General features: G+C 34.1%; 54 protein-coding genes (2 of these 54 only partly in view). 29 read left to right on the forward strand and 25 right to left on the reverse strand.

Going from position 1 to position 57671, the window contains the following annotated elements; all coding sequences use genetic code 11:
• Both HM983_RS08920 and HM983_RS08925 read right to left on the reverse strand, forming a co-directional pair.
• Window positions 1-55 carry the beginning of an AMP-binding protein gene (locus HM983_RS08920; protein ID WP_179345069.1) on the reverse strand. It extends 1355 nt beyond the left edge of the window, so the window shows 55 of its 1410 coding nt (coding positions 1-55); its start codon is at window positions 53-55; its stop codon lies beyond the left edge, outside the window.
• Between the two features lie 15 nt (window positions 56-70).
• Window positions 71-313 (reverse strand): acyl carrier protein, encoded by a 243-nt coding sequence (locus tag HM983_RS08925; RefSeq protein WP_179345070.1) that lies wholly within the window; start codon window positions 311-313, stop codon window positions 71-73.
• A 331-nt stretch (window positions 314-644) separates the two neighbouring features.
• On the opposite strand from HM983_RS08925, the gene HM983_RS08930 reads away from it, so the two are divergent.
• Both HM983_RS08930 and HM983_RS08935 read left to right on the forward strand, forming a co-directional pair.
• Window positions 645-1250, forward strand: a complete 606-nt coding sequence (locus tag HM983_RS08930) for a sugar transferase (protein WP_179345071.1) — start codon at window positions 645-647, stop codon at window positions 1248-1250.
• 19 nt (window positions 1251-1269) lie between these two features.
• On the forward strand, window positions 1270-1935 hold the full coding sequence (locus tag HM983_RS08935; protein ID WP_179345072.1) for a NeuD/PglB/VioB family sugar acetyltransferase: 666 nt from the start codon (window positions 1270-1272) through the stop codon (window positions 1933-1935).
• 27 nt (window positions 1936-1962) lie between these two features.
• Here HM983_RS08935 and HM983_RS08940 read toward each other — a convergent pair whose 3' ends face one another.
• Together HM983_RS08940 and HM983_RS08945 are read right to left on the reverse strand one after the other, a co-directional pair.
• On the reverse strand, window positions 1963-2619 hold the full coding sequence (locus tag HM983_RS08940; protein ID WP_179345073.1) for an HAD family hydrolase: 657 nt from the start codon (window positions 2617-2619) through the stop codon (window positions 1963-1965).
• Entirely contained in the window at window positions 2603-3574 is a 972-nt protein-coding gene (locus tag HM983_RS08945) for an ATP-grasp domain-containing protein (RefSeq protein ID WP_179345074.1), read from the reverse strand. Before HM983_RS08945 ends, HM983_RS08940 begins: the two co-directional genes overlap by 17 nt.
• 369 nt (window positions 3575-3943) lie before the next feature.
• Here HM983_RS08945 and HM983_RS08950 point away from each other — a divergent pair, with 369 nt between their 5' ends.
• From HM983_RS08950 to HM983_RS08965, 4 genes are read left to right on the forward strand one after another with little or no spacing between them, the layout of a single operon-like run.
• Window positions 3944-5068: a DegT/DnrJ/EryC1/StrS family aminotransferase gene (locus HM983_RS08950; RefSeq protein ID WP_179345075.1), complete on the forward strand. Its 1125-nt coding sequence runs from the start codon at window positions 3944-3946 to the stop codon at window positions 5066-5068.
• A 53-nt stretch (window positions 5069-5121) separates the two neighbouring features.
• Complete coding sequence (locus tag HM983_RS08955) at window positions 5122-6957, forward strand: polysaccharide biosynthesis protein (protein WP_317166958.1); 1836 nt, start codon at window positions 5122-5124, stop codon at window positions 6955-6957.
• 34 nt (window positions 6958-6991) lie between these two features.
• On the forward strand, window positions 6992-7768 hold the full coding sequence (locus HM983_RS08960) for a polysaccharide biosynthesis/export family protein (RefSeq protein WP_179345077.1): 777 nt from the start codon (window positions 6992-6994) through the stop codon (window positions 7766-7768).
• 24 nt (window positions 7769-7792) lie between these two features.
• Window positions 7793-10171, forward strand: a complete 2379-nt coding sequence (locus HM983_RS08965) for a GumC family protein (protein WP_179345078.1) — start codon at window positions 7793-7795, stop codon at window positions 10169-10171.
• Between the two features lie 42 nt (window positions 10172-10213).
• Here HM983_RS08965 and HM983_RS08970 read toward each other — a convergent pair whose 3' ends face one another.
• Window positions 10214-11386 carry a proline dehydrogenase family protein gene (locus tag HM983_RS08970; RefSeq protein WP_179345079.1) on the reverse strand — a complete coding sequence of 391 codons (1173 nt, stop codon included), beginning with the start codon at window positions 11384-11386 and terminating at the stop codon, window positions 10214-10216.
• Between the two features lie 94 nt (window positions 11387-11480).
• On the opposite strand from HM983_RS08970, the gene aroB reads away from it, so the two are divergent.
• Window positions 11481-12554: a 3-dehydroquinate synthase gene (gene aroB / locus HM983_RS08975; RefSeq protein WP_179345080.1), complete on the forward strand. Its 1074-nt coding sequence runs from the start codon at window positions 11481-11483 to the stop codon at window positions 12552-12554.
• Here the strand turns inward: aroB and HM983_RS08980 are convergent.
• The 3 genes from HM983_RS08980 to HM983_RS08990 form a co-directional block, all read right to left on the reverse strand.
• On the reverse strand, window positions 12551-13066 hold the full coding sequence (locus HM983_RS08980; protein WP_179345081.1) for a DinB family protein: 516 nt from the start codon (window positions 13064-13066) through the stop codon (window positions 12551-12553). The genes aroB and HM983_RS08980 overlap by 4 nt on opposite strands.
• 72 nt (window positions 13067-13138) lie before the next feature.
• Complete coding sequence (locus HM983_RS08985) at window positions 13139-13618, reverse strand: Lrp/AsnC family transcriptional regulator (protein ID WP_179345082.1); 480 nt, start codon at window positions 13616-13618, stop codon at window positions 13139-13141.
• Between the two features lie 65 nt (window positions 13619-13683).
• Window positions 13684-14829, reverse strand: coding sequence for a M14 family zinc carboxypeptidase (locus HM983_RS08990; RefSeq protein ID WP_179345083.1), 1146 nt, complete (start codon window positions 14827-14829; stop codon window positions 13684-13686).
• 304 nt (window positions 14830-15133) lie between these two features.
• Here HM983_RS08990 and HM983_RS08995 point away from each other — a divergent pair, with 304 nt between their 5' ends.
• Genes HM983_RS08995 through HM983_RS09005 form a run of 3 tightly spaced genes read left to right on the forward strand, consistent with a single transcriptional unit; the run spans window position 15134 to window position 16741 of the window.
• Window positions 15134-15508 carry a helix-turn-helix domain-containing protein gene (locus tag HM983_RS08995; RefSeq protein WP_179345084.1) on the forward strand — a complete coding sequence of 125 codons (375 nt, stop codon included), beginning with the start codon at window positions 15134-15136 and terminating at the stop codon, window positions 15506-15508.
• A 37-nt stretch (window positions 15509-15545) separates the two neighbouring features.
• The gene (locus tag HM983_RS09000; protein ID WP_394366249.1) at window positions 15546-15935 is read left to right on the forward strand and encodes a hypothetical protein; all 390 of its coding nucleotides are present in this window, start codon (window positions 15546-15548) and stop codon (window positions 15933-15935) included.
• A 5-nt stretch (window positions 15936-15940) separates the two neighbouring features.
• Window positions 15941-16741: a TerC family protein gene (locus tag HM983_RS09005; protein ID WP_179345085.1), complete on the forward strand. Its 801-nt coding sequence runs from the start codon at window positions 15941-15943 to the stop codon at window positions 16739-16741.
• Here HM983_RS09005 and HM983_RS09010 read toward each other — a convergent pair.
• The gene (locus HM983_RS09010; protein ID WP_179345086.1) at window positions 16723-19419 is read right to left on the reverse strand and encodes a DNA gyrase/topoisomerase IV subunit A; all 2697 of its coding nucleotides are present in this window, start codon (window positions 19417-19419) and stop codon (window positions 16723-16725) included. The two genes, HM983_RS09005 and HM983_RS09010, sit on opposite strands and share 19 nt — an antisense overlap.
• A 115-nt stretch (window positions 19420-19534) precedes the next feature.
• Window positions 19535-21394, reverse strand: coding sequence for a DNA topoisomerase IV subunit B (locus tag HM983_RS09015; protein ID WP_179345087.1), 1860 nt, complete (start codon window positions 21392-21394; stop codon window positions 19535-19537).
• A 204-nt stretch (window positions 21395-21598) separates the two neighbouring features.
• Here HM983_RS09015 and HM983_RS09020 point away from each other — a divergent pair, with 204 nt between their 5' ends.
• A complete protein-coding gene (locus tag HM983_RS09020; protein ID WP_179345088.1) occupies window positions 21599-22435 on the forward strand; it encodes a phosphatase PAP2 family protein in 837 nt (278 codons plus the stop codon).
• A 67-nt stretch (window positions 22436-22502) separates the two neighbouring features.
• Here the strand turns inward: HM983_RS09020 and ychF are convergent, their stop codons facing one another.
• The 5 genes from ychF to HM983_RS09045 all read right to left on the reverse strand — a co-directional run bounded on the left by ychF (window position 22503) and on the right by HM983_RS09045 (window position 27193).
• Window positions 22503-23597 (reverse strand): redox-regulated ATPase YchF, encoded by a 1095-nt coding sequence (gene ychF / locus HM983_RS09025; RefSeq protein WP_179345089.1) that lies wholly within the window; start codon window positions 23595-23597, stop codon window positions 22503-22505.
• A 162-nt stretch (window positions 23598-23759) separates the two neighbouring features.
• Complete coding sequence (locus tag HM983_RS09030) at window positions 23760-24470, reverse strand: membrane or secreted protein (protein ID WP_179345090.1); 711 nt, start codon at window positions 24468-24470, stop codon at window positions 23760-23762.
• Window positions 24471-24605: 135 nt separating this feature from the next.
• A complete protein-coding gene (locus HM983_RS09035) occupies window positions 24606-24962 on the reverse strand; it encodes a SpoIIAA family protein (RefSeq protein WP_179345091.1) in 357 nt (118 codons plus the stop codon).
• Between the two features lie 51 nt (window positions 24963-25013).
• A complete protein-coding gene (locus HM983_RS09040) occupies window positions 25014-26237 on the reverse strand; it encodes a permease (protein WP_179345092.1) in 1224 nt (407 codons plus the stop codon).
• Between the two features lie 602 nt (window positions 26238-26839).
• On the reverse strand, window positions 26840-27193 hold the full coding sequence (locus HM983_RS09045; RefSeq protein ID WP_179345093.1) for a 4Fe-4S dicluster domain-containing protein: 354 nt from the start codon (window positions 27191-27193) through the stop codon (window positions 26840-26842).
• 105 nt (window positions 27194-27298) lie between these two features.
• Here HM983_RS09045 and HM983_RS09050 point away from each other — a divergent pair, with 105 nt between their 5' ends.
• The 9 genes from HM983_RS09050 (at window position 27299) to HM983_RS09090 (ending at window position 35892) form a co-directional block, all read left to right on the forward strand.
• Window positions 27299-28357, forward strand: a complete 1059-nt coding sequence (locus HM983_RS09050; protein ID WP_179345094.1) for an acyl-CoA reductase — start codon at window positions 27299-27301, stop codon at window positions 28355-28357.
• Between the two features lie 115 nt (window positions 28358-28472).
• Window positions 28473-29534 carry a 3-phosphoserine/phosphohydroxythreonine transaminase gene (gene serC / locus HM983_RS09055; RefSeq protein WP_179345095.1) on the forward strand — a complete coding sequence of 354 codons (1062 nt, stop codon included), beginning with the start codon at window positions 28473-28475 and terminating at the stop codon, window positions 29532-29534.
• Between the two features lie 131 nt (window positions 29535-29665).
• Window positions 29666-30616 (forward strand): D-2-hydroxyacid dehydrogenase, encoded by a 951-nt coding sequence (locus HM983_RS09060; RefSeq protein WP_179345096.1) that lies wholly within the window; start codon window positions 29666-29668, stop codon window positions 30614-30616.
• 107 nt (window positions 30617-30723) lie between these two features.
• The gene (locus HM983_RS09065; RefSeq protein WP_179345097.1) at window positions 30724-31359 is read left to right on the forward strand and encodes a DUF937 domain-containing protein; all 636 of its coding nucleotides are present in this window, start codon (window positions 30724-30726) and stop codon (window positions 31357-31359) included.
• A gap of 202 nt (window positions 31360-31561) precedes the next feature.
• Entirely contained in the window at window positions 31562-31999 is a 438-nt protein-coding gene (locus HM983_RS09070; RefSeq protein WP_179345098.1) for a DUF6146 family protein, read from the forward strand.
• A 27-nt stretch (window positions 32000-32026) separates the two neighbouring features.
• On the forward strand, window positions 32027-32521 hold the full coding sequence (locus tag HM983_RS09075) for a DUF6787 family protein (protein ID WP_179345099.1): 495 nt from the start codon (window positions 32027-32029) through the stop codon (window positions 32519-32521).
• Complete coding sequence (locus HM983_RS09080) at window positions 32518-32859, forward strand: hypothetical protein (protein WP_179345100.1); 342 nt, start codon at window positions 32518-32520, stop codon at window positions 32857-32859. Before HM983_RS09075 ends, HM983_RS09080 begins: the two co-directional genes overlap by 4 nt.
• Window positions 32860-32895: 36 nt before the next feature.
• Entirely contained in the window at window positions 32896-35295 is a 2400-nt protein-coding gene (locus HM983_RS09085) for a TonB-dependent receptor (RefSeq protein WP_179345101.1), read from the forward strand.
• Between the two features lie 18 nt (window positions 35296-35313).
• Window positions 35314-35892, forward strand: coding sequence for a type 1 periplasmic binding fold superfamily protein (locus HM983_RS09090; protein WP_179345102.1), 579 nt, complete (start codon window positions 35314-35316; stop codon window positions 35890-35892).
• Between the two features lie 56 nt (window positions 35893-35948).
• Here HM983_RS09090 and HM983_RS09095 read toward each other — a convergent pair whose 3' ends face one another.
• Window positions 35949-36215 carry a hypothetical protein gene (locus tag HM983_RS09095; RefSeq protein ID WP_179345103.1) on the reverse strand — a complete coding sequence of 89 codons (267 nt, stop codon included), beginning with the start codon at window positions 36213-36215 and terminating at the stop codon, window positions 35949-35951.
• A 236-nt stretch (window positions 36216-36451) separates the two neighbouring features.
• On the opposite strand from HM983_RS09095, the gene HM983_RS09100 reads away from it, so the two are divergent.
• Together HM983_RS09100 and HM983_RS09105 are read left to right on the forward strand one after the other, a co-directional pair.
• On the forward strand, window positions 36452-38893 hold the full coding sequence (locus HM983_RS09100; protein WP_179345104.1) for a DUF5916 domain-containing protein: 2442 nt from the start codon (window positions 36452-36454) through the stop codon (window positions 38891-38893).
• A 39-nt stretch (window positions 38894-38932) separates the two neighbouring features.
• Window positions 38933-39607: an ABC transporter ATP-binding protein gene (locus HM983_RS09105; RefSeq protein WP_179345105.1), complete on the forward strand. Its 675-nt coding sequence runs from the start codon at window positions 38933-38935 to the stop codon at window positions 39605-39607.
• Here HM983_RS09105 and HM983_RS09110 read toward each other — a convergent pair.
• Window positions 39604-41925 carry a GH92 family glycosyl hydrolase gene (locus tag HM983_RS09110; protein WP_179345106.1) on the reverse strand — a complete coding sequence of 774 codons (2322 nt, stop codon included), beginning with the start codon at window positions 41923-41925 and terminating at the stop codon, window positions 39604-39606. The two genes, HM983_RS09105 and HM983_RS09110, sit on opposite strands and share 4 nt — an antisense overlap.
• A gap of 134 nt (window positions 41926-42059) precedes the next feature.
• Here HM983_RS09110 and HM983_RS09115 point away from each other — a divergent pair, with 134 nt between their 5' ends.
• The 3 genes from HM983_RS09115 (at window position 42060) to HM983_RS09125 (ending at window position 45544) form a co-directional block, all read left to right on the forward strand.
• A complete protein-coding gene (locus HM983_RS09115) occupies window positions 42060-42833 on the forward strand; it encodes an alpha/beta hydrolase (protein ID WP_179345107.1) in 774 nt (257 codons plus the stop codon).
• Window positions 42834-42836: 3 nt separating this feature from the next.
• Window positions 42837-44249: a leucyl aminopeptidase family protein gene (locus tag HM983_RS09120; RefSeq protein WP_179345108.1), complete on the forward strand. Its 1413-nt coding sequence runs from the start codon at window positions 42837-42839 to the stop codon at window positions 44247-44249.
• A 95-nt stretch (window positions 44250-44344) separates the two neighbouring features.
• A complete protein-coding gene (locus HM983_RS09125) occupies window positions 44345-45544 on the forward strand; it encodes an ATP-grasp domain-containing protein (RefSeq protein WP_179345109.1) in 1200 nt (399 codons plus the stop codon).
• 56 nt (window positions 45545-45600) lie between these two features.
• On the opposite strand, the gene HM983_RS09130 is transcribed toward HM983_RS09125, so the two are convergent.
• From HM983_RS09130 to HM983_RS09155, 6 genes are read right to left on the reverse strand one after another with little or no spacing between them, the layout of a single operon-like run.
• A complete protein-coding gene (locus HM983_RS09130; protein ID WP_179345110.1) occupies window positions 45601-46305 on the reverse strand; it encodes a DUF3667 domain-containing protein in 705 nt (234 codons plus the stop codon).
• 37 nt (window positions 46306-46342) lie between these two features.
• A complete protein-coding gene (locus HM983_RS09135; RefSeq protein ID WP_179345111.1) occupies window positions 46343-47545 on the reverse strand; it encodes a hypothetical protein in 1203 nt (400 codons plus the stop codon).
• Window positions 47546-47552: 7 nt separating this feature from the next.
• Entirely contained in the window at window positions 47553-48371 is an 819-nt protein-coding gene (locus HM983_RS09140) for a type 1 glutamine amidotransferase (protein WP_179345112.1), read from the reverse strand.
• A 13-nt stretch (window positions 48372-48384) separates the two neighbouring features.
• A complete protein-coding gene (locus HM983_RS09145) occupies window positions 48385-49479 on the reverse strand; it encodes a carboxylate-amine ligase (protein ID WP_179345113.1) in 1095 nt (364 codons plus the stop codon).
• A gap of 60 nt (window positions 49480-49539) precedes the next feature.
• On the reverse strand, window positions 49540-50685 hold the full coding sequence (locus HM983_RS09150) for an ATP-grasp domain-containing protein (protein WP_179345114.1): 1146 nt from the start codon (window positions 50683-50685) through the stop codon (window positions 49540-49542).
• Window positions 50686-50737: 52 nt separating this feature from the next.
• Window positions 50738-51442, reverse strand: coding sequence for an alpha/beta fold hydrolase (locus HM983_RS09155; RefSeq protein ID WP_179345115.1), 705 nt, complete (start codon window positions 51440-51442; stop codon window positions 50738-50740).
• Window positions 51443-51874: 432 nt separating this feature from the next.
• Between HM983_RS09155 and fumC the strand changes: the two genes are divergently transcribed.
• Entirely contained in the window at window positions 51875-53272 is a 1398-nt protein-coding gene (gene fumC / locus HM983_RS09160; RefSeq protein ID WP_179345116.1) for a class II fumarate hydratase, read from the forward strand.
• A 176-nt stretch (window positions 53273-53448) separates the two neighbouring features.
• Window positions 53449-54687, forward strand: coding sequence for an imidazolonepropionase (hutI, locus tag HM983_RS09165; protein WP_179345117.1), 1239 nt, complete (start codon window positions 53449-53451; stop codon window positions 54685-54687).
• Window positions 54688-54751: 64 nt separating this feature from the next.
• Here the strand turns inward: hutI and HM983_RS09170 are convergent, their stop codons facing one another.
• Window positions 54752-55639, reverse strand: coding sequence for a chromosome partitioning protein ParA (locus HM983_RS09170; RefSeq protein WP_179345118.1), 888 nt, complete (start codon window positions 55637-55639; stop codon window positions 54752-54754).
• A 79-nt stretch (window positions 55640-55718) separates the two neighbouring features.
• Between HM983_RS09170 and HM983_RS09175 the strand changes: the two genes are divergently transcribed.
• Window positions 55719-56738, forward strand: coding sequence for a formimidoylglutamase (locus HM983_RS09175; protein ID WP_179345119.1), 1020 nt, complete (start codon window positions 55719-55721; stop codon window positions 56736-56738).
• Window positions 56728-57198, forward strand: coding sequence for a GNAT family N-acetyltransferase (locus HM983_RS09180; RefSeq protein WP_179345120.1), 471 nt, complete (start codon window positions 56728-56730; stop codon window positions 57196-57198). Before HM983_RS09175 ends, HM983_RS09180 begins: the two co-directional genes overlap by 11 nt.
• Window positions 57199-57213: 15 nt before the next feature.
• Here the strand turns inward: HM983_RS09180 and HM983_RS09185 are convergent, their stop codons facing one another.
• On the reverse strand, window positions 57214-57671 hold the 3' end of the coding sequence (locus HM983_RS09185) for a hypothetical protein (RefSeq protein WP_179345121.1). 1246 nt of this gene lie beyond the right edge of the window; 458 of the gene's 1704 nt are visible here — the last part of the coding sequence; its start codon lies beyond the right edge, outside the window; it ends in the stop codon at window positions 57214-57216.

Here is a 57671-nt window from a genome sequence, read left to right on the forward strand (position 1 = left end):
TTTCTGAAGCAGCAATTAAATTATATAAGGTACTGTTATCCCTAGCAAGATTCATTTATAGAAATGTTATTTATTCAAAATCAACACCATAACGTCCCAATACATTTTTGGCATCATTATAACTCTTTACCTCTAAGATGTCATCAGAATCAATTTCAACGTTAAAAACATCTTCAATTTCACCTATTAAAAACATGTGGTTAATGGAGTCCCACTCTGGGATACTTTGATACTTTAATTCTTCGTTTATTTGCGAGGCATCTATTTCTAAGATAGTAGTAAATGCATTCTCGAGAATTTTATTATTGCTCATTCAGGTTTTTTATTTGCTTTTTCTACTTAACTAAAGCGCTATTAATTTATAATAAAATTAATATTGTGGTTAAAGCAAATATAAAAAACTTAATCATTTCAATTTGTTTTATATCAACCCGATTATTTAAAATATGTGTAAATTAGATTAACGCATAGTTTTTACGACCAAATCCTATTATATTTAGTTTGGCGTTTACTGTTTACGGTGAAAGATTTAACGTTTAAATTGAATTATTAGGTTTTTAACGATTATTTTTAAGTATCGTGTGTTTAACACATATTTTAGTCGCTTAAATAGGTACTGTATTAACCTAAATCCCAAATCAGTGATGTACAGAAATTTTTTTAAACGTATTATTGACATTATAGTTTCAGCTTTAGGCTTGGTGATATTATCGCCTATAATACTAGTACTAATTGTACTGTTAACAATTAGCAATAAAGGTAAGGCGTTCTTTGTTCATGAAAGACCAGGAAAAGACGGCAAAGTGTTTAAATTATTAAAATTTAAATCCATGACAGATGAAAAAGATGAAAATGGTGAGCTTTTAGATCACCATCTCAGAGTGACACATGTTGGTGATTTTATTAGAAAATTGTCACTTGATGAGATTCCGCAATTGATTAATGTATTGAAAGGTGACATGAGCCTTATTGGACCAAGGCCGTTATTGATAGATTATTTGCCTTTGTACAATGATCATCAGAGACAAAGACATAATGTGCGACCGGGAATTTCAGGTTGGGCTCAAGTTAATGGACGTAACTCTATTTCTTGGGACGAAAAGTTTGATTTAGATGTTTGGTATGTAAACAACATTTCATTTAAAACGGATTTTAAAATTTTTGTAATGACACTTGGTAAAGTTCTTTTGAAAGAAGGCGTAAATGTAACCTCAGATTTAAGTATGACTAGATTTGAAGGTAATAATTAATTCAGCTAACAACCAAAATATGAATAAAGCAGTAATAATCGGTGCAGGAACGCACGGACAAATATATGCCTCATACCTTAAAGAGGCTGGGGTTGAAATTATTGGTTTTATTGATGATTCTGATGCTTTCTATGGGCAAAAGGTGGTTGGTTTAGATGTTTTAGGAAAGTATGAAGATTTGTTTGACAAAAAGTTAAAAGAGAAGGTAACAGATGTTTATTGCCCAATCGGTGATAATTTAATTAGACAAAGGTATCTTTCAAGTTTAAAAAATGAAGGATATAATGCGCCAAGTTTTAAACATCATACTGTCTGTATAGGTCCAGACGTAATTCTTGGAGAAACTCATTACATGCTGCCTGGAAACTATATAATGCCTCATACCAAAATAGGTGATTATTTTATGGTAAATATGGCTACAACTATTGGTCACCATGTTACTATTAATAATGGTGTTTTCATGTCATCAGGAATAAACATTGGCGCTAGTATGGAAATAAATGACATGGCTTATTTTGGCATAGGATCAACTGTTATGACCGGAGTAAAACGTATTGGACAAGAATCTCTTATTGGTGCTGGTTCCGTTATATTTAAAGATGTTCCTGATTATGCAGTGATGGCAGGAAATCCAGCGAGAGTTATTAAATTGAACGAAACACAAGCAAAAGTTTTTGAGAAATAATTGTATTAAAAACTATACTTCTTTATTTTATATTATCGTAATTTCATCAATAGACATTATTAGATGTTTTGAAGCCAATTTGTTTTCTAAATACTTATAGGATTCATAATGAATATTCTTACCATTATCTATAAGTCCAATAGTTTCCCAACCTATTTGATTTGCTGTAACAAAATCTTTCTTAAAATTATCTGCTATGTAATAATAGATGTTTCCTGAAAGCGCTTTTTCGATGGACTTATAATTTGAAAGATGCGGTTTTTCAGTACCTATTTCTTCAGAAATAACTATACTGTCCAAAATTTCTAAAATCCCTAAAGCCTTTATTTTGGTCATTTGAGTCTCTACTCGACCATCTGTAATCAAACCTATTTGACCGCCATGTTTTTTAATGGAGTTCATTAAATCCATAGCACCATAAAACAGTTTTATTTCAGGATTATGATAGCGATAAATTGAAATTAGTTCCGATAATTCGATATTATAAGTATCATTTAAATATTTAAAAGTATTCTTTTTACTTCTATACAGAGACAACATTTTAAGGTACAAGAGTTTCCATTTTTTCGGCTCAAGACTTTTGGAAATTTCTTTATAAGCAGATTTCAAATAATCCAACTCGTTATACAGCGTATCGTCTAAATCAAAAACAATTATCGTACCTTTATCAACCTTTATATTCATGTACTAGAATTTCGTCATCGTATCTAATCATTAGTAAATTACGCTCCCACACGTCAAACTTATTTTCAATGGTTTCATTGGCAATATATTCATCAATTATCCATTTGGTATAATTGGCACCACATAAATAAGTTAAAGGATAGCCACCTCCAAAGCGTGGATTTATTTCTATGCCGTATATTTTTTTGTCATCGTTCTTATGCTTGAAAAATTGCGCAGTTAAACATCCTATTGCACCCTCAATAAAACCTAATTTATTCTTTATATAGGGTATTAGAGCATTATCCTTTGTTAGTGATTTATAAACTTCACCATCCCTTACTTCTAGTCGTTTTCTGGGAACTACACATTGTAATTTATGTTCTTTATTATAATATAGGTCACAAGTAAATTCTTCATATTCATCATGATCTAAATATTCCAGAAACATCAGTTTTTTATTGTTAAAATGATACTTTGTTAGATCTTTTCTATCCTTTATAATGTAATTATCCACACTTCTACTGCCATCATATGGTTTTATATAAATTGGTAATTCAAAGTTTTCTTTTGTGTATTCTTTTGCGATGGATACACCTTTCTCACTAAAAAAATTGTGCATCTCTCTCTTGTCCCTACACTTAATTACCAAATCTAAAGATGAAATAACAATTGTAACACCTTTTTCTTCAAAGATAGATTTGTGCCTAGCTAGTTCAAGTAACTCGGTATCAATTGTTGGAATAATCAACTTTATAGAATGCTCGATGCATAATTCCAATAAATTTTGAATATATGATGGATTGTCCAATCGAGGCACCTTGAAATAATCATCTGCAACAATGCAAGCCGCAGAAAGCAATGGCTCTGAATCTATTGCAATGACTTTAGCCTCTGGATATATATTTTTAAGTTCTCGCTGAAACGATTTTACAAGCGAAACCCTTCTTCCAGCTGAAGTAACCAATATATTCATATTTTAATCAAACAATTCTTTATTATTAATCGTTTTCAAATATAATGGACATAACATAATCGACACAACACTTCCGTTACAGAACCAATAATATAGATTAATATAACCGATTCATTTGGATTTGAATCTAAATATTGGTTTGAAATCTTGCAAAAAACTACATAAAAAATTCATTATCAATTATTTAAAAATTTACTAATATTACAAATAGATTAATAGCTTTTAACAACGTAAATATTTGCTTTTTGTCGTGTTTATTTGTGGAGTATCATTTATTTAATGGATATTTAACCGATATTTATATTGTGTCCCAAAACCCTCTATCAGACACAAAATTGATAGTAATCCTATTACTTAACAATTTTGCCTATGAAACCTAAAATATGGTTATCATCACCACACATGAGTGGTAATGAACAATCTTATATACAAGAAGCTTTCAATGCTAATTGGGTGGCGCCATTGGGACCTAACGTCAATGGTTTTGAAAATGATATACAATCATATCTCAAGGAAGACATCCATGTTGCTGCTTTGGCTTCAGGAACATCCGCACTCCATTTAAGTCTAATACTTCTTGGTATAACCTATGGTGACGAAGTTATTTGCCAAAGCAAAACTTTTTCTGCTTCTGCAAATCCGATTATCTATCAAGGAGCTCAGCCTATTTTTGTTGATAGTGAAAATGACACTTGGGCCATATGTCCCAACCTACTTGAAACCGCCATTAAAGACAGAATTAAGAAAGGTAAAAAACCAAAAGCGATCATTGCAGTTCATTTATATGGTATGCCCTATAAAGTTGATGAAATCCGAGAAGTTGCCAACATTTATGAAATACCTATTATAGAAGATAGCGCTGAGGCATTTGGAAGTAAATATAAGAATCAATGCTGTGGTACATTTGGTGATTTTTCTATTCTATCGTTTAACGGCAACAAAATTATAACAACTTCAGGCGGTGGTGCACTTATAACTAAAACATTAAGTCAAAAACATAAAGCAGTTTTTCTTGCCACTCAGGCAAAGGATCCTTCACCGGCATATTTACATTCAGAAATCGGATACAATTATAGAATGTCAAACATTATTGCTGGAATTGGTAGAGGTCAAATGACCATATTGGATAGTCATGTTACAAAAAGACGAGCTAACTATAATCGTTACAAAACATCGCTTGAACATATTGATAAAATATCCTTTATAGCTGAACCTGAAAATTGCTTTTCTAACCGTTGGTTATCATGTATATTACTTGACTCTGAAGCCACTAGAGAAGGTTTAAGATTGGCACTCGAAAAAGAAAATATTGAATCAAGACACTTCTGGAAACCAATGCACCAGCAACCCGTTTTTAAGGAGGCGCCTAGCTATCTTAATGGTGTTTCTGATAATTTATTTGAAAAAGGTTTATGTCTACCAAGTGGTTCTAATTTAACCGAAGAGGAATTAAATCGAGTAATTTCTGCCATAAATGTGTATTTTGTAGGATGATATTGAAATTTTTACATAAAATCTCTAGAAGATATGCCTCTAAATGGCTAGTTATGCTTTTTGACCTTTGCATTACTATAGGAACATTTTTTATTGCATATTTAATTCGTTTTAATTTTCAGTTTGATTTTGAGGTTTTATCGGTAATAAAACAAACACCTTATGTAATTGTTGTTGCTATAGCCAGTTTTGTAGCTGTAGGCTCATATAAAGGTGTTGTTCGATTCACTGGATTTAAAGATATCATAAATATTATTATTGGCGTCAACATCATGGCTACAATTTTAATTGTCATGACCTTCATCAGTAGACGATTTTTTGAAAGCTCATTCTTCGATATTTCAGGCTCTATAATCTACATACATCTTCTACTCAATATTCTTTTCTTGATTGGATTTAAATTATTTATTAAATCCCTTTATAATTATATTACTCAAGATTTTCATACTGTTACCAAAGTATTAATTTTTGGTGCAGGAAATTCTGGCATGCTTACTTACGATGCCATAAATAATGATACCAAAAATGGCTTAGAAATTGTTGGTTTTATTGATGATGATGAGCGTAAGGTTGGAAAGAAAATAAACTTACTGCCAGTATTACCACTTGAACAAATCTCACCTGAGTTTATTTCTAAAAATAAAATAGAGGAAGTTATAATTTCCGTTCAAAACATTGATCCTGCAAGATTGCTTCAAATTACCGGGACACTTTTTGCTTTAAACCTTAAAGTAAAAATTGTACCACCAGTACAAAATTGGATTGATGGAGATTTAAGTGCTGGACAAATTAAAGAAGTAAAAATTGAAGATTTGTTGGGTCGAGACCCTATCAATATCAAAAACCCAGACCTGATTGAACAATATGATAATAAAGTGATTCTAATCACTGGTGCTGCAGGATCTATTGGGAGCGAGATATGTCGCAAAGCGAGTTTATATAACTATAAAAAATTGATTCTAATCGATAATGCGGAATCTGCGTTATATGAAATTCAGCAAGAATTTATACAACGTGGCTTACAAAATATAGAAGCCATTGTAGCAGACGTCAGAAACAAATCTAGATTAGATCAAATATTTGATATTTATAAGCCAAAAATGGTTTTTCACGCTGCAGCGTATAAACATGTCCCTTTAATGGAGAACAACCCTTATGAAGCGGTAAGCGTAAATATTGGAGGTACAAAAAATGTTGCGGATTTAGCTGTAAAGCATGGAGTATATAAATTTGTTTTAATATCTACAGACAAGGCTGTAAACCCTACTAATGTGATGGGTGCGACTAAAAGAATAGCTGAACTTTATGTCTCTTGCTTAAAAGGAAAAGGACAAACAAAATTTATTACAACTAGATTTGGAAACGTTTTAGGGTCTAACGGGTCTGTAATTCCTTTGTTTAAAAAACAAATTGAAAAAGGTGGCCCACTTACAGTAACTCACAAGGATATTACGCGCTACTTCATGACTATTCCGGAGGCATGTCAATTAGTATTAGAAGCAGCAGCTATGGGTAACGGTGGTGAAATATTTGTTTTTGATATGGGTGAACCAATCAAAATTTTCAACCTAGCCACCAATATGATTATTCTATCTGGTTTGCGTTATCCAGAGGATATCGATATTAAAATTACTGGTTTAAGACCAGGTGAGAAAATTTACGAAGAACTTTTAGCTGATGGTGAAAACACCAAAAAAACCTACCACGAAAAAATTATGATTGCAAAATCTAGGCACTTGGATATTGAAAATACAGAAAAGCAAATAATTAAGTTAACACAAGTTAAATCACTAACGCAACCTCTTGATATTGTTGCCTTAATCAAGGCTTTAATACCCGAATACATATCCAATAACTCAACTTACGAAGTATTGGATATTAAAAAATAAAATTTATTAAATCAACCTATATAATAATAGCACAATGAAAACCAAAACTTTCCTAATCGTAATCTTAGTATTATTTGTAGCATCATCGTGTGCATCACGCAAAAGTTTAGTCTATTTCCAAGACGAACATATAAAAGAAGGTATTCCAGCAACAGAACCAAAACAGCTTATCTATAAACCAGACGATATCTTAACTATCAATGTTTCTGCATATGACGCTGAAACAGTTGTACCGTTTAATATGTATACTATTTCTAATAACCTTGATCAAGAACGTACTAATAATACCAGACAAGTACAAACTTATTTAGTCGATTACGACGGAAATATTGATTTTCCTGTTTTAGGCAAAATAAAGGTTGAAGGTTTAACAAGGACCGAAGTCACTTCACTATTAACAGAACGCATTAGTGAATATGCTACTGAACCAATTGTGAATGTAAGGTTGGTAAACTTCACAGTAACTGTATTGGGAGAAGTATCAAACCCTGGAACCTTCACAATTCAGGATGAACGAATTACCCTTTTGGAAGCTTTGGGTCTCGCTGATGATTTAACGATTTTTGGTAAACGTGACAATTTGTTACTAATTAGAGAGGTTGAAGGAGAAAAAAGATTTGCAACTATAGATCTTACTACAATTAATGCAGTTAATTCTCCGTTATATTATCTTCAACAAAATGATGTTATTTATGTCGAACCAAATAATGCAAGAGTAAGGGCATCTACATACAATCAAAACAATTCGGTCCTAATTTCAGCAATTGGTACATTGACAACTATTATAACTGTATTTTTAATTAATAATTAATTTAAAAATCGCTCATAAATTTTTATGGAAAACAGACCTACTACAAGCACAGATTTATTAAAAAAAATCCAGCCGTTTCTAGTTAAATGGAAGGTTATATTATTGTGTGTTCTTATTGCCCTTTTTATAGGATATATGCATCTGCGATATGCCGATAGTGAATATAAGGCAACGGCAACAATTAAATTAAAAGATGATAAGCAGGCAACAAAGCTACCAAGTATAGAACAGGTATCGAGCGAAGGATTATTTTCTAATGGAGCAGACAAAATTGGTGACGAAATAGAAATTATTAAATCGCGTACACTTATAGAAAATGTGGTAAAAAAACTTAAACTTAATATACGCTTTTTCCAAGAAGGCAGTATTAAAGTAAACGAGCTTTATAAGAACCCTCCATTAACGCTTAGTTTTTTTGCAAATGACTCTATTATTCATAAAGTTGATACAACATTGTATTTAAAGGTAAAATCAAAAACTAAATTTTTACTTTTTAGAAATGATGGAACAACTTTAATAGATAGAGATGAATCAGAAGGCAAGCCTCATACCTTTGGAGAACGATTAAAAACTGGATTTGGTGATATGGTAATCACTCCAAACATTGATCATTTTGAATCTAAAATAGGTAGTAACATAAAGATATCCATTAACCCAGTAATCAAAGTATCAAACAGTTATCAAAAGAAGCTTACCGTATCTTCAGATAAGGGCTCTAGTATCATTAATTTAGAAGTACAGGAAACTGTTGCACAAAAAGCAATAGATGTTTTGAACCAGCTCATTTCCGAATACAATGCTGATGTAGTAAGAGACAAAGAAAAGGTAGTTGAGGTTACTTCAGCGTTTATTAATAATAGACTACAGGCGATAACTGAAGAGCTGGAACAGGTGGAATTGAGCGCTGAAGAACTGCAAAAAAGAAACAAGCTAACTGCACTAGGTTCTCAAGCAAATATTTATCTTGAAAGTGAAAAACAAAACGAAGCTCAAATTTCGAATACTACTAACCAATTAAAATTAATTGATTTTTTGCAAGAAGAAGTGAATGACGACTCTAAGGCTAGTGATCTATTGCCTCTAAATGTAATTGGCGACCCTAATGTGTCTCAAATAACTAAAACATATAATGAGTTGGTTGCTCAACGAGATAAACTACTCAAAAATTCTACTGAAAAAAACCCAATCGTTGTTAATCTTAACAATCAAATTGCCGCTCAGAAAAACAATCTTCAAAATACGTTGAATAACATGAAGAAATCGAGCGAAATAACTTTAAATACACTTAACAGAGAAAGTGCGAGAATTGGTGGTAGGCTATATGCAGCACCAACAAAAGAGAAAGAACTAAGAGGTATTGAAAGAAAACAAGGAATTAAAGAGTCTCTTTACCTTTATCTATTAGAGAAAAGAGAGGAATCTTCTATTAGATTGGGCATGTATTCTCCAAGTGCAAAGATAATTGATAGTGCCTACTCCTCTTTTAAACCAGTAGCACCTAACCCGATAATAATATATTTGGCATCTGTTATTTTTGGTCTAATGATTCCAATCGGTCTTATTTACGGTTTTGAACTCATAGATACCAAAATACATAATAAAGAGGACCTGACAGATCTATTGGATATACCATATTTAGGAGATGTGCCAAGATCGCCAAAAAATAAAACTTTAATTCAAAAAATCGATTATTCCCCTAAAGCAGAGGCTTTCAGGATTATAAGATCAAATATAGATTTTATGTTAAAAAGCATAACTGGGAGATCCAAAAAACTTTTTATAACTTCTACCAGGGCGCAGGAGGGTAAATCTCATACAAGTACAAATCTGGCTACTTCTATCTCGCACTCGGGAAAATCGGTTTTATTGATTGAAACTGATATTAGAGTCCCTAAAATAATGGACTATTTGGGATTAGAAAATAATTCGGTAAAAGGTCTTTCTGATTTTATAGTAGATAATTCTATGAAACCACAAGACATTGTCATTAAACATAAAAAGAATGAATTTTTAGACATTATCGCTTCTGGAACCGTACCACCAAACCCAGCAGAATTACTAATGAGTCCAAGAGTTAATCAACTGTTTGAATATTTTGAAGACAAATATGATTATATCATTGTTGATACCTCAGCTGTAGGTTTAGTAAGCGACACCTTACTTCTTGCAGATCATGCGGATATGTTTATATATGTAGTCAGTGCAGATAACATAGATAAAAGACACGTTAAACACGTAGCAAAACCACTATATGAAGACAAAAGGTTACCGCACATGACATTATTGCTAAACGGTGTAAATGTTAATGGCAGTGGATATGGCTATGGTTACGGCTATGGCTACGGGAATAATCCTGAGGATCAAAAGAAATGGTATAATTTCTTCTCAAAAAAGAAGAACTAATTTTACTAGTTAAATGAAAGCCTTATCTCAATGATAGGGCTTTTATAATTTTCGCCGTTTCCTTTCCTTTTTTATTAGTGATAATTCTCTGCTGGTCTGTCCTGCTACAGATGTATTTTCCTCCGCCCTTCTTATCAAATAAGGCATCACATCTTTTACTGGTCCAAATGGGATATATTTAGCCACATTATAACCGTCGGAAGCTAGATTGAAACTGATATGATCACTCATACCGTACAACTGACCAAACCAAACGTTATTATCATCCTTTTTAATTCCATAAGCTTCCATAAGCTCCATAGCGAGATAGCAGCTTTCTTCATTATGGGTACCTATAAAAATCGAAATGTCATTAATATGGTCTAATATATACCTCAAACTGGCATTGAAATTATCGTCAGTGGCTTTTTTGTTTTCGCAAATTGGGGATTCATAATTCTTTTCTAAAGCTCTTTCCCGTTCTTTCTCCATATAGGCACCGCGCACTATTTTCATCCCTATTTTAAAATTTTCTTGTTTAGCCCGTTCATGAAGTTGTTTTAGATAATCCAATCGGTCCCAACGGTAAGTTTGTAAGGTATTATAAACAATAGTCACCTCTTTATTGTAACGACGCATCATTTCCTCTACCAAATTATCTGCCGCATCCTGCATCCAACTTTCCTCACCATCGATAAGGACTTCAACATCCTTTTCTTTTGCTAAACGACACACCGCATCAAAACGTCCCACTATTCTATTCCATTCCTCTTCTTCGCTTTTCGTTAAGGCTTTACCTTCCGTTTTTTTTTGATAAAGATAAAACCTACCAAACCCGGTTGGTTTAAAAACCACAATAGGCATAGCTTCTCTTTCGTCACAGAAATTGATGATTTTTAAAATCTTTTCAACTGCATCGTCAAATTGATTTTCAACTTCCTTACCTTCCACCGAATAATCCAATACTGAACTTACTTTTTCCGTGTAAAGTTTGTCTATTACAGACAAGCAGTCTTCTTCATTAACACCGCCACAAAAATGATCGAATACCGTTGACCGTATTAATCCTTCTACAGGTAAATGTGCTTTGAGAGCAAAATTAGTCGCAGCAGTACCAATACGAACCAATGGCTGATGTGATATCATTTTAAAAAGAAAATAAGCACGTTCTAATTCAGAATCAGACTTAAGGGTAAAAGCCGTAGCGGTATCTTCAAAAAGGGAGCGGTTAATCATGGAATTTAATCTATATGCAAATATATTTATTCTATGTCTTATATTTTTGCAAAAAAACTAAGTATTTTCACACCTCAAATAACATTTATTTTCAATGCAGTCTATTAGCACCAAAAATTCAGTTGTGTATTTTAATGGCAACCTTTATACACAAGTCAATTCTTATATAAATTCTATAAAACCGTCTATAATATTCATATTGGTAGATACCAATACGCATGAGTATTGTTTACCATATTTTTTACAACAGTTAGAATCAGGTGAAATAGTCGTTGAAGTCATGGAAATGCCAGAAGGCGAGGAACATAAAACAATAGATATCTGCATGGGAGTCTGGGAGGCCTTATCTGAATATGGCGCAGACCGCAATAGTTTACTTATAAATCTTGGTGGTGGTGTTGTTACGGATTTAGGCGGCTTCGTAGCTTCTACCTATATGAGAGGTATTGATTATATCAATATACCAACATCTCTACTGGCTATGGTAGACGCATCTATTGGAGGAAAAACAGGAGTGGATTTGGGTGGCTTAAAAAATCAAGTGGGTGTTATTAATGAAGGCAAAATGGTGGGTATTGATACGTCATTTTTAGATACTCTTCCTCAAAATCATATGATTTCAGGTTTTGCTGAAATGCTAAAACACGGTTTAATCTTTGACGAAAACTATTGGGACACACTTACTCATCTTGAAGCATTGGATATATCTCATTTAGACAAGTTGATTTATGATTCTGTCGTTATAAAAAACAGTGTGGTTACAGAAGATCCAACTGAAAAAGGATTGAGAAAAATTCTCAATTTTGGACATACACTTGGGCACGCTATAGAAAGCTATTTCTTGGAACATGCAGATAGACAACCTTTGCTTCATGGCGAAGCTATTGCTGCAGGTATGATCTTAGAAAGCTACCTTTCAGTTAAAGTTTGCGGGCTGAATGAGCAAACATTAAAAAAAATTACTGAAGGTATTTCTAAAACGTTTTCAAAAGTTGAAATTTCAAAAGAAGATCAAAAAGTAATTATTGAATTACTAAAACACGACAAAAAAAACAGTCACGGCAAAATATACTTTGTTTTATTAGAAGCTATTGCCCAGCCAAAAATAAATTGCACCGCAAACAACGAACTCATTGTCGAAGCTTTTAATTACTACTCTAACTTCTAAAGATAACGCTCCCTAATCACATCATTATGGTGATTTTCGTGCCCCGTAATAATATAGCCAATCGCTCTTGGAGAAATTGGTGAACCACTCGCCTCACCTATCAGCTTCAATCTACTTTCGCTTATATGGCTAAATAAAGCAATTGTAGCTTGTCTTACAGCCTTATATTCCTTCAATAAATCTTCCATTGTCCTCCTTTTAATCTCATAATGATCTACATAACTATCTTGATTAAAGCCTGGCATTGGTGTTGTATCTCCTCTTGCAATGCGTAACGCCCTATATGAAAATATACGTTCGGTATCTATTATGTGAAGTAAAATTTCCTTTACTGTCCATTTTCCAGCAGCATACGAAAATTCATGTTTTGCAACAGGGATATTAGAATAGAAAGACATAACCGATTCTAAATTTTTCTGTAAACCAACAATTATATCTTTGTTTGATGCTTTATCAATGTACATTTTATAGTACTGATTGTATTCATCGTTGCTCAACTGTTCTGAAATCATAACCTAATAGATTTTAAATTAAAAAAGCCCTCAGTAAAGATTACTGAAGGCTTAAATTATAACTTAACACCTTTATAGTTCGTTAAAAATGGTGTGCATCAAACGCTTTTTATCGTTAAGGCTTTCCTCCAGCGAAATCATAGTTTCTGTTCTGTAAACACCTTCAATGTCGTCTAACATAAATATAATGTCTTTGGCATGCATAGTGTTTTTTGCCCTAATTTTACAAAACACATTAAATTTACCCGTTGTAATATGCGCCACAGTAACATAAGGTATTTCATTAATACGCTCCAAAACAAACTTAGTCTGTGATGTATTCTGAAGAAAGACACCAACATAAGCAATAAAGGAATAACCCAATTTCTTGTAATCCAATGTTAAGGAAGAACCCTTTATTATTCCTGCCTCTTCCATCTTCTTCACTCTTACGTGAACTGTTCCTGCAGAAATCAACAATTTTTTCGCTATATCCGTAAATGGGATTCGCGTATTGTCAATCAACATATCAAGTATTTGGTGATCGATTTCGTCTAATTTGAATTTTGCCATAATCGTATAAACTTTAAACTATATGCAAAAATAGAACATTTTTATTAACGAATAATCATCAAAGGTTAAGAATAATCAGGTTTTAATGCGATTTTTTCATCGTTTATTAAAACGAAATCGATTTCGTTAGCAACTTTTAATTCAGAATTTTTGAAAGATTTGATTTTTAATCCATTTGCATCGATTTCTCTATGACCAAAAAAACCATCTAAATCTGAAATGACTTCCACTTTCGGAACAAAATCAATTTTACCATCCACCAATCGTTCTTCGTACTGAAATGCCACATCATTTTTTTTAGAATCAACCACTGCATTTCTCACAATGATATCGTAAAAACACTTTTCATTTGATGGAATTTTGAAATAGTCTTCATATTTTTCAACATCATAACCTTCCGAAATCACCAATAAACCTTTTAGAAGAGCTACAAAAATGAATCTCCTCACTTCTTCCCTATCGTAATCATTTTTATAATGGCCGGCTTCGTATAATAAAGTCGGTACACCGAAACTCTGAAATGTATCTCCAACACAGTTAAGATTAAAACTATCGTCATACCTTCCTAAACCAATCGATGTTTGGGTCTGCAAAGTTTTATTGATTTCCGCAATTATAGCCATTGCCTGTTTTCTATTAATCGTCAGTGAGCGCTTTTCATCTTGCGAAGGAGACAAAAATGAAAGTGTTGCAGGAATACCCGTATCTCCAGCACCAAATATAGTGCGTTGGCCATGTAGATTAAAACAATAATTAGGTTGAAAATTGCTATAAACTTCTCGAAGAACCCTACTTTCTGGTTGCGATAAGTCTTGGGCGTCCCTATTTAAATCTACATTATTGGCGTTTAACCTCGTATAACGAGCGGCACCATCTGGGTTCAATATAGGAACTACCAATAATGTACATGATTTTAAAATGGAATTAGCATACTCATTTTGTGTCTCGAAAAAATTAAAACAGTCAAATAACGCCTTGGTAGTTGTAGATTCATTGCCATGCATTTGCGACCATAATAACACCTTTATTTTTCCAGTACCAATTTTCAAACTATAAATTGGTCTGTTTTCAACTGAATATCCAAAAGTAGAAACTCCTAATTCAGGATATTTTTTTATACAGTTTTCAATCGACTCATTAGTGATATAACGACTATGCAATCGCGGCTCTTTTATACTATTGTAAATCGTATTAATATAATTTAAATCCATTTCAAAAATTTAATCTGTTACAAATGTAATCATTTGGGTTTTTACATTTGTAAAAACAAATTGTATGTAAATTTGTTACAAAATTATACAAAACCCCAAACGAAAGTATTGGTCGAAAATGATTCTGTTGAAGAATTTTTATTACAAAACCTATATTTAATTTTAAAAACTGTCTATCAGTCTTTTATACTTTATTTAAAAAGTATTACTTTAAGTATTAAATGAAAATGTAAAGAATTATTTAGTTTGTAAATATACTAATGTTTACATTTGTAGCACTATTATTTATTAATACAAGTTTACAATGATAAACTCTTCGGAATTCACAAAAAGACTACAAAAAGTCATAGATTTTTACGATGAAACAGCCTCAAGTTTTGCTGAAAAAATAGGTGTTCAGCGCTCTAGTATTTCTCATATTTTATCCGGCAGAAATAAGCCTAGTTTAGATTTTGTAATGAAGGTACTCCACGCCTATCCGGAAGTCGAATTGTATTGGCTACTTAACGGTAAAGGAAATTTTCCGTCTCAACCAAAAAATTCAGAATCACATAAACAAGATTCACAGGCTCATCAGGTTCCTCAAATTAAAACTGATCAAGTCCACGGACCCGATTCCGACATAGAACACATTATTATTTTTTATAAAAACGGTAGTTTTAAACGTTATAAGCCTTAATTATAATTGGCGTATTTATTATCTTCGCCAAAAATTAATGATGAGAATTAGCGCTGGCATTTCACTTCTTTTTTTGTGCTTAAGCTGTTATAACGTTGAGCGTAATTGCAATGACTTTAAAAACGGCACGTTTGAATTTGACTACACTATTGATGGGCAGGAAAAAACTGGTCGTTTCACGCGTGAAGGCGATTTGAATATTGATTATTACGAAGGCAAGGTAGATTCTTCATCGGTTCGTTGGATAAATGATTGTGAGTTCATTTTAAAAAAGATCAACCCAAAAACAATGTCGGAAAAAGAGGCTATCCACATGAAAATACTTTCTACATCCAACGACTCCTATACCTTTGAATATCAATTAGCCGTTAAAAAAGCTAATAAACCTCTACAAGTTGAAAGAGGTGTAGCCCGAAAAATTAACTAAACATTATGTTGGACTTTTTATTAACGTCAGACGCCTTAATGGCTTTGGTTACCCTAACCTTACTGGAGATAATTTTGGGCATTGATAATATTGTGTTCATATCAATAGCTGCAAACAAATTACCAGAACATCAACGCACCAAGGCGACAAATATTGGTCTCTTGTTTGCCATGCTACAGCGTGTAATTTTATTGTTTTTCGTTTCCTTTCTCGTTGGACTAAGCGAGCCATTCTATACAGTTGATAATGATTGGCTCACCATTGGCATTAGTTGGCAGGCCATAATTCTATTGGCTGGCGGACTGTTTTTAATTTACAAAAGCACGTCTGAAATAAGAGAGAAGGTAGAAACTCCAGCGCATGACAAAAATAATGTTAAAGCTAAAGTTATTAAATCCTTAGGCCAAGCCATTACTCAAATCTTAATAATCGATTTTATATTCTCCATCGATTCGATACTAACTGCAGTTGGTATGACCAACGGGCTACACCCCAACCATAACTACACTTTGGTATTAATGATTATTGCTGTAGTTATTTCAATCATTATAATGATTAGTTTCGCTAATAAAATAAGAACGTTTATAGATCGCAATCCAAGTATGCAGGTTTTAGGCCTGGCCTTTTTGATCCTAATTGGATTTATGCTCATTACTGAAGCAGCTCATTTGGCTGAAACCGAGTTTTTTGGCAAAAGTGTTGGCGCAATACCAAAGGGGTACCTATATTTTGCTATTGCTTTTTCTCTATTCGTTGAATTTTTGAATACGAGAACAAAAAAAAATAATCAGAATAAAGTCACCTGACCCTTATCATCAATATCTGAATCTTCATCCAAGTCATTCTTTTCATTCGATGGATTTGATTTTGATGCATCAGAATTAACGGCTTTAGTCTCTTTTGAAATCGTCTCCTCACCAACCACCTCAATTTCATCTGCTGGGGTTTCCTCTGGTGCTTCATACGGCAAAGGAGATAACAAACTAACCTGATTTATTTTATCTTTAGTTAACTGATTTCCAAGTGCTGTAATTCCTTTTATCGCAATAAAATCTTCAAGGTCAACTTCCATGTTTTCTTTACGGTCTTTCCCTCTTTCTTTAGTAAATTCCACCTCTGCTCTTGGCCTCCAATCGGTTGAAACTATCTCTAACTGGGAGTCGGAATGATCTGATATAAACAACTCTTCCTTACCCTCTTGTTCAATTAAAAATCGTTTAACATAATAACGCTCTTTTTCCCCATCATAATAAATTGCTGAAATCGGTTTTTTAGGAATCCACTTTTCAAGAATAATCATATCTTCATCAAAACGGGTGGTTAATTCTGGAATTATAGTCTTAGCTATTCCTGACTGGGTAATTATCAGCAATCGATCCTCTCCTCTAAACTCTCCAATAAGTTCGCCTCTGTCGTCAACATTTAAGCGTTGTACAGCATCATCAAACCAAATTTTTCTAGGCTTTAAAGTGGACACTCCTTTTTCTTTTAGTTCAACGCGTTTAACCGAATGCTTTGTAACCAAGTTTCCTTTGGATTTTCTGCCCTTTATTATAACATCGGCAAAATCCAAGTCCCATTTAAGCTTTTTAACACTACCAACTTGTCTCAACATTACAGTAACCACTTCGGCTTCACCATTGGGGTTTGCAGAAAAATACCAAACCACAGAACCCTTATTACCGTTCGTAAGATCGTATTCCCTATCACGCGTCATACTTGTCACCGCAAAACGTTTCACATAAGATGGTCCTTTTTTACCATCCCTGTAAATCATATTATAAATGGTGCGTTTATCCTTTTTCTTAAAAACTGCCACGTGAATAATATTCTTACCGATAAATGTTTTGGAATCCACTTTTGTGACCATCATTTTACCTTCTTGCGTAAAACAAATGATGTCGTCAATGTCACTACAATCACAAACATACTCGTCACGTCTTAATGCCGTGCCCACAAACCCTTCTTCTCTATTGACATAGAGCTTGGTATTTCTAATGACCACTTTTGTAGCGTCAACGTCATCAAAAATTCGGATTTCGGTTTTACGTTCTTTGCCTTCACCATAATCTTTTTTCAAACGCTCAAAATAAGCTATGGCATAATCAATAAGATTGTTTAGATGATGTTTTACTTCAGCAATTTGATCTTCTAAGGCCTCTATCTTTTGTTGCGCCTTGTCAATATCAAATTTCGAAATTCTCTTGATACGGATTTCTGTTAATCGTGTAATATCTTCAACTGTAATAGCACGTTTAAGATGTTTTATATGTGGTTGAAGACCTTTATCTATGGCATTGATAACGCCATCCCAAGTCTCTTCTTCCTCTATATCACGATAGATTCTGTTTTCAATAAAAATACGCTCCAATGATGCAAAATGCCATTGTTCTTCGTATTCACCCAACCGTATTTCTAATTCACTTTTAAGTAATTGAACTGTATTATCCGTGGATCTGCGTAACATTTCTGATACACCCACAAAAAGCGGTTTATTATCTTCAATGACACAACCTAATGGCGAAATAGAAGTTTCACAATTAGTAAAAGCGTATAAGGCATCAATTGTCTTGTCTGGAGACAATCCCGAAGGTAAGTGAATCAGTATCTCAACCTTAGCAGCTGTATTGTCCTCAATTTTCTTTATTTTAATTTTACCTTTATCGTTAGCTTTTAAAATCGAATCAATTAACGATGAAGTCGTTGTCGTAAAAGGAATTTCTGTAATTGCAAGGGTTGACTTATCATGCTGTGCAATTTTGGCACGCACTCTGACTTTTCCACCTCGCAAACCATCATTATAATTGGTAAAATCTGCAATACCTGCTGTTGGAAAATCTGGTAGAATGGTAAAACGCTTACCTTTTAGATGCTTAACAGAAGCATCAATCAATTCAATAAAATTATGTGGTAATATTTTGGTCGAAAGTCCGACTGCGATTCCCTCACCTCCTTGCGCCAAAAGTAATGGAAACATGACTGGTAAGTTGATTGGCTCTTTACGCCTGCCGTCATAAGAGGCTTGCCATTCAGTAATTTTTGGATTATAAACTACATCTAGAGCAAATTTAGAAAGTCTTGCCTCAATATACCTTGACGCTGCTGCGCTGTCTCCTGTTAAAATATTTCCCCAGTTTCCTTGGGTATCTATTAATAAATCTTTTTGCCCGATTTGCACCATAGCATCAGCAATACTAGCATCTCCATGTGGATGGTACTGCATCGTGTGTCCAACAATATTGGCTACTTTATTGTAGCGACCATCATCTAAATCCTTCATGGAGTGCATGATGCGTCGTTGTACTGGCTTAAAGCCATCCTCAATTGCAGGGACCGCTCGCTCTAAAATTACGTAAGAGGCATAGTCCAAAAACCAATCTTTGTACATACCAGTAACCTTGGTTATGGTTTCCTGGGGTTCTTGGGATTCTTGGTGAGATTCGTTGTTTGTATTTTCTAACTCTTCGTTTTCTTCTTCTGTCATGTTTATTTAATCATTCCTGCATTAGCAGAAATCTATTCTATTATATAAAAAAACTTAAAATGACACTTTGGCTGTGCTTAGTGTGCTATCCTAATTATAATGATATGAAATTATCTTAACTCGCTTCTTCGATCACATCCAACTCCACCTTCAAATTGTTGATAATGAATTTTTGTCGCGTTGGTGTATTTTTTCCCATATAGAAAGAAAGTAATTCTTCGATGGACATATCCCGATCTAACATCACGGGATCTAAACGAATATCTTCACCAATAAAATGCACAAATTCATCTGGCGAAATTTCACCCAAACCTTTAAATCTCGTGATTTCTGGTTTTGGCTTTAGTTTTTCAATGGCATTTCTGCGTTCTTCTTCAGAATAACAGTAAATGGTTTCCTTTTTATTGCGCACTCTAAATAGTGGTGTTTGTAAAATATATAAATGTCCTTCCTTTATAACTTCTGGGAAAAATTGCAAAAAGAAAGTAATTAACAATAACCTAATGTGCATGCCGTCAACGTCGGCATCTGTAGCGATTACCACATTATTGTATCTTAAATCTTCTAAGGATTCCTCGATGTTTAAAGCAGCTTGAAGCAAGTTGAACTCTTCATTTTCATAAACAATTTTTTTGCTTAACCCATAACAATTCAAAGGTTTTCCTTTTAGGCTAAAAACCGCTTGTGTATTGACATCTCGTGATTTTGTGATACTACCTGATGCCGAATCTCCCTCAGTGATAAAAAGAGTAGTTTCTAGATTTCTTTCATTTTTGGTATCACCAAAATGTACGCGACAATCACGCAGCTTTTTATTATGAAGACTGGCCTTTTTAGCTCTATCTTTTGCCAGTTTTCTAATCCCAGACAATTCTTTACGTTCACGTTCTGCCTGCAAAATTTTACGCTGAATTTTTTCAGCAGTATCAGGATTTTTGTGAAGATAATTATCTAGGTAGGTTTTTACAAAGTCATTAATGTATGTACGAACCGTTGGCAAGCCACCACCCATATCCGTAGAGCCCAATTTAGTTTTGGTCTGACTTTCAAAAACGGGTTCCATAACTTTTATAGCAATGGCTGACACCACGGACTTTCTAACGTCTGAAGCGTCATAGTTTTTTCCAAAAAATTCTCTAATCGTTTTAACCAAAGCCTCTCTAAAGGCAGATAAATGCGTTCCACCTTGTGTAGTATTCTGTCCATTTACAAAAGAATGGTATTCTTCGCTATATTGTGTTTTACTATGCGTTAATGCAACTTCAATATCATCTCCTCTAAGATGGATGATTGGGTAAAGCAAATCAGACTCATTGATATTTTCGGATAATAAATCCTTCAAGCCATTTTCACTATAATATTTTTCACCATTAAAAACTATTGTCAACCCTGGATTAAGATAGACATAGTTTTTGAGCATTTTTACAACATATTCACTTCGATATTTATAATTTTTAAAAATAACATCATCCGGAACAAATGACACTTTTGTTCCTTTTCTACGCGACGTATCATCCAACATTTCTTGGTCCGTGAGGTTACCTTGCTCAAATTCTGCTGAAGCCGATTTTCCATCTCGGGTCGATTCAACTCTAAAGTAAGACGATAACGCATTCACCGCTTTAGTACCTACACCATTTAAACCTACCGATTTCTTAAAGGCTTTAGAATCGTACTTTCCACCAGTATTCATTTTAGAAACGACATCGACTACTTTACCCAAAGGAATTCCACGACCGTAATCCCTAACAATAACACGTTCGCCATGGATAGAAATTTCAATGGTCTTTCCCGCTCCCATGACATACTCGTCAATAGAATTGTCCAGTACTTCCTTAAGCAAAATATAGATACCATCATCTGGAGAAGAACCATCACCCAGCTTACCAATATACATACCTGGCCTCATACGGATATGTTCTTTCCAGTCAAGTGAGCGTATGTTGTCTTCAGTATAATTGGACTGTTCTGCCATAGAAAATATAAATAAGTAAAAAATAATGATGAAGGGCTAATATAAGACTATACCACAAAAAATGAAATACGGAGCGTACAAAGTAATTAACAATACATATTGATAACTGTGAGCAGTCATAGAATGTTAAATGAGTTATAAAACTATGTGTTAAGATTAATTTGTTTTGGAGTTATTTATAATTTTGAACAAAACTTTTTTTATATGAAAATTCTGAATTTTGCACTTATATTTTCGATTATAGCGTCTATAAATTTTTCTTCATATGCACAGCAGAAATCTGTATCACCTTACGAATGGAAATGGGCGAAAGATGGCATCTGGACGACAGCAGCTTTAGCCGGTAGCGCAGGTGGACTTTTATTGATTCAGAAAAAAGATGGTCTCACTATGGACGAATTTGAACGTGAACTCGAAAATAAAGACAATATAAATTTCTTGGACCGTTGGGCCGTAGGTAACGACTCCGAAAGTGCAAGTAAAATAAGCGACATCCCTTTTGCAATTTCTTTTGCTGCTCCTTTTCTATTGTTGTTAGATGATGAAGTGAATGACCACACTGCACAGGTATTAGGTATTTACTTAGAAAGTATGGCCACGACTGGTGCTATGTATGCCATAACTGTAGGTCTGGTGAATCGAAGCCGTCCCTATGTATACAGTGACGACTTATCAATTGATCGAAGAACTTCCAATAATGGTCAACGATCATTTTATTCAGGTCACGTTGCGGCAACTGCTACAGCTACCTTTTTTGCTGCAAAAGCCTTCCAGAATTTTAATCCAGATTCTGCGGGAATTCCTTACGTATGGGCAGGTGCAGCTATTTTACCTGCCGCAGTTGGTTATTTTAGAATCCAAGCTGGTCAGCATTTTTTAACTGACGTGCTTTTAGGATATGGACTGGGTGCCCTTGCTGGTTACTATATTCCAGAACTTCACAAAAGAAAAGACGAAAGCAACTTTGGTCTTTCACCAGTTATGGGAAGAACTAGCTTTGGAGATACCTATCAAGCGTTAAGTTTAAATTATGAGTTTTGATCCTATTGGAAAGAATTTACACTAATTAAATGTGACTAAAAAAAACAAAGCCGTTAAGCATTTTATATTAAACGTTGAATAAAAAGTGCATCACATCACCATCCTTAACGATGTAATTTTTACCTTCAACTCGCATTTTACCAGCTTCTTTAACTTTTGACTCACTACCAAAGCTCACGTAATCGTCATAGGCAATTACTTCAGCTCTAATAAAGCCTTTTTCAAAATCAGTATGAATAACTCCAGCAGCTTGAGGTGCAGTTGCACCAATATCCACCGTCCAAGCTCGGACTTCTTTAACACCAGCTGTAAAATAGGTCTGTTGATTTAGAAGTTGGTATGCGGAACGAATCAGTTTTGCAGAACCTGGTTCTTCCAAACCAATATCTGACAAAAACATTTGGCGCTCTTCGTAATCGTCCAATTCATTAATATCAGCTTCTGTACCAACTGCTAAGACCAAAACTTCGGCATTTTCATCTTTAACTGCTGCTCTAACTTTTTCTACATAAGCGTTACCAGTAGTTGCTGCACCTTCATCTACATTACAAACATACATTACTGGTTTGTCCGTAATAAACTGTGTTGGCTTCACGTAATCATTGTAATCATCATCAGAAAATTCCAAAGCTCTTACCGAAGTTCCTGCTTCTAAGCCAGACTTGATTTTTAATAAAACCGCTTCTTCTTTCTGCGCTTCTTTATTTCCTGTTTTGGCAGCACGTTTAACTTTGTCAAGTTTTTTTTCTGCAGTTTCCAAATCTTTCAATTGCAGCTCCATATCGATAGTTTCCTTATCTCTAATTGGATTAATGTTCCCATCTACATGGACGATATTATCATTATCAAAACAACGAAGTACATGCAAAATGGCATCGGTTTCTCTAATGTTGGCCAAAAATTGATTACCCAACCCCTCTCCTTTGCTCGCTCCCTTTACAAGACCTGCAATATCAACGATTTCGACAGTTGCCGGTACCACCTTTTCAGGATTAACCAACTCTTCTAATTTTGCCAATCTTGGATCTGGCACATTAACCACTCCAATATTAGGTTCTATGGTGCAAAACGGAAAATTAGCACTTTGCGCTTTTGCATTGGATAGACAGTTAAATAAAGTCGATTTTCCTACATTTGGTAATCCTACAATTCCTGCTTTCATAACTATTTCCCGTGACAGAGGGAATATCTTTAAATTAAACTAAATTCTTCTTTTTTAAAAGAATGCAAATGTAACTAAATAGTGGAATAGTTGAATTATAATTTATTCAAAATGATTTTGATAAGAGTGAATTAAAAGATTGTAAAATAGTACGATTACTATTCAGTCCCTCAAAGTCCAAATCTCATGAATTGGGTCACCTTTACTAGATAAACCTGAGTGATGCCAATTGCCATCAATCAATTCGTAATTAAACTCCAAACTCGCACCTACCTTAGAGTCATCTCTAGAAAAGAATTCGATATTCTCAATATATTCACCATTATCGGTGGTGTAAGTGCCTCCTCCAGTTCCCATGAACTGTTTTGTTTCAGTATTATACGCGATCCATTGAAAGCGCGTACCAGATAAAATTTTCATTGTTTTTCTTGGACGGTCTATATCTCGATTTTGAATTTCTCCATTTCTTATTCTACCAGACATAAGCCATGCTCCTTGCAATGCACCTGGCTCCCCTTTATCAATTCTATTGAATTTTAGGTCTTCACCTTCTATTTCTAATACATTTTCTTTGACAGAAACTTTAAAACTAGACGCACTACCAACCAGTTCAGAATTGTCACTATTAAATTCAACTTTTTGATTTATCGTATCGTCCATTAAATTCCAGGAACCACCTTTAGTTTTTAAAAATTTTCCAGTGGTAATATTATAAGTACTAATTGCGTAGTAATCATTAGCATAAATGGCTACTTGCTTTATCCGGTCTCCATTTTCAGACTTAGAGATGGTTTCCCATGCACCAATTGCACTTTGTGCATTAACAAAAAATGATACAGAAATGAATACGAGTAAAATAAACAATCTTGTCATGATTCCAATTTTTTAATTAGTAACAATTTATTACACACCTAATTAAGTGTATTTCAAATTTAAAAAACAATTAAGTAAAAAATCACATCTTCCTAGATTGTTTGATTTTTATTTTCTTTTTATTCATTTAAAATATCACTGCCTAATCCAAAGCATTGCTTTCTCTTTTTCCTCCAAATCAAAATATTTGACTTCGGAACTTGTGAAAAAATCGGTTGCTTTAGTAACAAATTCTTGCCATTTCTTTTCGCCTACAAATGCTATTTTTCCATAATCTGAAATATGTGCACTATCTACTTTTATATCTTCCCAAAATCCTTTTAGTGTAAAGCCGTCAAAATCTTCTATTTTAAATAAGAAATCTACTTTATCATTTTCCATTAAAATTTTGTGAATGCGCTTGTGGACTTTTTCAACTTCAGTTTTTGAAATTTTACCGCTGATTTTTGCTGAAATCAAATTATCTTTTTCTGAATTTAATAGTTGTATCATAATTTTGCTTTTTATAATTAATACTTAATTTAATGCACATATCGTGCAATGTTAAAGCATAAACTTTATTACTAAACCACCTGTAAGCCATACATAACAGATGAATGCAGCGTACTTTAAAATCTTTTCAAGTAATGGGCTTTTTGGCGCCATTTCGCTCATTGAATGCGCTATGTTCTTCCTTTTAAAAAAACCCAAGTATATAAGATATCCTGAAATGGCGAGGAAAACTATATTGAGATAGAACGTATAATCCAATTTGAAATGGTCTTTATCTTGAATCTTGACCTGGGAAGGGTCCGGCAATATATTTAACAAGTCAAAAGAGTAATGCAATGCCAAAGATGTTCCGATTAACGCTGTGAAGAGTAGAAATAGAATAAATAGCGACATCTTCCATCCATAATATTTTGCATTGATACGCAAAACGGGAAAAACGACTAAATCACTAAAAATAAAAGCCATTACTCCTGCAAAACTTACACCCTTTCCAAAAAGCAATGCCGCCAAAGGAATGTTGCCCATAGAACCAATAAATGTCAAAAAAGCAGCAATTGGCCCTACAACGATATGTTCCAAAACTTCAAGAATACTAAAATCCGTTTTTCCTTGACCACTGTTAATGAATAGTGTTTGAAAAAATGAATCTGGCACAAAGGCCGCTACGATTCCGGCAATGGTAAAACCTACGGTCACATCTTTCCAGACCATTTGCCATTCCATCTTATATTTTTTCGCAACCCTTGCCCAACTTTCTTCTTTCTGTATTTGCTTTTTCCAGTCCTTGGAATCGTCTATTTCATCAGAATCCTGTCCTTCAAGATTTTTCCGTGCCTTTTCAATCAGTTTTTTGGGATTTATAACACGAATGAGGATCCAGCAAATGAGAACGAGTAAGAGACCTCCAATATATTCGCCAACAACAAACTGCCATCCCAAGAAGATTGAAATGATGATTCCAAGCTCAATTACCAGATTGGTTGATGCCAATAAAAAAGCTATTGAAGAAACAAAACTTGCTCCTTTTTTGAATAGAGATTTAGCACTTGCAAGTGCAGCGAAGCTGCACGAACTGCTTATAAACCCGAAAAACGTACCCAACAGCACACTTTTAGATTCATTCTTACCCATCGTTTTTTGCATCCGTTGTTCGGTTACAAATATCTGTATCATACTACTGATAATGTAGCCCAATATGAATGCCCAAAGAGCCATCCAGAAAAACCCTGTTGTGGTATAAGCAGCTTCGCCCCATTGTTCCAAAAAATCATCCATCACAATTTTGTTTATTGTCCGCTACAGTTATGGCAAAACCTTTTACTATAAGGTTTACATTTATATGGAGAATTACTGTTCTGTCAAGCAAACAGTTTTTCCATAAATAGCGCAATGAAAATGCAAGTCGGTTTCAGTTTCACAATTACACCCCTTTTTTCTGAAAGGGTATATTTCATAATTACAGCGGCATTCAATATTTGGTAGATGATAGACATATCATTTAACGTTTACAGCTTTACAAAAGATAAATGTTTAAGTCTTTTCAAAATCTATGAATATCTGTAAATTGCTAAAACCTCTATTTCTGCAAGAAATTTATAAATTAACGATAATATTGCCGTAACCCGAATATCTTTTAACTCTAAAAATTGTGCTAGTCTTTACATATTAGTGGAAGTGTTAAACACCAAAAGATTTTCTGATAATTCGGAAATTAATATAATCAGAAAGCAATTGCGGCACTGCAACTCAAAATCATTTACGCTACTTTGAGTATAAAAATGACATGTTCAAATCGCAAAACCAGCTTATTAGATAAAAAAAAAAATCCCAAGCCAACGACTCAGGATTTAATTATTCATTTTAAATGTCACTTATACCTATCCTTCAGGATGCATAAATTTTTGTTTAGCCAATAATTCTTCTTCAGTTTCAACTATATCTTCATCTGGCACACAGCAATCCACAGGGCAAACCGCAGCACATTGAGGCTCCTCGTGGAAACCAACACATTCTGTGCATTTGTCTGGTGCAATATAATACACCTCATCGCTTATAGGCTCTTGAGGCTCTTCCGCATCTACTTCCTTTCCACTCGGTAAAACCACATTGCCTTCTAAACTGGTTCCATCTTTATAGCGCCAGTCATCCGCACCTTCATAGATAGCAGTATTTGGACATTCTGGTTCACATGCTCCGCAGTTTATACATTCGTCCGTTATTATAATTGCCATAGTATTTTTTTCTCTTTTTGTTTGTGTAAATTTGCACTCACTTTTATCCGAATTGATGGACAAAGTGCAAAAATAAAGCCAAAATAGTGCATAACCAAACACAACATGGATTTACAACAAAGAATTAACGCTTTCGCAAAACTTGGAGCATTTCTGGCTCAATTTATACAAGAAGGCATAAATAAAAATGAATCTATAGCACATAACGATTTGTTTTTTGAGGGTTTTAAACATCAAATAAAATTAGCTAATGAACATAATGGCTGGTTTACTAAAACCAATATTATTTTTGCTTTAGAATCCTGGTCTAATGCACTGACAGAAAGTAATATTAACCAGTGGACAAACAAGTATAGCTTTAATATAAAAGAACCAAAAACAGTAGCCATTATTATGGCAGGAAATATACCTTTGGTTGGCTTTCATGATTTTTTGAGCGTGCTTATTTCTGGACATAATGTATTGGTTAAACTATCTTCTAACGACAAACATTTATTGCCATTTTTGGCTAAGTACCTAGAAACAATTGAACCTGAATTTAAAGGAAAAATCACATTTACGGACAACAAACTAGAACATTTTGATGCCGTAATCGCCACAGGAAGTGACAATACAGCTCGTTATTTTGAATATTATTTTAAAGACAAGCCGTCTATAATAAGAAAGAACAGAAACTCGGTTGCGGTTTTATCAGGAAAGGAATCGCCTGAACAGTTAAAAGAACTATCCGAAGACATATTTAGATATTATGGTTTAGGTTGCCGCAACGTTTCCAAACTTTTCATTCCCAAAGGTTATAATTTCGATGATTTTTTTAATGGGATGTACCATTGGCATCCAATTATCAATCAAGCGAAATACGCCAACAATTACGATTACAATAAAGCAGTATATTTAATGAGTGAATTTGAAATGCTTGAAAATGGCTTCCTTATGATAAAAGAAGACGACAGCTATTCCTCTCCTATTGCTACCGTATTTTACGAATACTACGAAGACTTTAGCAGTCTTAAAAAGAGGCTTGAAGCGGATGCAGAAAAAATTCAATGTGTAGTAGCGAGTGGTTTTTCTGAAAATGAAATTGAATTTGGACAAACACAACAACCACAACTCTGGGATTATGCAGATAATGTAGATACTGTTGAATTCTTGTTAAAAAGATAGCTCAAAAATTATCATATTAGTAACATAAAATAGTCAATTAATTAGCACCTTTGTAGCTATTAAAAAATAAAACTTCAGGATTTTTTTAAGTAATTCTGAACTAAATTTAGGATAAATGAAAAAACATAATTTTAGCGCTGGCCCTTGTATATTGCCAAAATCAGTAATGCAAAAAGCCTCTGAGGCGGTCCTCAATTTTGATGACGGTCTTTCGCTTTTGGAGATTTCGCATCGTAGTAAACCGTTTGTAGATGTGATGGAGAATGCAAGAGCTCTAGCATTAGAATTATTGGGTCTTGAAGGTAAAGGTTATAAGGCGTTGTTTCTTCAAGGTGGTGCCAGTACCCAATTTTTAATGGTAGCACTAAATCTTCTCGAAAAAAGAGCAGGCTATCTAAATACGGGAACTTGGAGTGATAAGGCAATAAAAGAAGCTAGAATTTATGATGATGTTTATGAAGTGGCTTCCTCTAAAATTGCAAATTTTAATTATATCCCAAAAGGTTACGATATTCCTGAAGATTACGATTATTTTCACTGCACCTCTAACAATACTATTTTTGGTACACAGATGAAGAGCTTTCCGGATTCACCAATCCCAATGGTCTGCGATATGAGTAGCGATATATTTTCACGTCAATTGGATTTTTCGAAATTTAATCTTATATATGCCGGAGCACAGAAAAATATGGGTCCTGCAGGAACTACCTTGGTAGTTGTCAAAGAAGATATTTTAGGAAAAGTATCACGTAAAATTCCATCCATGATGGATTATAAGGTGCATATTAGCAAAGGAAGTATGTTTAATACACCACCTGTGTTTCCTGTTTATGTTTCAATGTTAACGTTGCAATGGTTAAAGGATCTCGGAGGCATAAAAGCTATTGAAGAAGAAAACGATAAAAAAGCAAGATTAATTTACTCTGAAATTGATTTAAATCCATTATTCAAAGGATATTCTGTCAAAGAAGACCGCTCTAATATGAATGCAACGTTCACCTTAGAAAACGAAAACCTTAAGGAAACTTTTGAAGCTATGGTAAAAGAGGCTGGCATCAATGGTCTTAATGGCCACAGAAGTGTAGGAGGATATAGAGCATCAATGTACAACGCGTTATCTTTAGACAGTGTTAAAGCTTTGGTAGAAGTTATGAGCGATTTAGAGAGTAAGGCATAAAGCGTTAGTACTACACATTGACTAATTGAATTGCTTTTGAAGATTAAAAAATTATAATAATCGTCATTATGAACGAGGTAAAAAAATCTTAATAGATTAGATTCTTCCTCAAAATGACCAAAAAACAAATAATGAAAGTATTAGCAAACGACGGTGTTTCGCAAAGCGGAATTGAAGTTTTAGAGGCTGCAGGTTACGAAGTAATAACTACTACTGTGGCTCAAGAACAACTTGAAAACTATATCAATAAGAATAATATTGATGTGCTTTTAGTAAGAAGCGCAACGACCGTTCGTAAAAACATTATAGACAATTGTCCAAGCCTGAAAATTATTGGCCGTGGCGGTGTGGGTATGGACAATATTGATGTAGACTATGCTAGAAACAAAGGACTCCATGTTATAAACACACCTGCTGCTTCTTCACATTCTGTTGCAGAATTGGTGTTTGGACATTTCTATGGTCTAGCACGTTTTTTGCATAATTCTAATAGAGATATGCCTTTAGAAGGTGATGCCAATTTCAAAGGATTAAAGAAATCATATGCCAAAGGCACAGAATTAAAAGGTAAAACATTAGGTGTTTTAGGATTTGGCCGTATTGGGCAAGCAACAGCAAAAGTGGCATTAGGTGTAGGCATGAGAGTAATTGCTTTTGATCCCTTTATTGAGAAAGCAGATCTAGAATTGGAATTCTTTGATGGACAAAAAGTAAATTTTGAAATTAAAACTATTTCAAAAGAAGAAGTTCTAAAACAATCAGACTTTTTAACCCTGCATGTACCAGCACAAAAGGAATATGTTATTGATGAAGCAGAATTTAAGCAAATGAAAGATGGTGTTATCATAGCAAATGCAGCACGCGGTGGTGTAGTTAATGAAGTAGCTTTGGTTAAGGCCATTGAAAGTGGAAAGGTCTCTAGAGCAGCACTCGATGTTTTTGAAAAGGAGCCAAAACCAGAAATTCAGTTATTAATGAATCCTGCGTTATCATTAACTCCACACACAGGAGCAGCCACCAATGAAGCGCAAGACAGAATAGGTATTGAATTAGCTGAACAAATCATTAAGATTTTGAGTTAAAAATTAATTGTGACCTATACCAACAAAATGAGTCCTATAATAACAAAGGACTTTTTTTGTACCTTGAAAATTCAATATTATTAATAGTTAACACACAATATCTCATCATGGAAGGAATTTTAGATTTATTAAACAGTGACCTTGGCCAAAACATTATTAATGGTGTCTCAGGATCTACTGGAACAGACCAAAACAAGACCAATAGCGTACTTACAATGGCTTTGCCAGTACTCATGAAAGCAATGGAACGTAATGCTTCAACTCCTGAAGGAGCAGCTGGATTAATGGAGGCCTTAAACGGTAAACATGATGGGAGTATCCTAAGTAATCTTGGAGGTCTTTTTGGTGGTGGCGTTGACAATGAAGTGAAAAACGATGGTGATAAAATTCTAGGTCATATTTTAGGTTCCAAAAAACAAGGAGTTGAACAATTAATAGGACAAAAAGCTGGTTTAGATGCTGGCTCAGTTGCCAATATACTCAAAGTTGCCGCACCTATATTAATGGGCATCTTAGGTCAAAAAGCGCGTCAAAAAAATGTGAACTCACAGAACGATTTAGGAGGTTTATTGGGTGGAATGCTGGGAGGTAGCAGCAATAAAAACGAACAAAGTTTCTTAGAAAAAATTCTCGATGCAGACGGCGATGGCAGCGTTGTTGACGATGTTGCAGGCATGGTTTTAGGTGGCTCTAAGAAAAAAGGTGGACTTGGAGGTCTTCTTGGAGGCTTATTTGGGAAATAAGATAATAAAACGCATATATACCAAAGCAGTTCTAACGAACTGCTTTTTGTTTGTCAACTCATTAGTTTTATGGGTTCACTCATTAAATAGTGGCTCTCACGCATTCGCTATTTTTTCAGTATCAATTTTTAATGTTCTTCGTGGTGTTAAATGAAACAAAAAAACCTTTTAAACACTAACTATATTTAATATCTTTAATATTATGAGAACGATTATTCCATTTTTACTTTGCACTATTTTATTGGCAAGTTGTAAGTCTTATGACAATACACAAGTGATTGATAATGAAATGGACGAAAGTCTGGTGCAGAGTGACACCGTTTCAATCAGTAGCGACGAATCGGATTACCAAATTATTATTATCGAACCCGGCTTTAATGCTTGGCTCGCAAGTACTGCTAGACCAGAAGGTTATTACTCACAGAGCTATATGGAGGCTCGTAATCAAATTTATGTGCAGAATTGGAATCTTAGAGTTATGCAACCGCAGCAATTTGACCCGAATCTTTACGAGCTTCGTATAGACTATGATTCTCGCACAGATTATGGCTATGAAGTTAACTATAAGCTTTATAACTATTTCATCTACTTTCAATTAAGATATAATCAAAGATTAGGGCCATTTGTTCCAAGGATTTAAATTAAATTTGCAGCGCAATTTAGCGCTATGGAAAACTTTAAAAAAAATTGGGAAATACAACACAATTGGCAGTTGTTATTTCCTTTTCTTGGTCTTATTGGTTTAGGTTATTCTGCATTCAAAATTGCCGTTGCTCTATTAAAAAATCAACATGTTGCTTTTATCTTTCTTCTTTCAGCAATTACTTTTTTTATTCTTTTAAAGTTAACTTTATTCATTTTCAAAAAGTTAGAGAATAAATGGATTTTAGATTACAGATGGGAAATGATTCGGGTATTTATTGTTTTTGCAATTACAGGTTCTTCATCAATGTATATTGGTCGTCCGATTATGCAATTAATGGGAATTACTAAAGAAAACTTAAACCCACTACTCTATTGGATTTTATTCATTATAATTGGACTGATTTTCTATCAAGTTCTATTGGTGACTTATGGTTGGCTATTTGGGCAATTTAAGTTTTTTTGGGAATTTGAGAAGAAAATGCTCAGACGATTTGGGCTTAAACAATTTTTAGATTGAATATAAAGACTCTACTTATTGGCACTTTTAAAGTAACGGCTTTTGTACTTGCAATGGCTGTACTTGCACCTTCTGCCGTAAAATTGAGTCATGTTTTCACTCATCATACGCACGAAGTTTGCGAAGATGATAATGAACACAGTACACACTTTCATCAAACGGATTTAGAATGTGAATTTTATAAGTTTAAGCTTACTAAAATTCAGTATTTAGAACTCAAAAATGATGGTGCAAATATTCTACCCTTAGGATATATATTAAATTCGTGGTATTATAATTCTTTTTATAGTCATCAGCAATTACACACCTTTCTTAGGGGTCCACCAATATTAGCTTAACTATTAACTTTTTAGATTTGCTAATATTATTTTTTAATGAGACATATCATTTTACTGTTATTCTTGGCGCTATATGGTTATAGCTATGGCCAAGATTGCACTTACACATTTACAGGTAAACTTATAGATTTCCATGACGGTACAACATTGTCATCGGCAACTATATATATTAAAGAGCAGGATAAATACATGACATCAGATTTTGATGGCAATTTTAAAATTGAAAATCTATGTCGTGGAAAACTCACTCTCACCATTTCACATATTGCGTGTGAAACAAAAACTGTAAGCTATATCATAAATAGTAATACGACAGAAACAATAGCTTTAGAACATCATATAGAAGAACTTAATGAAGTTTCCGTAACTGGTAATATTATCACTAAAGAAACCAAAACAGCACAAGAAAACCTGCTTAAGGTAGAAACCCTTAAAAGGTATAGTGCATTAAGTTTAGGTGATGCATTGAAGGAAGTTTCTGGTGTATCTTCTATTAATACAGGTAATGCTATCGTAAAACCTATGATTAATGGTCTTCACAGTAGTAGATTGCTCATTTTAAATAATAATGTGAGACAGCAAGATCAAGAATGGGGAATAGAGCACGCACCAAATATCGATATTAATTCGGCCGACAATATTTCGGTTATCAAAGGTTCAGGAGCATTGGCCTTTGGTGGTGATGCTGTCGGTGGTGTTATAATTATCAACCCAAAACGTGTAATTTTAAAAGACACTTTATTCGGAAAAACTATAGCGGGAGGACAAACTAATGGAAGAGGTTTCAGTTTAAGTTCATCTTTAAATAAAAATTACGCCAACGGATGGTTTATCAACGGGCAAGCAACTTTAAAGCAAAACGGAGATTTTGAATCACCTGATTATATATTGAGTAATACGGGATCAAAATCTAAAGGGATAACCTTGCGTGGTGGTAAGAAGACTTTTGAAAAAGGTTTTGAACTTTATTATAGTTTCTTTGATACTGAAATAGGGATTCTTAGAGCATCTCACATAGGTAATATTGAAGATTTGGTCACGGCCATTAATAGTGATGAGCCTTCTGTAATCAATAATTTTACCTATGACATCGACCCACCAAAGCAAGACGTTAAGCATCATTTGCTAAAAGCATCTTATTATCAGCGTTTTAAAAACTTTGGAAAACTTTCGCTTCAATATGATTATCAAAATAACCATAGGTTTGAATTTGATATTCGTGTAGGAGATGACAGGGATAAAGCGGCATTGGATTTGGTATTGCAAACTCACACTGTTATGGCCGATATTATTTTAGATGCCAAGCCTAATTACAGATTAAAATTTGGAGCTCTTGGGCGTTATCAGAATAATTTTGCAAATCCAGAAACTGGAGTAAGACGTTTAATACCTGATTATGATAAGTTCGATTTTGGAATTTATGTACTCAATGAATGGCCACTTTCGAGCAAAACAGTATTAGATGCAGGTTTACGTTACGATTTTAACAGAATCGATGCAAAAAAATTCTATAGAACCAGCCGCTGGGAAGAACGTGGCTATGATGAGGATTTTGAAGATTTTGTTATTGATGATTTAGGAACACAATTATTAACTAACCCTGTTTTTGACTATCATAACTTTTCTGCATCTGCAGGTATCAAACATGATTTGAATGAAAAAAGTTATGTGTTAGCCAATTACAGTCTTTCTAGCAGACCACCGAACCCTTCAGAATTATTTAGCGATGGCTTACACCACTCCGCAGCAAGAATCGAATTAGGAGATTTGAGATTAACAAAGGAAGTAGCGAATAGAATTGCTGCTAGTTACAGTTATGAGGGTTCAAAATTCAACGTTTTGTTAGAAGGTTTTTACAATCGAATTAACGATTTTATGTTTTTAGAACCATTCGGTGTAGAACAAACTATTAGAGGTGCTTTTCCTGTTTGGAATTATGTGCAACGAGATGCAGAGCTATATGGTCTAGATCTGAGTGCCAGTTATACTATTTTGGATAGTGTTGATATTACAAATAAAACAGCCTATACTGTTGGTAATGAAATTAAAAGCGGGATAGATTTAATCGATATTCCTGCATTTAATACTAGAAATACCATAACCTATAGAAATGATAAGTGGCACCAATTTTCTTTTGCTTTGAGCAACGAATGGGTCTTTGAACAAAATAATTTTCCAAATAATAATTTTGAAACAACATTAGCTAGCTCTGGGGAAACTGTGCTTGTTGATATCAGCACACCACCACCAGCTTATAATTTGTTTCATTTATATTCTGACATTACGTTTGATACTTCAGAAAACACAACGCTTAATGTTGCATTGAGTGTTAATAATATATTCGATATAGAATATAGAGCATATTTAAACCGACTACGTTATTTTGCTGATGACTTAGGAAGAAATATAATGCTTCAATTACAATTCAATTATTAAACATTAAAATTTTAAATTATGAAAACTATTAAATATTTATTTATTACACTTTTAACATCTACTCTGTTTGTGGCTTGCTCAAGCGATGATGATAATCCGCCACCTGTGAATGAGGAAGAGGTAATTACAACTATGACAATTACATTAACACCTCAAGGAGCTGGTGATACCGTAACATTACAAACTAGAGATTTGGATGGTGACGGACCAAATGCACCTTTGGTAACTGTGACAGGAAATTTATCTCTTAACACAACGTACAATGGCTCTGTGATTTTATTAGATGAAAGTGATCCTGATGATGTAGAAAATATTACAGAAGAAGTTCAGGAAGAAAGTGACGAACATCAGTTTTTTTATACTTTGTCTAATAACTTAGGTACTGTTAGCTATTCAGATTTGGATGAAAACAATAATCCTGTAGGATTGCTATTCTCATTGCAAACCGTTGCAAGTACAACTGCTACAGAAGGACTTTTTACAGCAACTTTACGTCATGAGCTTAATAAGGATGCTGAGGGTGTTTCGAACGGAAATATAGCTAATGCTGGTGGAGAGACTGATATTAGCGAATCTTTTACAGTTAGTATTCAGTAATCAAGTTACATTATTTTTGTATAAAATAAAAAAGCACTCAATAGAGTGCTTTTTTTTTATGCTTTTGAAGGTTTCTTCTCAGTCTTAAATTTATAGGTATAAAACCACATCATTGAGAATGTTGGTATTACATCCAAAAATGGTAATGCTTCTTCAATAAATGATATAACCGCAGCGACTTTACCTTCTTTACCTTTATATAGTTTTGTCATTAAATAGGCAGACAACGGTGCCCAAATAAAGTCAAATGGAGGAAAAATAAAAGATACATATCCCAGCGCATCGCAAATGATGCTGATTACTAATTTTTTGTATTTACTCATTCAATTTGTTTTCGTTTCTGATATAGCAGAAATCTATTGATATTGTTTTAAGAAAAGCAATAAACGTTCCATTCTGTTTCGTTGTCAGATTATAAAGATAGATCATTAACAATTCAAATTCCTTTTTAACTTTTAATTAAGAGCGTTACAATGGTTCACCTATTAGATTTGTACCTGCAAAAAAAGGGACAACCGCCTATAAATTGCCTCTTGGTTCAACTAAACTAATATTGTTCATGAACGTACGTTCTATTCTAATTATTCTAACAACCCTCGTTTGTGGTATTCTAACTTACTCCCAAGACAAAAAAACTTTAAATATTGAGCGTACTGATGAAGCACCTAAAATTGATGGTATCTTAGATGATGCTGTATGGCAAAATGCTCAGATAGCAACTGACTTTATCTCCTTTCAGCCAGACATTGGAGAAAGAGCACTTCCTGAAGAACGCACCGAGGTTAAAATGGCCTATGACGATCAAGCGATTTATGTTGCTGCATATCTTTACGATGACCCTTCTAAAATAATGTCTCAATTAACTAGTCGTGATAATTTTGGTCAATCTGATTTTTTCTTAGTGGTATTAAACCCAAATAATGACGCCCAAAATGACACGGCATTTTTTGTGTTTAGTTCGGGAACACAAGCCGATGCTATAGTTAACCCAACAATTGGAGATGACTTTGGGTGGAATGCCGTTTGGGACAGTGCTGTGAAAATGAAAGATGATGGTTGGGTCGTAGAAATTAAAATTCCCTATAGAGCCTTACGTTTTGCGGACCAAAAGGAACCTACTTGGGGCTTACAATTTCATAGAGAATATAGACGAACAAGATCAAGATTAACCTGGAATCCTATAGATCCAACACAGGGAAATATTGGTCTATACCATGGAGAACTCAAAGGTCTTAAAGACATTGAGCCACCTGTAAGATTGAATCTCTACCCGTTTACAACCGGAATTGCAAATAGCTTCGATGGCGATACTGAAACAGATTTAACCTTTGGTATGGACGTGAAATATGGAATTACTGACAATTTTACTTTAGATGCTACTTTGGTGCCTGATTTCAGTCAAGCTGGTTTTGATAATGTTACGCTTAACCTAGGGCCTTTTGAACAGACTTTTTCTGAGCAAAGACAATTCTTTACAGAGGGTGTCGAATTATTCTCTAAAGGAGATTTATTCTTTTCGAGACGGGTTGGCAGCAGACCTTCCGGAATTTTAGATTTAGATCCTAATGAAGATGCAGATGTACCTGAGGAGGTTAAAGTGCTTAATGCTATAAAGGTTTCTGGTAGAACCAAAAATGGATTAGGTATTGGTATATTTAATGCCATTACAGAGAAAACAGAGGCGACCATAACGAACACCGTTACTGGAGAACAACGTAGTGAAGTTGTAGAACCATTTGCTAATTATAATATTTTAGTTGTGGATCAGCAATTTAACAGTAACTCTTCTGTTGCATTGATCAATACAAATGTATTAAGGGAAGGAAATTTTAGAGATGCCAATGCTACAGCTTTAGTGGCCAATATTCAAAATAAGCGAAACACTTACGAAATCAATGGTCAGCTAAAAATGAGCAATGTCAATTATCAATTAATTGAAAAAGAAACTGGGTTTAGTAGTTTTGTTAGAGTTGGGAAAACGCATAGTAACTTTAGATATAGTTTTGATCACAGTTTTGCGGATACTAAGTATAACATCAATGATCTTGGGCTTAATCGCAGAAATAATTTTAACAATTTCGGTGTTGACGCCTCTTATAGAATATTCGAACCTAAAGGAAATTTAAACAATTATAGAGTCAATGTATTTGCAAACTATAGAAACTTGGCAAATCCTGGTGTTTTTACCGGGTTTAATTTTGGTGGTTCCTATAATGCACAAACTAAAGCATTAAACGGTTTTGGTTTCCGTCTAAATGTCGAGCCTGGCAAACAGTATGATTATTTTGAATCACGAGATGGAAGGCCATTTATTTTCGAAAACATTGCTAGTACTGGAGGTTATTATTCTTCTAATTATAATAAGAAATTTGCTTATGACTTGAGATTGGATCTTTTTAAAATATTTGAAGAAGGTAGAGATTTATTTGGCTATGAAATCTCAGTAAGTCCACGATTTAGATTTAACGATAATTTTCTAATGGTTTATCAGTTAAATTTTGATATGGCTAATGGTCAGAGGGGCTTTGCAACGCAATTTGACGGACAGCCAATTTTTGGAGAAAGAAATCGCCAGCGATTTACCAATAGTATATCGGCAAATTATAACTTTAACCCTTTTAATAGTTTGGCCCTATCCTTTAGACATTATTGGGATACTGTAGATTATGATTACGAATTATTCACTTTATTGGATAATGGAAGATTAACAACAGATTCTGGTTACAACGTAGAGAATGTTGATGGTAATCCTGACATTAATTTCAGTACATGGAATGTAGATCTTAGTTATTCGTGGCAATTTGCACCTGGTAGTTTTTTAACGGCCTTGTACAGAAACCAACTGTTTAATTTTGGAACAATGGCAGATGACAATTATTCCGAAAGTTTAGACACTCTTTTTGATCAACCAATTCAACATACTTTTTCTTTAAGAGTGCAATATTTTATAGATTTTAACGGTATTAAATCTATATTCCAAAATAATAAAACTACATCTTAAGGTTGTACAATTTCGCTTTAAGTATTACATTCACAAAGTATGAGTACACCCGTTATTACAGCTAAAAATATACATAAGGCCTATAAAGACCTTAAAGTACTTAAAGGAGTAGATTTAACTATTACTGAAGGCGAAATCATATCCATCGTAGGTGCTTCAGGCGCAGGTAAAACAACTCTTTTACAGATCCTTGGCACGTTGGATAAGCCAGATTATACTTCAGATACTGAACTGATTATCAATGGGCAATCCGTAAAATCACTTAATGACAAAGGTTTAGCAAAATTTAGAAATACTAATATTGGTTTTATATTTCAGTTCCATCAATTATTGCCGGAATTTACAGCGCTAGAGAATGTCTGCATACCTGCATTCATTAACAATACATCAAAATCTGAAGCTGAAAAACGAGCAAAAGAACTCTTAGATTATTTAGGGCTAGCAGAACGGATTCACCATAAGCCCAATAGCATGTCAGGTGGTGAGCAACAACGTGTGGCTGTTGCGAGAGCACTAATTAACAATCCTAATATTATTTTCGCCGATGAACCGTCAGGTAATCTTGATAGCGAATCTGCAGATCAACTTCACAATCTCTTTTTGAAATTAAGAAAAGAATTCAAACAGACTTTTGTCATCGTGACGCACAATCATGAATTAGCAGAACTTGCAGATAGGACACTAACAATGGTTGATGGTAAGATTGTACATTAATTACTAGGGGTTGCACTCATTTCAAACAACAACTCTCCTCCACCCATAATATCATCATGAGATATAATGTTGTTTTCTAATGCTTTACCGTTAATGGTTATTTTATTTACGTATGCATTCAATTTACTTTGATTCATAGCCTTAACAGACAACGTATTACCGTTGGCCAAATAAATCGTTGCTTCCTTTACTAATGGGCTTCCCAAAGCATAATCTTTTGATCCTGGTGTGACAGGATAAAATCCTAAACTGCTAAAAATATACCAAGCGCTCATTTGACCTGCATCGTCGTTACCACATAAGCCTTCTACAGTTGGTGCATACATCGTATCCATAATCATTCTTACCCTTGCTTGCGTTTTTTCAGGGTTGTTAGTCCAATCGTATAAATATGGTATGTGATGACCTGGCTCATTACCATGTACGTAATTACCAATAATGCCATCTCGCGTAATATCTTCGTGCTTTTCGATATATTTTTCTTCAATTTCCATGGTAAATAAAGAATCCAAATGTTGAGAAAAACGCTCCTTTCCTCCCATCATCTCTATCATCGCTGGAATATTTTGTGGCACATAAAGCCCATAATTCCATGCATTACCCTCTATAAATCCTTGACCGTGAGTATCCATTGGGTCAAAATATTTTCTAAATGTTCCATCTGCAAGTTTTGGTCTCATATAACCACTTTTATCATCATAAACATTTTTATAATATTCTGATCGCTTATTAAATTTTTCTTCAACTTCTTTATTTCCAACTTGTTTCGCCATTTGTTTAATACACCAATCATTATAAGCATATTCTAAGGTCTTTGACACCGAAGAATGACTCTTATCATCTGGAACATAATTGTAATCAATATACTCACCCAATCCATCAAAATATTTGACATTTGCGGTATTTACAGAGGCTTCTAAAGCATGTTCTTTGTTGAAATCACCCACATTTTTAACCATGGCATCCGCAATTACAGAAGTAGCGTGGTATCCAATCATGCACCAGTTTTCATTGGCGTAATGGCTCCAAATCGGCAACATTTTATGCACACTTTCGTCATGATGTGCCAACATGGATTTTATCATATCATTATTACGTTCTGGCTGGGTGATATTAAATAAAGGATGTAATGCTCTATAGGTGTCCCAAAGTGAAAAAATAGTGTAATTAGTGAAACCTTTAGACACATGAATATTTTGATCAAGACCTCTATATCTTCCGTCAACATCTTCATAGAGTATTGGAGACAAGTTCGTGTGATACATGGCTGTATAGAAATTTATTTTATCATTTTCGGAAATAGTTTCTACATCAATTTTAGACAATTCCCTATTCCATTTTATTTTGGTCTCTTCTTTAATTTCCTCAAAGTTCCAGTGAGGTATTTCAGCTTCAAGATTTTTTAAAGCACCTTCAGTACTGACTGGAGATAATGCAAATTTTACTTTAATTTTTTCATCCTTTTGGGTATCAAAATTAAAATAAGCTCTTATATCCTGACCTGCCATTTCCGGAAAATTTTCTTCTTGATTAAAACGCCTGTAAAAACCGTCGTACTTAACCTCGTCATATTTCTTATGGCCATAACTTTTAAACGGTTTTGAGAACTGCATTGCAAAAAACACTTTTTTGGTTCGGGCCCAACCTCTGGTTTGTCTATAACCGGTAATTAGAGAATCATTTTCAACGCGTAAAAATGTCCAGACATTCTTTTTGTCATGATGGTATACATTATAAACCAAATCCAGAATAATATGCGCATCTTTAGATTTTGGAAATGTGTATTGATGAAACCCTACCCGATCGCTTGCGGTTAGTTCGGCTTTAATATCATAACTGTCCAAATCTACTTTGTAATAACCTGGTGAAGCCACTTCTTTATCATGTGAAAATTTTGAATAAAAACCCTTCTCACCATTATCTGTTTCCATAGGGTCCAAAACCAAATTTCCTGTAGTGGGCATTATTAAAAAATCACCTAGATCTGAATGTCCTGTACCGCTGAAATTAGTATGTGCAAATCCTATAATAGTTGAGTCTTTGTACTGGTATCCTGCACAATATTCATACGTCTCTTGGTTATAGCTACCGTCGTCATTAAACATTACTTCAAAATTAGTTTGAGGACTCAATTGCACCATTCCAAATGGTGCAGTTGCACCTGGGAATACATGTCCCATTTTACTCGTACCAATTAAAGGATTAACATACTGCGTATAATCTTTTGAAACGTCTGTGGTAATTAAGGAGACAGACTCTGATCGTTTACAGGATACGATCGCAATAAATAGAAGAATAAAGCCAATTTGAGTTTTCATTAATTTCGTTTTTCAATATGATCAAAGTTAAATTTTTAATTATTAATATATTAATTCTTTGTTAATATCTGTTTTTGTTTTTATAGAATTTAATTCTATAAATCTGTATTTTCGCTTACCCTAAAAACTAATAAATGACAGTGACGGAGTTTGAACCGATTATAGAAGTTATTGAAGAAGCTTACGAAATACCGCATCTTAATGCTACCAGAAAAATTTCAGCATTATTGCCACACGATTATTATGAAACAGAAAAACGATATCCTGTACTCTATTTGCAGGATGGGCAAAACTTATTCAACCCACTAGCCCCTTACGGAGATTGGGCCATAGATAAATCCATGACTAAATTAGCTGAAGAAGGCCTTGGTGACTTAATTATTATTGCGGTTGATCACGGAAATGAAGAGCGCATAAACGAGTATCTACCCTATTACCATCCACGCTTTGGCGAAGGAAAAGGTAATTTTTATATTCAATTTATGATAGAGCGTTTGATTCCCTATATTAATAAAAAATTTAGAACACTTACTGATTTTGAAAATACGGGAATAGGAGGTAGTTCAATGGGAGGATTGATTAGTCTTCATGCAGGACTTCAAAACCCCAAGGTTTTTGGCAAAATGATGATTTTTTCGCCAAGTTTATGGATTTCTAAAACTATTTTTAATCATACTAAAACCTTTCAACCTTTAGAAGAATCCAAGATTTACCTTTATTCTGGTGGAAAGGAAAGTATTGAGCACTTACCTAATACACAAAAACTAGGTAAAATTATAAAAGAGAAAATGACAAATGGTTATAACGTCGATTTCCATTTTTCTATTAATGAGGAAGGCAGCCATGCCGAAATACATTGGCGAGAGGAATTTCCAAAAGCTGTAAAATGGCTCTATTTTAATTCATAAATTATGATTTACAAACACATAAAGCAAATTGATACAAGTAAGGATTTTATTTTACCATGTAGAAAAAATGAACTTGAAAAAGTAAAAACTCTTTTACCGCTATCAAAACCAGATTTTGATGGTGAGTTTTTAAGCTATCAATTGCTTTATGGTAAAGACGGCAATAGGATTTATCTCCTAGGTTTAGGAGAAGAAAAACATTCCGCAAGACTTGAAGAAGCCTTCAGAAAACTATGCTTTGACACAAACAAATATTGGGACAAGACAATACAAGTTTACGCCGAAAACCTGACCGAAGACGAAACCCGAAAAGCAGTTATTGGATTAGAAATGGCTCAATATGCCATTGGCGAATTTAAATCGGAAAAAGAAAAACAAAATCAATTTACCGTAACGATTTCATCTTCAAAATCGATAAAAAAGATTATTGATGAAGGTAGAGAAACAGGCTTAACCATTAATAAAATCAAAGCTTTAGTTGATGCGCCACCAAATATTAAGACACCAGAATTTTTAGGTAAATGGGCTAAAAAATCTGCAAAAGATGCCAATTACAAAAGCACTGTATTAAAACAAAAAGAACTAGAAAAACAAGGGTTTAAAGCTGTGTTATCCGTTGGAAAAGGTAGCGTTAACAAACCTGTGGTTATCATCAATGAATATTATGGCGCATCCAACAAAAAGGTAGACATCTGTTTAGTAGGTAAAGGAATTACGTTTGATTCTGGAGGGCTATCCATAAAACCATCCACAAATTTACACTATATGAAAAGTGACATGGGCGGCGCAGCCGTTGTCCTTGGTGCGGTGGAATTAGTGGCTAAACTCAAACTAAATATTAATATTGTAGGCATCGTTTGTTCTGCAGAGAATGCCGTTGATGCCAACAGTTACAGACCTGGTGACGTAATCGAATCCTATTCGGGTAAAACCATAGAAATTATTGATACTGATGCCGAAGGGAGATTGGTATTGGCAGATGGATTAAGCTATGCTGTAAAAAACTTAAAACCTGACTACCTTATAGATTTAGCAACCTTAACCGGAAGTGTGGTCAGAACGTTAGGTTATGAAGCTGCAGGTATGTTCACACACAATCAAGAAATGGCAAGCATCATGAGTGATATTGGTTATAAAGTTCATGAACGCGTGTGGCAATTACCAATGTTTGAAGAATATAAAAGCGATTTGCACAGTGATATCGCTGATTTGAGAAACTTTAGCGGAAAACCCTTGACTGGAGCTACAAACGCAGCCCAATTTTTAGAATCGTTTACAGAAGAACATAAAAACTGGATGCATCTCGATATTGCAGGTGTTTCCTTCGGAAGTTCACCTTATGCCAAAATGAAAAGTGCGTCAGGCTACGGTATTCAATTAATTACTGAATTTATTAAGCAAAAAGCGGTTAAATAATCTTGAGTTTTGTAAATTGATGGAACAATACTAAAAGTCTCGATTCGTGCTTCTATAAGTGATGAAGCTCTCTTGACTCAAAAAAACATCCAACAATGTCAAAACAACCACTCAACTTCTTGTGTATTTCAACCTATTACAAAGGTGTAGAATTCTTAAAAAGCTGTAAGGCTGAAGGTAATAACGTCTTTTTGTTAACCAAGAAAAAGTTAGAACACGAAGCTTGGCCATGGGAACATATTGATGATGTGTTTTATATTGATGATTGGAACCAAAATGATGTCACTAAAGGCATTGCCTACAAATTTCGAAGTATTAGGTTTGATCGTTTCGTCGCATTGGATGATTTTGATGTTGAAAAAGTAGCCTCACTTCGAGAACATTTTAGAATGCCAGGAATGGGTAGGACTACTGCCCATTATTTTAGAGATAAACTTGCCATGCGTGTCAAAGCAAAAGAAGAAGGAGTGAATGTTCCGGAGTTTACAAATTTGTTTAATGACGCAACCATAAATAATTATACAGATAGTGTGAGTGCACCATGGTTAATAAAACCAAGGATGGAAGCTTCGGCAACAGGAATTAAAAAAATAAACAATAAAGACGAATTATGGCGAATAGTTCACGAGTTGGGAGACGAACGAGATAATTATTTAATTGAAAAATTTGCACCTGGTGACGTATATCATGTAGATGGATTAAATGTAGATGGCAAAGTGGCTTTTGCGAGAGTCAGTAAATATTTAGATACACCTTTTGAAGTCGCTCATGGAGGTGGTATTTTTAGATCGGCCAGTTCTGAAATTGGCTCAAAGGTTGAAAAAGGATTGCAAAAAATGAATGCTGATGTGATGAAAGCCTTCGGTATGCAGTTTGGAGCATCACACACAGAATTCATTCAATCTAAAGCTACTGGTGAATTGTTTTTCTTAGAAACCTCCTCACGTGTAGGAGGTGCCAATTTAGCCGAAATGGTCGAGGCTGCATCGGGTGTCAACCTTTGGCGAGAATGGGCAAAAATCGAATCGAGTAACCTCAGGAAAAATAAATACAAACTTCCCAAAATTAATAACAAATATGCAGGAATCGTAGTATCACTAAGTCGATTTGAACATCCTGATACTTCAAGTTTTACAGATAAGGAAATTGTTTGGAGAATGAACAAATCTTGGCATATTGGTTTAATCGTCGTGTCGGATTCCAGTAAAAGAGTTTTGGAATTATTAGATAAATATACTGATCGTATTGGTAAAGAATTTCATGCTAGTTTGCCTGCGCCTGATAAGTCGCTTTAAATACATTTTATTGAAATAGATTTCTATATAATCTAAGACAAATGACTTTAATACCTTCAGATTATAATAAAAGTAAGTGCTACAATTATTACTACGAGCTGGATGATAAATAATAGTAAAGCTACAATTGCTAGCAGAACTGATTCAATACTACTTCTTTCATATTTAAAAACCCTATAAATCATCCAAGTAATAGCTATATAAACTATGGGATCTAAAATAAGAGGAAATTTAAAAATAAGGTGGCTAATTACTCCAATAAGAGTGGCATGCCCTATAACAAAAGAACTAACTGCCACATGCTCTAAAAAATTGTATTTTTTATAGATTATTCTCAAGGACAATCCTAAAGGGATTACTGATAAAATCCAAAAATACTTTATATATTTTCTAATAAAATAACCAATTGCGTTACCTATTTTTTCTCCAGCTGATTTTACTTCAATGTTAGTATCAGCAAGTTCCTTAGGAGCTTCTTTAAATACCGTAATTACAATCAAATATATTGTAATAGAAATGATGAGATAAGATATCGGATTTAAAATCCCCTTTCGTTTACCTTTTACAAATTGATCTATGATTATCCTGGGATCTAAGAATAAGGCTTTTAGATTGAACAAAAATCCCTTGTCCATATTTGTGACCGTTGAAAATGCACCTTCAATTATTGAATTAATTGTGATTTTTTTCGTGCCGCTATACTCTCCACAATTTGGACAATACTTTTCATTGTGAATATGACTACATGAAATACAGGTCATTCAAAAATTTGTTCAAAAGCAAATATAGAATAAAAGACTATCCCTCAAAAAAACCTGTGCTACCACCAACCCAAGTTTTATCCTTATTGTATTTAACACCAACCATTTCACCTTTACTTAAACGCATAAGGTTGTTGACGATTTCGGTTTTATTGGTTTTTGAATTGTGAAGCATCATCATTCTTATTTCGCACTTTGCAGGTACATCCATAGTTTCTATAACAGGTGCATACGCTACCTTCTCTTGCAGTAAATAATTGGATTTATTTGAAACTGCCTCAATCATTTCTTTAGTCACATGAATCTGAACTCCTGCTCCTGCAAATGAATATAAAGGTTTTAAAACGTAATTTTCCAAATCTTCAGGTATGCTTTCCAATTGATCTAAATAATATGATTTAGGCACATAATCTCCTTTTAATAAAGGCATGGTATATTTACTGATTCTGTAAAACCAGTTTGGGTGACCAATCCATTCTGCATCAATTTCATCTTGAAAACTGAATTCTGTTTTAAGATCTGTACGTTGATGTAATTCATCAAAAATTATACGGTTATAGATTTTTTTTACTTCAACTTTATTGCCTTTTTCGTCAATGTAGAAAAGTGTTCTCCCCTCCTTCTTTAAATCAGTAATGCACAAAACTTTAATTCCTAACTGAGCTGCTGTTGCGTAAAAGTCTATGGCAGTGTTTTGTTTTTCTGGTTCTATCTCCAGTAAAATCACTTGTTTTGGATCCGTACCTCCTACGATTTCTTGTCGTAGTAACGCCACATAATCTTTTGGTGTCATCCCGTTAAGATGTTGCGAAAAACTATCTGGTATTGCTTTGCCAAAATGTTCACGATACTTTCTTCCTAATAATTCTTGAAAAAAATATAATGAAGGAAACCCTTGTAGTTCAATTAACTTTGGTATTAAATTGCCATTAAGATCTTTACAAATACCAAAATCCAGTTGAATAAATTTTGACTGTTCGTCTTCATTTGGGACAATAGTATTTTTATCGAAAAACGCACCGTTAGTAAGCTCCTTAAAATTGGGCTTGTTTATTATTTTCATAATGTCGTCGCACGCCTCTACCAATTTGTCTTTTAAAGTTCTAGGAATAAATGCAGGTGTTTCTGCAATCCTAAAGGTTACTTTAAAGTCGTGAGATTTATCGATATCCTTTAAGAACTCTATATATTTTTCTTCAGAAAAATTAGAATTATAATCCTTGCGATTTTTTACTATCATTTTTTGATTACGACATTACAGGTTGTTGAATCATTTTAAGTGCATTTTTAATAAAATTTGGTAAAATGGTATTGTATGTCATTTCTATTTTATCAGGATCATCTACTCGATCCATCATTTCCTCATACTTCTTTTCACCAAAACTGTTAATCACGATTTGTTTGTTTTCTTCGAGCTTAAAGAAGGCTTCCATGCTTATAGGATCTGCTTCTGGGTGAAACTGTGTGCCCACAAATTCTTCGGAAAAACGAACCGCCATAATAGCACGTTCCAATTCTACATGAGTTCTGATTTTCTCCAGACTCAAAATTTTAGCACCGTGTTTTTTAAACACCGTTAACCTTGGTTGAATCAACTGCCAATCTCGAGAATCCATAGCGTAAAACGGATCGTTGAGATCTTTTAATAAAATATCATTGTGTCCTTTTTTGGTTTTATGAACTTTCAAAATCCCAAAAGAGGTGCTTCGTCTTGGTTTTATCTCTCCCAGTTGAAAATAATTACAAATTACTTGAAATGAATAGCATATGAAAAACACATGCTTTTTTATCTCATTTTGGGCTTTATTTATATCCCAAAGTTCCTGCATTAAATTTATATATGGTTCTCTCCATATACCTTCCTCTAATGGACTACCAGGTCCACCACTCGAAATATAAATATCATAAGAACTGTCTGGTATTTCACCTTTTGCTCTTACATCAAAAATTCTATAAGCAATATCTTCATGAAATGTTTCGACTATCTCTTTAATACAACGCAAACCTTGGTTAGGCACGTTATTGTTCATATCCAAAATTGCTAATTTCAGTTTTTCTTTCATCATTAAATTTGTAGGTTTATAAATCTAAAGTAGTTTGTTCTATAATATAATCTACTACTTGTTTGAGGTCTTTTGTTTTTTCAAAAACGGCAAGTTGACGATCTGCGCCAGTACCGTTTTTAAGCATTTGGTTAATATATTCAATTTCTTTTCGTGAGCCTAAATCATCAACAACATCATCAACAAAATCTAAAAGTTCTCCCATCAAAAGTCTTGTTTCAACTTCTGCTTCTTTTCCAAAATCTATCATTTTGCCATCAATACCGTAACGACCAGCCCTCCACTTATTCTCATTGATTAAAGCCCTATGATAATTCATAAAATTAAGATTTTGACTTCTTAACTTGTAAAGTTTTGCCACTATTGCCTGTACGAGAGAGGCGATACCAATAGTTTCGTTTACAGTTAATGGCACGTCACAAATTCGGACTTCTAACGTAGGGAAAAAAGGATGAACTCTAATATCCCACCATATTTTCTTTGGATTATCGATACACTTTGTCTTAACTAATAAATTTACATAATGCTCGTATTGGGCATAATTATCAAACACACCAGGAATTCCTGTTCGAGGAAATTTATCAAATACTTTAGATCTAAATGATTTAAAACCTGTGTTTCGACCTTCCCAAAACGGAGAATTTGTAGACAATGCATATAAATGTGGTAAAAAATAACGCATAGCATTTACAAGATGAATTGCCATCTGTTTGTCCTCCATCCCAACATGAACATGCAACCCAAAAATTAAATTCGATCTCGCGGTATCCTGAAGTTCGTTTACAATTTCATCATAACGTGGATTTGGTGTAATAAGTTGTGTTTCCCATTTTGAAAATGGATGTGTTCCTGCAGCACCGATTTTAAAACCTAAATCGTTTGCTATACCAGATACTGTTTTTCTCAGATTAGTGATCTGTTCTTTAGCGTCTGTTATGTCTTCACAAATATTAGTACCAACTTCTACGACAGCCTGATGCATTTCGGCCTTACATTGTTCACCCATCACTTTTGCTGCTTCTGCAACAATTCTTTGGTCGTGGGAAATTAATTCGCGTGTTTCAGGATCTATAACTTGATATTCCTCTTCGATGCCTAATGTAAACTTCATAGTCGTAGGGTTGATTAAATAAGCCTGACTCAAGATAATAGAATCAAACTTTATTGAATATTATTTTCTAGGTGTTTTAGTTCTAACCGAAGACTTTTTAGCTACACTTTTTTTAGTTGGTGCTTTTTTAGCTGTGGTTTTCTTATCAGGGGTTTTACTTGTTGCGGCTTTTTTAACTGGTGCTTTTTTTATAGCAGTTGTTTTGGCTGTAGTAGCTTTTTTAGCTGGCGCTTTTTTCGCTACAGCTTTTGGTGCAGACATCTGATCAGTAACAAATGTTCCCCAAGTGAGATTCATTTGTCCCTTTTTATATTGTTTTGCTTTTTCAATAGCCATATTAGCAGCATTCTCAACAATCCACTCAAAATTTTCCTGACCTACAGAATTTACATCTGCATCTGGAGCTGGATTACAAAAATCAATCGCATAAGGTACTCCGTCTCTCACTGCAAATTCAACTGTATTGAAATCATAGCCTAAGGCTTTGTTTAATTTAATGCAATATTTTTCAACTAAATCCAATATTTTTTTATCTACTTCTGGCCCATCGATAACATAACGTAAATGGTGAGGATTACGAGGTTCGTACTGCATAATATGAATTTTATCAGTTCCCAAAGCGTAACATCTAAAGTATTCCGTGAATTGAATTTCCTCTTGAAGCATCATCACCAGATTTTCAGTCTCGCCGTGTTTTTTAAATAAATCTTCTGGGCTATCAACTCGATAAACGTTTTTCCAACCACCACCATCATGTGGTTTCATATAGGCCGGAAAACCTATAGTTTCAAACATTTTTTCCCAATTAAATGGGAATTTCATATTTCTAAATGAGTTCTCATCCGTTCCTTCTGGACGATGAGATGTTGGTAAGATAAAAGTTTTTGGTACAGGAACTCCTATTTTTTCAGCTAAAGCATTATTAAAAAACTTCTCATCTGCACTCCACCAAAATGGGTTGTTTATTACGGCAGTACCTGTAATGGCAGCATTTTTTAGATAAGCTCTGTAAAACGGAACGTCTTGAGAAATTCTATCAATTATAACAGCATATTCATCAGATTTTGCTTGTTCAACGGTATCGATAGATACAGCTTCTGCAACCATGTCCTTAATGCCTTGTTGTTCTATTTTTTCGTTAACTCTATCAATAAATGCCCATGGAAAGGTATTTTCTTGACCGAATAATATTCCTATTTTTTTCATTGTTTGTGGTATTTTTTGGTTTAGTTCTATTTGTTAATTAGTTAAATGTAAATTATAGTTTGGACAAATAATGCGGAAACATTTCTCTCCACAATGGCCAATCGTGTTTTGCCCATTTACGTTCGTCATACCAAAATGGTATATTTTTTTTTGCTAGGATACTTGCCATTTTTTTGTTGGCATCCAAGCAAATGTCCCACTCACTTGTACCCAGAATAATCTTCATATTCCAAAGTTCTGGATGGTTGGCATCTGGCATGTAATCTACTGGGTTATTAAAGAACACGTTATCGTCGTAATAACCGTCCACAAAAGATTTTATATCAAAAGAGCCACTCATACTAAACAAATGGCTTACACGCTCAGGATGTCTAAATGCAAAATTTGCAGCTTGATAACCTCCAAAACTCGGACCAGCTACTGCTACCTTTTGCAAACCTTTCTCATGCGTTATTTTGTTAACCAGTTCGTTGAGTATAAACTCGTCATACCACGCATGGTTTTTGGCGCGTTGGGCTGGATGTATTTTTTTATTATACCAACTTAATTCATTAATACTATCAGGACAATAAATTTGCACAATACCTTGCTCCACAAACCATTTGACGGACTCAACCAATTTCATATCCTTACACTCATTGTGTTTACCCATCGTTGTTGGAAACAAAATAACAGGATAGCCTCTGTCTCCGAAAACAAGCATCTCTATTTCCTTGCTTAACGTTGGAGAGTACCATTTAAAGTGTTCTTCTTTCATTATTAAATCCGTGGTTTTTAGAAAAGTTAAATATCCATTTTTCGACTTGTTCGATTAATTACAAATCAACTTACAAATATTTAGTTTTTAGTTAGTTAATCATTCAAATTTAAGCGCGCAAAAATACATTTTTTGCATAAATAAAATGATATTTTTTTCGATGAAAATTGAAGGATTTAAACTATAAGGCTTTATTGAATCTGTATTAAATATCGGGATTTTAAATGTAAAAAATTAACATTTAGGGCAGTTTCTTTCAATTTGTATGAATTGAGCAATGATAGGCCTATTTTATTGTGAAATCTGAGATTTTACAGAATTGACAAGTTATTAAACAACCAAATATAAAATCTATAAATAAAAAAGACCCAATTACATTCCTATAATTCTACAAAACCCTTAATTTTGTAAGGCTTTAAAACTAAAATTCTTATGAGTTACAGAATAGAAAAAGATACCATGGGCGAGGTCAAAGTCCCGTCAGACAAACTTTGGGGAGCACAGACTGAGCGCTCACGAAACAATTTCAAAATTGGTGCACCTGCCTCCATGCCATTGGAAGTGGTTTATGGTTTTGCCTATCTTAAAAAAGCAGCAGCTTATACCAATTGTGAGCTAGATGTACTTTCAAAAGAAAAACGCGATTTAATTGCTGAAGTCTGTGATGAAATTTTAGAAGGAAAGCACGACGACCAGTTTCCATTGGTAATTTGGCAAACTGGTTCTGGTACACAGAGTAACATGAACGTTAATGAAGTGATTGCTAATAGAGCACATCAAATTGCCGGCAAAACTATTGGTGAGGGAGAAAAAACCATTCAGCCTAATGATGATGTAAATAAGTCACAGTCCTCTAATGACACTTTTCCAACAGGAATGCATATTGCAGCTTATAAAAAAGTTGTAGAAACAACCATTCCGGGATTAATACAGTTACGAAATACACTTCACAATAAATCACAAGAGTTTAAAAACGTGGTGAAAATAGGAAGAACACATTTAATGGATGCCACTCCCTTAACTCTTGGTCAAGAATTTTCTGGATATGTCTCTCAACTTGATCATGGATTAAAAGCCCTCCAATCTACATTATCGCATCTAAGCGAATTGGCTCTAGGCGGCACCGCAGTAGGTACAGGACTTAACACACCAGATGGTTATGACAAATTAGTAGCTAAATACATCGCAGATTTTACCAATTTGCCATTTATCACTGCAGATAACAAATTTGAAGCTTTAGCTGCACATGATGCCATAGTAGAGACTCATGGTGCCCTCAAACAACTTGCTGTTTCATTGAATAAAATAGCAAATGATATAAGAATGATGGCTTCTGGTCCACGCTCAGGAATTGGTGAGATTATAATTCCGGCAAACGAGCCAGGAAGCTCAATTATGCCAGGAAAAGTAAATCCAACACAATGCGAAGCTTTAACGATGGTCTGCGCCCAAGTTATGGGTAACGACGTAGCGGTTACCGTAGGTGGTACACAAGGACATTACGAACTGAATGTTTTTAAACCAATGATGGCGGCAAATATTCTTCAGTCCGCTCAACTTATTGGAGATGCCTGCGTTAGTTTTGACGAACATTGTGCAAGTGGTATTGAGCCTAATCACGAAGTAATAAAAGAATTATTGAATAATTCCTTAATGTTGGTAACCGCCTTAAATACCAAAATAGGGTATTATAAGGCCGCCGAAATTGCAAATACAGCGCATAAAAATGGAACGACTCTTAAGGAAGAAGCGATTAATTTAGGTTATGTTTCGGCCGAGGATTATGATGAATGGGTTAAACCTGAGGATATGGTTGGTAGTTTGAAGTAAAATATGACGCCATTCGTAACTCTTTCAACTAAACCCAATATAGCCTGTGACTAGATCCATGGCAAAATATTTTATTCATTTAAGTTGAGTAAGTTCAAAATTATAACGCTAACCCAAATCAGTTAGCGTTTTTTTATCTCCAAAAAAATACCAATATTTACAGAAAGCCAACCAATATGTCCATTCTCATTACCAATATAAAACAGCTCCTTCAGGTTCGGAAATCTAATACTACGATTGTTAAAGGGGCTGATATGAAAATACTTCCTATTATAGAAAATGCATACGTATATATTGAAAATGATACGATAATCGAATATGGGAGTATGACTGATTTTAATGAAATTGAAGCCGATACCGTAATCGATGCAACTGGGAAAATTGTTTTACCTTCATGGTGCGATTCGCATACACATACCGTTTATGCAGGTGATAGAACTTCGGAATTTGTTGATAGAATTAAGGGCTTAAGCTATGCAGAAATCGCCAATCGTGGCGGTGGAATTTTAAATTCAGCAAAAGTACTGCAAGAAACATCTGAAGATGATTTGTTCGCACAATCGATAAAACGTGTTAATGAAATCATAGCTATGGGAACTGGAGCGATAGAAATTAAAACAGGCTATGGATTAACTGTTGAAGCAGAGCTTAAGATGCTTAGGGTCATTAAACGTATCAAACAGGAAAGTCTTGCTAAAATAGTTCCTACACTCTTGGCGGCACACGCCATTCCAAAAGAATATCAAAATAAAAAAGAGGATTATTTAAAACTAATCATAGAAGAATTAATTCCGAAAGCTGCAAGCCTTAAAATTGCTCAATATATTGATGTGTTTTGTGAAGAAGGATATTTTAATCTCAGTGAAACAGAGGCCATCCTAGAAGCTGGCGCAAAGTATAATCTCAGACCGAAAATACACGTAAACCAATTTAATGTTTTAGGAGGTGTTGCACTAGGCGTTAAGCATAATGCGCTTTCTGTAGATCATCTCGAAGAATTAGAAAAGGAAGATATTGAAGCTTTAAAAAAGAATGAAACAATCCCAGTAGCATTACCTGGTTGTTCTTATTTTTTGAGTATTCCCTATACACCAGCAAGACAACTTATTGATGCAGGATTACCCTTGGCTATTGCTACAGATTTCAATCCAGGTTCATCACCGAGCGGCAACATGAATTTTATTGTTGCCTCTGCATGTATAAAACTTAAAATGACTCCTGAAGAAGCTATCAATGCAGCAACTATAAATGGTGCGTATGCTATGGGTATTAGCAATATGTATGGAAGTATTACTAGAGGAAAAAAAGCAAACCTTATAATTACCAAACCTTTAAACGATTATACTGAAATTCCTTATGCATTTGCTCACAATCATTTGGATAGCGTTATAATTAATGGCGCGCATATAATATGAAAAAATCCGGAAACACAAGGCTTCCGGATTTTTAACTATCAATCAATCAATCAAATTATCAATATTATCTCAGAACGAATTCTGAAGACGATATCAACTCTTTATCGTTAAATACGTTAATCTTATAACGTCCTTCTTCAAATTTTGTGTCCTCTAATGCAGAAAGATATTCACATACATTTAAGTTTCTATTTTCGTAGTTGAAGCGACTAATTAAACTATAGTTTAAAACTTGGTCTTCAAACTGAATTTGGTCATTAGCACCTAAAACATTGTTCTTAGGATCAATCACTTGTACATAAAGTTCTTTATCACCCGCTTCAGACAGTGTATTCTTAGCTACAGTAAAACAAACTTTAATTTTATCACTACGCCTTGCTCTCTCTGTTGGTATTTGTTTTCCGCTACTTCTTTCAATAACTCCCATACCTACTAAACCAACAGTTTGTAAAGCAGCTGCATCTTTAACTACACTGGCCAATTCAGTATTCTGAACCAATAATGAATCAGTAAACATTGTACGCTCTGCTAACTGAACGTTGGTACTATCTAAAGAAGTTGCCAATAATTCATTCTCGCCTTTTAAACGATCATTCTCAGCTAATAAAACATCCATTTCTTCCTGAAGACTTGCGAACTTCTTCTTATATCTCCACAAACTGTTTACACTATTTTGCGAAACTTTTAAAGAATCCATCAATCCTTGTATACGACCTCGTGCTTCAATTAAATCTTGGTTCTTAGATTCTGTTTCTGCTATGGCAACATCATATTCTTTTGCCATATTATTAAGGTCATTCATTACCTGCTCTTTTTCGCTCATGAGCGTCCTTTCGGTTTCTTGCTTATCATTGTAAAGTTTAGACGCAAAAAATGCAGTACCTAAAAATAATACCAATAATATACCTAAACCAACTTTTAGTCCTGTACTAGTTTTTTGTGAACTTTCCATAAATTTTTGTGTTTTTAAGTTATTGTAATTCTTGTTTTTTAATTTAGCTTGTCGGTTACAATTATAAATATAAATCTAAATGAGAAATCTCGTCTTATTTTCAGAAAAAGAAAAACAACATCTTTTAAAGAAGCGTAAAGGAGAATCAAAATTTGGAGAACATATTCAGTTATTGCCTAACCTCACTAATATATACGAGGATATCAATAATTTAGACGTTGACTATGTTGTTTTCGGAATATCTGAAGCTATTGGAGTTTACGCAAACCACGGAAACACTGGTACTCAAAGGACTTGGGAAGCAACAATTAAAGTTTTGTTAAATATCCAGAGTAATGCATTCACAAAGGCTAATCGAGTTTTAGCACTAGGACATTTTAAGTATCCTGAACTTGAAAAGGAACTCGAAGCTCTTAATCCAACGAAGAAAAAAAGCATTGCAAAAGCTAGATCTATGGTTGAAGCTATAGACAAAGATGTCACTCATTTGGTGTCTAAAATTGTTGAAGCTGGAAAAACTCCTATAATTATTGGAGGCGGACATAACAATGCATACGGAAATATAAAAGGATGTGCATTAGCAAATAACAACAAAATAAACGTGGTGAATTTTGACGCACATACCGATTTTAGAGCTGAAGAAGGCAGACACAGTGGAAATGGTTTCAGTTATGCCTTTGCTGAAGGATTTTTAAATAATTATTTCATTTTTGGGATACACGAAAACTACACCTCGGACAACGTATTTAAAGCATTGAAGAAGGTAAAACACATTAAATACAACACGTATGAAGCACTTGAAGTCCGAAATGAACTAAAATTTAAATCAGAATTAGAAGTAGCATCAGACCACGTAACTTCATCTCCATTTGGTATTGAAGTTGATTGTGATGCAATTACAAATATACCAAGTAGCGCTATGACACCAAGCGGGTTTAGCGTAAAACAAGCTAGGCAATTTGTAAATTATTTTGGTGCACACAAAAATGCGAGTTATTTGCATATTTGCGAAGCAGCAACAACAGACAAGACCGAACATCAAGTCGGTAAACTAATTACATACTTAATTACAGATTTTCTGAGAGCACATGATAACTAAGATAATTGACTATAAAAACGAAAATGCCAATGATTTCTATGAACTTAATATAGAGTGGCTAAAGACCTTTTTCTATGTTGAACCATTTGATGAAGAAGTGTTAAGTAATCCTGAAAAATATATCATCGATAAAGGCGGATTTATTTTTTTCGCTTTACAAAATGACGAAGTTGTTGGTACCGTAGCTTTGATGCCCACTTCAAAAAAAGGTATTCTAGAATTGACAAAAATGGCTGTTTTACCTGAAATGAGAGGACAAAAGATAGGTCAGGCGTTGTTGCAGCACTGCATCGATTTTGCACAAATCAAGAATTTAGAAGCACTTCTACTCTATTCCAATACTAAATTGGAAAACGCGATTTACCTTTACAGAAAGTTTGGCTTTAAAGAACTAGAGCTAGAAAAAGATAGTCCTTACGAGCGGTCTGACATAAAAATGTTATTGTCATTTCACAATTAATGCAAAACGTACATATTATTCTTTCTGATTGTCTACAGCCTTTAAAGAATCCAACTGTCTTTGCAACGCTTTAATTCGCTCAGAATTATCCTCTACCTTAGGAATAGTCCTAAGAGAATCCAATTCTTGCGTCACGATATCTTCATCTTGAGGTGTTTCATTATAGAAATAACCAATACCTTCACTGGCTCTCCAGGCTTCATTTAACTGCTCGTAAACTGTTTGATCCCATTGGCTAGGATGCTTCACATCTATCCAAATGACATCTCTATATTCACTGTCAATCAAAACTAAATCTGGGGTAGCGGAACCATCAAATTGTTGTGCATTATTTTCGCTTATTGATGAAATGGTTCCTAGGAAGAACATGCGTTTCCTACCAGCAATCTCTTTTATATATGGTCTAAATTCAACAGGAGTACTGGCTTTCCAGTCGTATTCTTTCCTGGATTCCTTGACTTTTAAAGGCATGG

The organism is Winogradskyella ursingii (assembly GCF_013403975.1).
GTDB classification, from domain to species: Bacteria; Bacteroidota; Bacteroidia; order Flavobacteriales; family Flavobacteriaceae; genus Winogradskyella; species Winogradskyella ursingii.

What these genes read in the sequence shown, in the direction of transcription:
- HM983_RS09045 (WP_179345093.1), bottom strand. Translation starts at nt 27,193, where the DNA reads ATGGCAATTATAATAACGGACGAATGTATAAACTGCGGAGCATGTGAA.
- HM983_RS08965 (WP_179345078.1), top strand. Translation starts at nt 7,793, where the DNA reads ATGGAAAACAGACCTACTACAAGCACAGATTTATTAAAAAAAATCCAG.
- HM983_RS09060 (WP_179345096.1), top strand. Translation starts at nt 29,666, where the DNA reads ATGAAAGTATTAGCAAACGACGGTGTTTCGCAAAGCGGAATTGAAGTT.
- HM983_RS08980 (WP_179345081.1), bottom strand. Translation starts at nt 13,066, where the DNA reads ATGATTTCAGAACAGTTGAGCAACGATGAATACAATCAGTACTATAAA.
- HM983_RS09085 (WP_179345101.1), top strand. Translation starts at nt 32,896, where the DNA reads ATGAGACATATCATTTTACTGTTATTCTTGGCGCTATATGGTTATAGC.
- HM983_RS09150 (WP_179345114.1), bottom strand. Translation starts at nt 50,685, where the DNA reads ATGAAAAAAATAGGAATATTATTCGGTCAAGAAAATACCTTTCCATGG.
- HM983_RS08995 (WP_179345084.1), top strand. Translation starts at nt 15,134, where the DNA reads ATGATAAACTCTTCGGAATTCACAAAAAGACTACAAAAAGTCATAGAT.
- HM983_RS08945 (WP_179345074.1), bottom strand. Translation starts at nt 3,574, where the DNA reads ATGAATATATTGGTTACTTCAGCTGGAAGAAGGGTTTCGCTTGTAAAA.
- HM983_RS09180 (WP_179345120.1), top strand. Translation starts at nt 56,728, where the DNA reads ATGATAACTAAGATAATTGACTATAAAAACGAAAATGCCAATGATTTC.
- hutI (WP_179345117.1), top strand. Translation starts at nt 53,449, where the DNA reads ATGTCCATTCTCATTACCAATATAAAACAGCTCCTTCAGGTTCGGAAA.
- HM983_RS09015 (WP_179345087.1), bottom strand. Translation starts at nt 21,394, where the DNA reads ATGGCAGAACAGTCCAATTATACTGAAGACAACATACGCTCACTTGAC.
- HM983_RS09145 (WP_179345113.1), bottom strand. Translation starts at nt 49,479, where the DNA reads ATGAAGTTTACATTAGGCATCGAAGAGGAATATCAAGTTATAGATCCT.
- HM983_RS08925 (WP_179345070.1), bottom strand. Translation starts at nt 313, where the DNA reads ATGAGCAATAATAAAATTCTCGAGAATGCATTTACTACTATCTTAGAA.
- HM983_RS09105 (WP_179345105.1), top strand. Translation starts at nt 38,933, where the DNA reads ATGAGTACACCCGTTATTACAGCTAAAAATATACATAAGGCCTATAAA.
- HM983_RS09030 (WP_179345090.1), bottom strand. Translation starts at nt 24,470, where the DNA reads ATGACAAGATTGTTTATTTTACTCGTATTCATTTCTGTATCATTTTTT.
- HM983_RS09125 (WP_179345109.1), top strand. Translation starts at nt 44,345, where the DNA reads ATGTCAAAACAACCACTCAACTTCTTGTGTATTTCAACCTATTACAAA.
- HM983_RS09000 (WP_394366249.1), top strand. Translation starts at nt 15,546, where the DNA reads ATGATGAGAATTAGCGCTGGCATTTCACTTCTTTTTTTGTGCTTAAGC.
- HM983_RS09100 (WP_179345104.1), top strand. Translation starts at nt 36,452, where the DNA reads ATGAACGTACGTTCTATTCTAATTATTCTAACAACCCTCGTTTGTGGT.
- HM983_RS09040 (WP_179345092.1), bottom strand. Translation starts at nt 26,237, where the DNA reads ATGGATGATTTTTTGGAACAATGGGGCGAAGCTGCTTATACCACAACA.
- aroB (WP_179345080.1), top strand. Translation starts at nt 11,481, where the DNA reads ATGCAGTCTATTAGCACCAAAAATTCAGTTGTGTATTTTAATGGCAAC.
- HM983_RS09155 (WP_179345115.1), bottom strand. Translation starts at nt 51,442, where the DNA reads ATGAAAGAAGAACACTTTAAATGGTACTCTCCAACGTTAAGCAAGGAA.
- HM983_RS09120 (WP_179345108.1), top strand. Translation starts at nt 42,837, where the DNA reads ATGATTTACAAACACATAAAGCAAATTGATACAAGTAAGGATTTTATT.
- HM983_RS09140 (WP_179345112.1), bottom strand. Translation starts at nt 48,371, where the DNA reads ATGATGAAAGAAAAACTGAAATTAGCAATTTTGGATATGAACAATAAC.
- HM983_RS09090 (WP_179345102.1), top strand. Translation starts at nt 35,314, where the DNA reads ATGAAAACTATTAAATATTTATTTATTACACTTTTAACATCTACTCTG.
- HM983_RS09065 (WP_179345097.1), top strand. Translation starts at nt 30,724, where the DNA reads ATGGAAGGAATTTTAGATTTATTAAACAGTGACCTTGGCCAAAACATT.
- HM983_RS09115 (WP_179345107.1), top strand. Translation starts at nt 42,060, where the DNA reads ATGACAGTGACGGAGTTTGAACCGATTATAGAAGTTATTGAAGAAGCT.
- HM983_RS09095 (WP_179345103.1), bottom strand. Translation starts at nt 36,215, where the DNA reads ATGAGTAAATACAAAAAATTAGTAATCAGCATCATTTGCGATGCGCTG.
- HM983_RS08940 (WP_179345073.1), bottom strand. Translation starts at nt 2,619, where the DNA reads ATGAATATAAAGGTTGATAAAGGTACGATAATTGTTTTTGATTTAGAC.
- HM983_RS09005 (WP_179345085.1), top strand. Translation starts at nt 15,941, where the DNA reads ATGTTGGACTTTTTATTAACGTCAGACGCCTTAATGGCTTTGGTTACC.
- HM983_RS09170 (WP_179345118.1), bottom strand. Translation starts at nt 55,639, where the DNA reads ATGGAAAGTTCACAAAAAACTAGTACAGGACTAAAAGTTGGTTTAGGT.
- HM983_RS09010 (WP_179345086.1), bottom strand. Translation starts at nt 19,419, where the DNA reads ATGACAGAAGAAGAAAACGAAGAGTTAGAAAATACAAACAACGAATCT.
- fumC (WP_179345116.1), top strand. Translation starts at nt 51,875, where the DNA reads ATGAGTTACAGAATAGAAAAAGATACCATGGGCGAGGTCAAAGTCCCG.
- HM983_RS09175 (WP_179345119.1), top strand. Translation starts at nt 55,719, where the DNA reads ATGAGAAATCTCGTCTTATTTTCAGAAAAAGAAAAACAACATCTTTTA.
- HM983_RS09020 (WP_179345088.1), top strand. Translation starts at nt 21,599, where the DNA reads ATGAAAATTCTGAATTTTGCACTTATATTTTCGATTATAGCGTCTATA.
- HM983_RS08935 (WP_179345072.1), top strand. Translation starts at nt 1,270, where the DNA reads ATGAATAAAGCAGTAATAATCGGTGCAGGAACGCACGGACAAATATAT.
- HM983_RS09110 (WP_179345106.1), bottom strand. Translation starts at nt 41,925, where the DNA reads ATGAAAACTCAAATTGGCTTTATTCTTCTATTTATTGCGATCGTATCC.
- HM983_RS09050 (WP_179345094.1), top strand. Translation starts at nt 27,299, where the DNA reads ATGGATTTACAACAAAGAATTAACGCTTTCGCAAAACTTGGAGCATTT.
- HM983_RS09130 (WP_179345110.1), bottom strand. Translation starts at nt 46,305, where the DNA reads ATGACCTGTATTTCATGTAGTCATATTCACAATGAAAAGTATTGTCCA.
- HM983_RS09070 (WP_179345098.1), top strand. Translation starts at nt 31,562, where the DNA reads ATGAGAACGATTATTCCATTTTTACTTTGCACTATTTTATTGGCAAGT.
- HM983_RS08970 (WP_179345079.1), bottom strand. Translation starts at nt 11,386, where the DNA reads ATGATTAACCGCTCCCTTTTTGAAGATACCGCTACGGCTTTTACCCTT.
- HM983_RS09035 (WP_179345091.1), bottom strand. Translation starts at nt 24,962, where the DNA reads ATGATACAACTATTAAATTCAGAAAAAGATAATTTGATTTCAGCAAAA.
- HM983_RS09075 (WP_179345099.1), top strand. Translation starts at nt 32,027, where the DNA reads ATGGAAAACTTTAAAAAAAATTGGGAAATACAACACAATTGGCAGTTG.
- HM983_RS08950 (WP_179345075.1), top strand. Translation starts at nt 3,944, where the DNA reads ATGAAACCTAAAATATGGTTATCATCACCACACATGAGTGGTAATGAA.
- HM983_RS08960 (WP_179345077.1), top strand. Translation starts at nt 6,992, where the DNA reads ATGAAAACCAAAACTTTCCTAATCGTAATCTTAGTATTATTTGTAGCA.
- ychF (WP_179345089.1), bottom strand. Translation starts at nt 23,597, where the DNA reads ATGAAAGCAGGAATTGTAGGATTACCAAATGTAGGAAAATCGACTTTA.
- HM983_RS08955 (WP_317166958.1), top strand. Translation starts at nt 5,122, where the DNA reads ATGCTTTTTGACCTTTGCATTACTATAGGAACATTTTTTATTGCATAT.
- HM983_RS08985 (WP_179345082.1), bottom strand. Translation starts at nt 13,618, where the DNA reads ATGGCAAAATTCAAATTAGACGAAATCGATCACCAAATACTTGATATG.
- HM983_RS08990 (WP_179345083.1), bottom strand. Translation starts at nt 14,829, where the DNA reads ATGGATTTAAATTATATTAATACGATTTACAATAGTATAAAAGAGCCG.
- HM983_RS09135 (WP_179345111.1), bottom strand. Translation starts at nt 47,545, where the DNA reads ATGATAGTAAAAAATCGCAAGGATTATAATTCTAATTTTTCTGAAGAA.
- serC (WP_179345095.1), top strand. Translation starts at nt 28,473, where the DNA reads ATGAAAAAACATAATTTTAGCGCTGGCCCTTGTATATTGCCAAAATCA.
- HM983_RS08930 (WP_179345071.1), top strand. Translation starts at nt 645, where the DNA reads ATGTACAGAAATTTTTTTAAACGTATTATTGACATTATAGTTTCAGCT.